We start from the raw sequence: 57,671 nt of genomic DNA on the forward strand, positions 1-57,671 counted from the left end.
AAACGATTATTTGTCAGTTCAATCAGTGAACGGTAAAGAACTTTTACAGCAGTATTAAACATTGATTACTCCTATGAATTTTCCTATAGTAATAAAGATAAAACACCATAAAAACGCTCCGATGGCAGCGAAGCAAAAATAAGTTTTGAAATCCATTTTGCCGATACCTGAAAAGTAACAGGTCACATGTCTGACTCCGGGGATAAAATAGCCTAAAATAATCGTGTACGGCCCGTATTTCTTCATCCACCTGTCTACTTTCTCCATCCTCTTTTCCTTCAGCCCGACCCACTTCCCGAACTTATTAATAAATGGGCGGCCCGCTTTTCTGCCGATGAGGTAGCTGATGACCATCCCCAACAGCGCCCCGATAAAGCTGATGAGAATGGAAAGCTCATAATTCAGCACCTTTAAATGCGTGAAATAGCCAACGAGCGTCATCATCACTTCATCAGGAATAGGCAATCCGATAATTCCAAGCGTCAGCATTAAAAAAATCGCGATGTATCCGTAATCAGAAATTAATTGCTCAACTAGTTCCATCTTCTGCTCTCCAGGTTTTCAGGCGCCTGTTTTTTAAAATGGGGGAATTTAATGTTGCTGACCATTAAATAACCGAGCGCAACCGTTCCAACACCCAACAGGATGGCATTATTGACAAAGCTTAAAATCACCAGGCACATGCCTGCAAACGGAATCGGCATGCCGATAAATGTCGGCAGCCTGCTTTGTTCAATATTAAATCTCGAGAGGCGGATCATCCCGCAGATGCTGTAGGAAAGCGCGATAAAAATACCGATAAACGGAATCGTATATAATGAGACACTATATGCAAGCATGGACGGCGCCACGCCGAATGTGACGAGATCAGCAAATGAGTCAAGCTCCCTCCCCATCTCCGAAACGGCGTTCAGCTTACGAGCAACTAAACCGTCGAAGAAATCAAGAAACATTCCGGTGAAAATAAAGATCACCGCAGAATGAATATTATGATACAAAAGGGAATGAATCGAGAGAACCCCGCAAATAAAATTTCCAATTGTAATCATACTAGGTATATAATTCACAGTTTACACAAACCTCCAATTAAAACCATATCAAATCGGACTGCGTATGCATAATGAAATCATTTTATGGAAACATAAAATGAAATTCTTTCAATGCTATCATTCAAATTCTTTCATTATACAGCATTTGGTGTTATTTGAACAATTAATTCTGGTGATTTCTGTTTTTTGCAGCTGTTCGTTTTAAGTTAGACATTCGGGTTCATCTCTATTCTTTAATCTTCTGCTTAAAAATTCCATGACCCGCACTCGGAAATCATTGCTGCCAAACAGACAGTCTGTCCGCATCTGCATAAACAAAAACATTCCAGCCCTATAATTTTATTTTTATTTTCTTCTTGGCCAAAAGAGAACAATACATATAACGATTGCGGGCTTGAAAAGTTTCATAAAATAAAAACACGCCTTTTCTTAAGTAAAATTAACCAGTACATTACATTATCTCATAAGCCCGTTTTCCAGTATATAGTCTGCCCAAATAAAAAAGGTGTCTCTACCTCTTACGGTAAAGACACCTTTTGAACAGAAACCTATTTAACGGACAAATGGCTGAGCGCTTCGGCCGCTCTTTCTCTCGCTTTTTCAACTGTTTCAGCGGCAGAAAGCGCAACCGCCATACGGCGCCCGATTTTCGTGACAGGTTTTCCGAAAACCCGAACTTGAGTATTCGATACGGCCAAAGCCTTTTCCAAGCCTTCGATCGTATAATCAGCCAGCTCTTCCGGAGCTTTCAGCGGACGGCTTGCCCCCGGCAGTGGCTGGATAATGTCCGGAATCGGGAATCCTAAAATTGCGCGGACGTGCAGCGCAAACTCTGACAAATTCTGCGTCACAAGCGTCACGAGTCCGGTGTCATGCGGACGCGGAGACACTTCGCTGAAATATACTTTATCTTTTGCAAGAAAAAGCTCAACCCCGAACAAGCCGTATCCGCCAAGCTCGTCCGTTATGCTTTTCGCGATATGTTTTGCCTCTTCTATCTGCTGATCCGTCATGTGATGAGGCTGCCACGATTCAATATAGTCCCCGTCCTTTTGTTCATGGCCGATCGGCGCGCAAAAGGACGTTCCGTTCACGGCGCGAACTGTCAAAAGGGTGATTTCTGATTCAAACGGAATGAATTCCTCCACGATCAGCCGGCCGTTTTTCACCCGGCCGCCTTCCATCGCCATGTCCCAGCAGCTTTTCAGCTCGGAAGCTGAACGGCACACGCTCTGTCCTTTCCCGGAAGAACTCATCAGCGGCTTCACCACACATGGAAAGCCGATTTTTTCTGCCGCTTTTGTAAATTCTTCATATGTATTCGCAAATTCATAGCCCGCCGTCGGAAGGTGAAGCGTCTCAGCTGCAAGGCGTCTGATGCCTTCCCGGTCCATCGTCAGCTTCGCCGCACGCGCATTCGGAATGACGTGAAAGTCTTCTTCTTCAAGCTTCAATAGCTCATCTGTGGCAATGGCTTCCACTTCCGGCACGATCAAATCAGGTTTTTCTTTCTCAATAACTTCCCTGATCTGCGCCTGATCGAGCATGTCGACAACATAGCTTTTATGCGCGGTCTGCATTGCAGGAGCATGCTCATAGCTGTCAACGGCTACAGTGACAACCCCGAGCCTCTGGGCTTCAATGATGACTTCTTTTCCCAGCTCGCCCGATCCTAACAATAACATTTTCTTCGCTTGATACATGTCCTTTTGCCCCTTCCTCTCTTTACCTCACTCATTATAACGGAAATATTCAAAAAATAAAGACAGGATAAGAACCGGCTCTTATCCTGTCTTTTCCCTATCATTCAAGTGATTCAATCGCAGCCGCCACGTCCTGTTCGCCATAGTCCCCCATTAAGCATAGCGATTCCTCCGCCCGGCAGGCATGAGAAGCGATCTGCCGCTTGGCCTCTTCTTGCTTTTCATGAATGCCAAGACCGCTCAGGCTGACAGGAAACCCGAGCCGGCGGTAGAACGGGATCAGCTCTTGAATTTCATTTCTCCGCTCCTCTAACGCAAGCTGCACCAGTATGCCGTAAGCAACCTTCCGGCCGTGAAGCACCTGATGCGTCTCTTCAATAAAGCTGAGTCCGTTGTGAACCGCATGCGCCCCCGCCATTCTGCACAAACGGCCGCCATAACCGCCAACCGTGCCTGCAAGAGTGATGATCGTTTCTGCCGTATGGATGAACGGCACGGACAGCTCACCTTTCTCCATGCTTTCGACGGCTTCCCCGCTGTATTGCAGTAACATATCGCGGATATATACCGCTTGCCGCAGCCCTGTTTGCGCCATTAAAGACACCGTATTCTCCGTATTTCTGATGACGGCCTCCGCTTCATACCATTTCGCAAGCGTATCACCGATTCCGCTTTTAAAATATTCGATGGGAGACGAAAGCAATAATAGCGGGTCAACAAGCGTTACATAGCTTGAACGCTTATGATAATCCACTCTGATAAAATTGCCTCTGTCATCATATATGACACTTAACGGCGTACTTGCGGCACATGTTCCCGCAATGGAAGGAATCATTACAACCTCAATATCCAGCCGGTCTGCCGCCGCTTTCGCCGCATCTAACACCGTACCGCCGCCGATACCGATGATCACATCGGCATCCCCCGCCTGATCACAGACCTTTCGCACCGCCTCAGGTGAGCAGTATCCTTTATGCTGAATCACATCCCAAGAAGAGTGACCGCTGTAATCGGCAAACGCCTGATAGGATTTGATTCCAGTCACAATCACAGGTTTCCTGAATCCCTCCAACAGCCCGGAAAGCTCTTTTGCGATTCCTTCCTTGCATATGTATTGATTCGGTCCGCTTCGCACGATGTCTTCAGGCATCATATGAATCTCTCCTTTAATTGGGTTCTTATAAAATGTATTTTCTCATTTGTCAGAAAATACATCAACCTGAGATGCGGAAAGCGTCAGGTCAGCGTTTCACCTCTTCAGCCTCCAGAAACAGTTCATCCAGCCGCTCCAATGACTCCTGCTTTTCAAAACTGCTGAACCACAAGTCATCATACGCATCCAAAATGCGGTAATGGTGCGAAATCAAATGCTGCTGTAAGCGGAACTCTCCTTTTTTCTCGATTGCTTTCCACCATACCTTGCCGCCCATCGTCTTTCCTTTAGGCCTGTCAATCGTGCGGTGGGCAACCGTTTCTATTACCTCCAGCGGATCATCTCCCAATACAGATTGCAGCGCCTCACTTGTTCTGAACAGCGCGCACACCGCCACAACATGCGCCCATCCCGCAAGCGAGCGGCCTTTCTCAATCTGCACCAGCGACTTTTTTGAAAGCCCGAGCACATCTGCCATTTTCTCTTGGGTATACCCCCTCTCCGACCGGATACGCTTTAACTGGACTGAGACAAGCTCAGTGATATAATCTTGATCCATCTTAACCTCCACACTTATGAATAATGCCATTTTACACCGCCGGGCTCCTTTTTTATCGGAACAATTTTAAATGAATCAAAAGAATCAGTAAAAAAGTACCTTTTTTCCTCTTTTTCTCAAATCGTGATCAGAAATTGGAATCATCATGGTAAAATACGGGCAGAGAAAATCAGGCGAAAGGACACTGGATATGAAACTACTCGAAACCAGCACTCTCATTCACTCAGCCGACAGCCGTCTGAAAGCTTATCAAAAAACGAGAGATGAAATGGCCGCTCTGAAACAACAGTTTCACGGCATTGCAAATATGGACGCCATGACAGGGAGAGGCGCGGACGCCATAAGAGCCTTTTACAATGAACAAGCCTCCGGAGCAGGGCTGTGGCTTGATCTCTTCGACATGAAAATTACTTTTTTCAAAAGCATTCCGAGAGAAATAGAACAGGCGGGCTTCGGCCAAAATGATTTGCTGGAAGAATCATTTCTTGAAAGCGAACTGAACCATGCCGGGCAGAAAGCACACCATATCATCGACGGCCAGCACGACGAGATCAGCCGAATTTTAAGATCAATTGACGATATTCTGTCCTTATCACCGTTTGACAAATCCGCGGTCACCGGCAAACTTGACGCTGCCGATCACCAAAAACGGCAGAACACTTACATAAACTCGACGCAAAACTGATGCACGAATACGCTCAATCTGAAGCGCTTGAGCACGAAGCTGAAGCCTTTTTCCGGACGCTTGCCGACTTAACAAGTAAAGCCGGGGGCCCGCTGTCTTTTAACGCTAAAGCATTTCACGACACTGACGTATATAAAAGAAAAGCCGGCATACAAAAACGAGCCCATCAATACATTAAAATCAAACAGCAGGAAGAAACGGCCTTTTTACAGAAAAAACTGGACCGCACTTCTGACCCGGGGGAATATGTAAACATTGCGGAAGAACTCGGGGCTGACAACATGAACGCCGAACAATTACAATATTACTCAAGCCTCCTCCAGCTAAAAGCCATGCGCCAAGCCGGACAAATGCTCATCGACGGAGCCAAAGGCATCATGCTGGGGATATGGGACGCAGGAAAAGACGCCGTCATCGGCGCTTACGATATCGCCGTCTGGCTGCAAAGAGCACAAGGACGCGCGGGAGCGATAGAACAAGCCAAAGCCGGACAAGAACTCATCAGCGCCATTTACAGCGCACCGGAAACATTCGATTACATGGTTCAATCCTTCAAAGCCTCATGGAACGAAAACATCATCCACGGCGACACCTACAGCCGCACCCACTACATCGCCTACGCCGTCGCCTCCCTCATAGGAGCAAAAGGCGCAGGAAAAGTCACCGGGGTGACAAGAGCCGGGAGATTCGTGACGAAGGAAGCGAAGACTTTTATTGCGGATCAGAAAAATGCGGCAGCGCGAATTTACGCAAAAGGAAAATCATCAGTTTCTCAGCCATGGCAGCCTGCATTTTCAGGAATCGGAGAACCGTTTTCTCAGGCGGGGAAAGCGGTTGATGTGAAACAGGAGAGTGTTGTTTATAATAAAAAACAGAGCATCGGCCGGACAACTGGCAATCACAAAAAATCTTTTCTTATAAAAGGAGATTTACATGTTCATGAATCAAAAGGCGGTCATTTGATTGAACGCCATGTCGGAAAATCGGATGAAGAACTTATAAAAAGATTAGAAGAGAATCCAAAAATTAAGGGTGCATCAACATTTACTGATCAGAATACAGCTCAACAAATCGTTGATGAAGTGTTACATCAAAAGAAGAAAGAAATAGAAGATTGGCTTAATCATTCAGTAAAGCCAACTCAAGATTTTTCTTATAACGGACAAGAAATAATCGGAAGAGGAGTAAAAAAAGGATCAACTCGTATAATAGAAATGAAAAACGCAAAAATTGTATTAAAAAGAAACAAAGATGGCAGTTTTATATTAACTGGCTATCCGGTTAAATAGAGGTGGGGCAAATGGAGAAGTTAAAAAATGAGAGTGTAGAGGAAGTAAGAAGTTTTTTGTCTTGTTACTTTCATCAGGATTACGATTCAATGGAATCCGTATACGAAGAATTACTTAATGAAGAATCAGTAGAATACTTAATCTTCCTGGTCCCTCTTTTAAGGAACTTCATCAATAGTGATTGGTCAATTGAAGATAAAAGTACACTCATAGATGAATGTGCCGATGGAGTTTACTTTCCTTACTACGAAATGTCTCCTTTAGATTGGTTGAAACAAGTAACAAAAAAAATTGAATTGTACTTAAATATATAGGCAGGAGAAATTGAGAATTATTAAACTGATGTTTAATACAGATGAAAGAAAAATCATCATCTTTATTACAACATAATCCGCGAATGAACAGGCAGTCATTCTTTGTTATTCTTATATCATCTAAAGCGATTGATTAGCTCCAACAAGCATGTAATGAAATAAATAACTCTATAAAAAGTAATGATAAAAAAGCAGGCAATTCAAAAAACCTGCTTTTTTATATTTTTTCTGAAACCTTTCGAGCAAAAGAAGTCGGAAACAGTCACCAACTCACTATAGCCAGGAAATTTGTGAAAATGAGTAGCAGCTTTAATGAACCATTAAAAAATTAAAAGGGACTTTTAAAAGGGGCTAAAACTAGGTGTACTGTTATCGAAGTGACACAGCGGGTGTTTTTATACGGACTGGTGTTTATGATTCCCTTTTTGTATATCTTTGATTTCAGACAGGGGCTTCATGCCTTCGCATCACTTTCTAATGTATTCAATATGTTACACCTCGGCATCGGAGCCTCTGCTGTCTGCTTTGTGATCTGGAATTATTCCGTTTCGGTACTGGGTGCTGTCAAAACGAGCGCTTATATTTATATCGTTCCCGTAGTGACAATCACAGCATCTGTGGTGTTCCTTCAGGAAAAAATGACGTGGATCGCACTTGCAGGGGGAGCACTCATTTTATGCGGTCTTTATATGTCAGAAATGAAACCGAAGCCAAAGCAGAATACAGAAAACGTGTAAATAAAGCAAGCGATTCCGATTGATGCGTGATCGCTTGCTGTCTTTTTTGATAAGAAGGCACCCCGCATGCCCGCCCTGACGTTCCGGACTCTCTCCGAAGTTTCATAGGCGCAGACAAGCTGTCATACGTTTGCCAGCTATGAATGAACGCACATTAAAAGTAATGGAGGGATTACGATGGACGAAATGGTCCTGGAAACACAACAATGGCTGAATGATACGTACGGAGGCAGACACGGGTACAACAAAGTGCCGGAAAATGGAAAAACGGGCTGGGATACCATTTACGGTCTGACACGGGCGCTTCAAATTGAGCTTGGCATTTCAGAACCTGCCGATAACTTCGGCCCGACGACACAAAGACTGTTCAAACCTTTGAAAAAGCAATCACCAAATTCAGCATCGACAAACATGAATTACATTTTACAAGGGGCGCTGTGGTGTAAAGGATTTAACCCCGGCGGGTTTTCCGGCGTTTTCTATGAGAATACCGAAAGCGCTGTAAAAGAGTTTCAAAAAGCAGCCGGTCTTACCAACCAGGACGGTATCGTCACAGCACTGATTATGAAAGCCTTGCTGGATATGAGCGCTTTTCGATTAGTAGCGGGAGGCGACCAACGAATCCGGCAAATCCAGCAGAACCTGAACCGGGATTACAATGATTACATCGGCTTGATGCCTTGTGACGGATTATATGCCCGCGATACAAACAAGGCTCTCATTTATGCCCTGCAAAAAGAAGAAGGCATGAGTACAAGTGTCGCTAACGGATTTTTCGGAAACGGAACGACCAGCTTATGCCCTACCTTGACTCCCGGCGATTCAAGAACAGGCTTTGTTTTGATTGTTCAATACGCGCTTTACTGTAATGGGAAATCGTTTGATCCCGGTGAATTCGACGGAAAATATGGAGTCGGAGTTGTATCAGCAGTTAAAGCTTTCCAAGAGTTTATGTGCCTGCCGCAAACAGGTTATGCGGACATGCCTACGATTAAAGCTTTATTATCAAGCTCAGGCGATACAACAAGGGCTGCTTCAGCTTGTGATACTGCTGCAATTTTGACGGCAGAGAAGGCTCAGACCCTGCGCAGCAACGGTTATAAAGTGGTAGGAAGATATTTGACAGGAAATGTTCGGACCAGCAGCGGACTTACGTCAAAGGCTTTGACGTCAAAAGAGCTTTCTGTCATTTTTGATGCCGGATTGCGTATCTTTCCGATTTACCAAGATGGCGGCTATGAATCATCCTATTTTGTGAAAGGCCAAGGGACAAGAGATGCATACAATGCTGCATCAGCGGCTCGAAGATTAGGTTTCCCATCGGGCACGACCATTTATTTTGCCGTTGATTTCGATGCGTACGATTATGAAGTCACAGACAAAATCATCCCTTATTTCCAAGAAATCAAGTCGGCCTTTATGAAAATGCAGACATTTTCAACTGCTCCTAAATATGAAATCGGGGTATACGGACCAAGAAACATTTGCATCCGGACATTGGAAGCGGGACTGACCAAATATAGCTTTGCGGCAAATATGTCAACCGGCTTCAGCGGTAATCTCGGCTATCCAATGCCAAAGAACTGGGCCTTCGATCAATTTTACGAAGGAACGATCGGAAGCGGCGCAGGAAGCATTGGCATTGATAAGGACGGATTTTCAGGAAAAGACTCTGGGGTGAGCAAGGTAACCCCCCCTTCTGATCCTGTTTATGATGCAAGATTAAACACATTGACAAATATTCTGTCAACCATCCCTGCTTTAGAAAATGCACCCGGCCTAGCAAATATGATGATGGAATTCGGTACAACCGAGACCATTTTAACTTCTCCGAGTTTAGATATTTTATTGTCCACTTCACTTCTTTATACAATTCCGAGTGAAGGCTCAGCTAATACGATGACAATAACAAACGGCAAACCCGGAGCCTATGTTACTGGTTTATTAGGGGACACACAAACCATTCTTACAGCCTCAGAAATCAGTTCTTATCAAAATTTATTAAACAATCTGAGCCTATCTGTAAGAAATGGTTATTTGGAAATGGCAGTAACACCAACTGCTCAATCAATAGATGTTTCAATAAAAATTTATACACCCGACATTCCGGTAGCGGATGGAACCACAACTGGACTTACGACTATGTTTACGTTTAAAATTAAAACGTATAAAGGTGTGCCGGCTGTATCTTCTGAAAGTGAATTAGCAAAGAGTTGGGATCTTCTCCCTTCTTCTCTTACAATTGTAGCTGGTATTTCTGCATTCTATTTTACAAGTAAGGTTCTTACATCTGAAAAACCGGTTGAAAATAAAACAGTAGAAGCAGTAACTGAATTTGCTGCAATATTATTAGCTCTTTACGCTTATATGACTGATCGCTTCTAACAAGTTAAAAACTGCATGAATGTTCAATTCATGCAGTTTTATTCCTATAATATTTTTGGGGGTTTCAATCATTGAATGAAAATCAATCCGCATTTAACACAGCAAAACAAACTGCACAAAAAGTGGTAAAATGTCAGAATGATCAAGAAGTAATGGACTTTTTATCTTCGCAAGATTTACATACGCTCAACCTATTAAAGTATTATTATTCTGCCCCATCATTATCTTTTCAGTTACTTATGAAGATCGCTTTTTCCTGTATAGTAATGGCTTTGATCTTCACTTCTTTCTTGTTTATTCAAGTCAAATCACTGATACCTGTCCCAATCTTATCTGATCTTTTACCGGCAGCATTTTCCCTGTTTACAATAGGATGCATTGTGATGTTTTATATGTATATTGCACGTGAAAAGAACAGCCATTTGCCCGAAAAGCACATAACCCGAAAAGCTTATTTCGTCCGAATTGTTAATATGATTGATATGAATTTACGGAAGAAATATGATTCGCTGGCGGCTCATGTGAATGGTATACAAAGCAATCATACAATTGAAGAAACAGTTCAGCAGATCACTGCTTGCAGAAATGATGAAGAACTGATGAGATGCCTTGAGAAACAAGATACGAACAGGCTATGCCAATTAAAAGCTATTTTCTCTAAGCCTGTATTTTCTTTATATGAATTTATGAAGTGGATTTTTATTGGAAGTATTATTGCTGTTTTTCTGACAGCGCTATTCTCAGGTCAAGTCAGCTATATTCATATCCCCAGTCTTTTTCCTTATCTTCTTCTCTTTTTGTTTGTTAGAGGTCTTATCTATCTGATTAAACTGCTGCAGCTGTATCAAAAAGGACCTTTGCACTCAATATCACAATTCGCCAGAAACGCCGAACATGTCCGGGTGACGGATATGATTGATTTTGTGCTTGAACAAAAATATAAGGAAACAATGAAATAAACAAGCCATTTCCCCCTTCATCAAAAGGGGGATTTTTCATGATTCCAGAATAAATTCTCCAAGTTTCCCGTCATCATACCGTTTTCCCTCCCGCTTTTAATCAAAAATCAAACAATTCCTTCAAAAAAGGCTTTTCCCAACCGGAATTCCCTGAACAGGTATATTTATTCCCCAATATAATGGAAATAGGCAAACTCGTAAATGAAGAAGGAGCGACATTATGGGAATCATTAATGGCAAAACGTTTATTGATCGGCTTAACGGGCTTGAGAATGAAATTTGGTTTGATGGGCAGAGGGTGGGGGGAAACATTTCTGAGCATCACGCCTTTAAAGGCCTTTTGGAAACGAAGAGCTCTCTTTACAATTTACAAACGGATGAGAATATACAAGACGAGATGACGTTCTGTCTGCCCGGGAAAGAAGAACGGGCCGGGCTTTCATACCTTCAGCCGAAAACGAAAGATGACTTAAGAAGAAGAAGAAAGATGATTGAACACTGGGCCCGGCATACGCATGGGATGATGGGCAGAAGCCCTGATTACATGAATACCGTGGTGATGAGCTTCGCTTCCTCTGCGGCGCTTTTAAATGGACGGGAAAATTGTTTTCCTGAAAATATTCAAGCGCTGTACGAACGGGCTGTGAAACAGGATCTTTCGTTTACACATACATTTATTACTCCTCAGGTGAACCGCTCTCAGATGAACTTTCATCTTTCTAAAGAGCCGATTTCCGCACAAGTAGTTGATAAAAATGAAGAAGGCATCGTGATTAAAGGGGCCAGGCTTCTTGCTACACAAGGCGGCTTAACGGATGAAGTGCTCGTTATTTCTTCTCCGAGACTCTATTTTGAAACAGATGAAGCCTTTGCCTTTTCCATTTCTTCGAATACAAAAGGCGTTAAATTTATTTGCAGGGAATCGTTCGTTTTAGGGGAATCCTCATTTGATTATCCCCTCAGCTCAAAATATGAAGAAATGGATTCGATCGTTGTGTTTGATGATGTGTTAGTACCGTGGGAGCGTGTATTTTTTTACGACAATTATGAAGCGGCTAACGATTTAATCATGAAAAGCTCTTTTAATGCCTTTGCATTTCATCAAGTCGTCACCAGGCAAATTGTCAAAACGGAATTTTTGCTGGGCCTTGCTCAGACTCTGGCAGAAACGATTAATGTAAGTGAATATCAGCATATCCAGGATAAATTATCCGAAGTGATTATCGGCCTTGAAACAATGAAAGCACTTTTAGAAAAATCCGAGAACGACGCAGAGACAGATGAATGGGGATATATGAGGCCCAGCGTGATCCCTCTGCGGGTGATCAGCTCCGTCTTCCCAAAAATCTATCCCCGCTTCACGGAGATTATTCAATTGATCGGAGCAAGCGGAATGGTTACACTGCCGACTGAAAATGCCTTCGCTTCCGATATCAGGGGTGATCTTGACCAATATTTGCGGGCAGCCGAAACGAATGCCGAAGATCGGGTGAAAATTTTCCGCCTGGCATGGGATTTAACCATGAGCCCTTTCGGTACAAGACAAACTCAATATGAAAGGTACTTCTTTGGGGACCCTGTCCGCTTAACCAGCCATTTATACAAAAATTATCCGAAAGAAAAATATGTCGGTGCCATAAGCGAATTTTTAAACATCCATAAATAAAAAAGCAGAGAAAACAATCTCTGCTTATTACCGTATGTTTTTGGGAAACGGCACCCCTATTCTTTATTTTTCCTGACTACCACCATCGTAATATGCGATAACGCAAAAGACACAAGCGTATACAGCAAGGCCCATCCTATAAACGTTTTATTCAATACGGTAAACGTACATATGAGGCAAACCGCCAAAGAGGCAAGCGGCATGACATACGCGTTTTTAAACAGATACGTCCCGGCGACTGACAATATGATGATACAAAGCGGAAGCACGCCGAACGCAAAATCCAATTCATCTATCAACCTATGCACTCCTTTCGCATTCTTACATGGCCTAACACATCATATGCCCGTGTTCAAAAACGATTACAGAAAGCTTTTCCTTTGTTACAAAACACCTTCGCTTTCAGATGGATATCCCCTCTTACAATTTATTTAAAAATGAAATTTGTCACAAACCGTTTACATTCCTTCCAGACTATGATAATTTAAGAAAGCGCTATCATATACAAGTTAATCATTTTTGGATGGAGATGAGGAGAGCCAGAATAAACCGCCCTTTTAACAGGGTGATTTCTGGTTCTTTTTGTCATTTTCGCTGAGAGGAGTGTCATACATACATCATGATAGACGTTGAACAAAGGGGAGGATTTTATGTTTCAAATTTTTAAGCCGGCTCCGCACATTGAGAGACTGGATGAGTCAAAGACGGATGCGGCCTATAAACGGCTGAGGCTGCAAGTGTTTCTAGGAATTTTCATCGGATATGCAGGCTACTATTTGCTGAGGAAAAACTTTGCCTTCGCCATTCCTTATCTTCAGGAACAAGGGTTTTCTAAAACCGAGCTGGGGCTGGTGCTCGCGGCTGTGTCTATCGCTTACGGCTTCAGTAAATTTATTATGGGCATGGTGTCCGACCGATGCAATCCGAGGTACTTCCTCGCGACAGGTTTATTTCTGTCCGGTGTCGTAAATATCTTGTTTGTTTCCATGCCGTGGGTTACTTCAAGCGTGACCATCATGTTCATTTTTATGTTTATCAACGGCTGGTTCCAAGGGATGGGCTGGCCGCCATGCGGGCGGACAATGGCCCATTGGTTTTCTATCAGTGAACGCGGCACGAAGATGTCGATTTGGAATGTCGCCCACAATATTGGCGGCGGGATTCTGGCGCCTTTAGTTACTCTTGGAATCGCTATGTTCGTCACTTGGAAAAGCGTGTTTTTCTTTCCTGCCATTATTGCTATTGTTATTTCATTTGTGATTGTTCTGCTGGTTCGTGATACTCCTCAATCTTGCGGACTTCCGCCAATTGAGGAATATCGGAATGACTATCCGAAACATGCGTTTAAAGATCAGGAAAAAGAAATGACCACCAAAGAAATCCTGTTTACATATGTCCTGAACAATAAATTTCTTTGGTACATCGCGTTTGCCAATGTGTTTGTTTATTTTGTCCGGTACGGTGTCGTTGATTGGGCGCCGACTTATTTAACAGAAGCAAAGGGATTCTCACCGGAAGACTCGCGCTGGTCTTATTTCCTTTATGAATATGCAGGAATTCCGGGAACGATTCTATGCGGATGGATCAGCGACCGGTTCTTCAAAAGCCGCCGCGCACCGGCAGGCGTCCTGTTTATGGCCGGTGTGTTTATCGCCGTATTGGTGTACTGGCTGAATCCGGCCGGCCACCCGCTTGTCGATAATATCGCGCTCATCAGCATCGGCTTCCTGATTTACGGACCGGTTATGCTGATAGGCTTGCAGGCCATTGATCTTGCGCCGAAAAAAGCGGCCGGAACAGCTGCGGGATTAACGGGATTTTTCGGTTATATCGGCGGGTCCGCTTTCGCCAACGCGATTATGGGCATTGTCGTTGACCGCTTTAACTGGACCGGGGGCTTTATGATGCTGGTCGGTTCTTGTGTATTGTCTATTGTGTTCTTAGCGCTTACTTGGAATACGGGAAAAAGAGCGGAGCATGTGTAAGAAAACAACATAAAAGATTAATATTTCAGCTGCACGCTATTTACAACCGCTTTCTAATATAAAACATATATTGATAGTTTTTAAGGGGGAGAAAAAATGCGGAAAAATAGAATACTTGCTTTGGTTTTGCTTTCTTTCGGTCTGCTGTCCTTTATCGTCACACCTGTGTCGGCAAAGGGAAAGGGAAACCTGCTGTCTCCTGACAGAGTGTTAACGATTGCCCATCGGGGTGCTTCGGGATATGTACCGGAGCACACGATGCTTTCCTACGAAACCGCCCGGAAAATGAAAGCAGATTATATTGAAATGGATTTACAAATGACAAAAGACGGAAAGCTAATTGTGATGCATGATGAAAAACTGGATCGCACCACAAACGGACACGGCTGGGTGAAAGACCATACATTAGCTGAGATTAAAAAGCTTGATGCCGGTTCCTGGTTTAATAAAGCCTACCCGGAAAAAGCAAAGCCTCAATACGCCGACCTGAAGGTTCCTGCACTCGATGAAGTGTTAAAACGTTACGGCAGACACGCAAACTATTATATTGAAACAAAAGCGCCTGAGATTTACCCGGGAATGGAAGAAAAACTGATTGCCTCACTGAAGAAATATAAATTGACAGGAAAGCATGCAAAAACGGGACAAGTTATCATTCAATCTTTCAGCAAAGACAGCCTGCTGAAGATCAAAACATTAGACCCGAAACTGCCGACCGTTCAATTGTTAGAGGCCGAACAGCTATCCTCAATGACTGATGCTGACTTAACGGAAATCAAAACATACGCAGTCGGCATCGGACCGGACTACAAAGCGCTGAATGCTGAAAACGTCCGCACAATTCGCAATCACGGCCTGCTTTTACACCCTTATACGGTAAACACAGAAGCGGACATGCGCCGCCTTCTGAACTGGGGCGTGACCGGAGTGTTTACAAACTATGCGGATGTGTTCCAACAGGTAAAGAAAGATTATAAAAAATGAGATAAAAATGAGTTCGGTATGATACCGAACTCATTTTTCATTACGGTATGTCACTTGCCTTTTTCTTAAGGACAAGCATCGTGATATAGGATAAAACAAGTGACATCACGCAACCCAAAAGGACGAGTTAAAAACAGTAACCATTAATAGTAATGAAACAGCCAAACTCACAAGAGGCATGATATATATTCTTTTCCATACCCAAGTGCCAGCAATCGAAAACACGATGATGGCAAGCGGCAAAATGCCAAAAGCAATATCCAGTTCATCCATAAGAACACCTCATTTTCAGATTTAGCATTCAAAATGATTTTCATCGCACAATCTATCACATTAAAAAATCCATTTCCTGTTCATATCATGGATGATTAAGACTAAAAAACCTTGCGGGTCTTACCGCAAGGTTTTGCACATATCATTATTCTTTCCCGGCAGCCGCTTCCGCCTGCGCGCCTATTAATTGATCATTAATTTCTTTCGCATCTTTCAGATACTCAGTCTGGAATCCGCTCTTAAGCGCCCACGTATAGAAGCCAAGCGCTACAACCGTAATCAGACCCATATCCCAGCCATAAGGAATGATGTTTAAACCGCCGAACTTCTCACTGCCGAGCCATGAAATAACCATCATGCCGAGCAGATAAAAAACCATCCACACACCGCCTTTAAAGTTTCGGCGGAATCCTTTCCACTTTGCTTTTGCCTGATAGTAGAAATAAATCGGAAGTCCGATCAAGATAATAAACAGCACCTGCCCCGTTAACGGCCAGCGCGCCCAATACAGCACGAGAGACGCAAACACAAATCCGAGCGGAGCAATCACGCTGAGGCCTTTTAAACGAAGAGGCCTGTATAAATCTTTTGCCGTCCGCCGCAGCGTCATCACCGTCACTGGACCCGTGATGTAAGAAATCAGCGTGGCAACGGAAATAATTTCTGCAAGCACGCCCCATCCTCTGAATAAAAACAAAAAGATAAAGGATACGATAAGATTAAAAATCATAGCCTGGCGCGGTACGCCGTAAAGCGGATGAAGCTTTCCGAAAATGCTCGGCATGTATTTATTTTTTTCCATACCGTAGATCATGCGTGATGTCGTCGCTGTATAGGTGATGCCTGTTCCTGACGGAGATACGAACGCATCCGCATAAAGAATGATGACAAGCCAGTTGATATTTAATGCAATCGCCAAGTCAGCAAACGGAGAGTTAAAGTTCAGGTGGCTCCAGCCATGTGTGACCATGGAAGGATCAACCGCTCCGATAAACGTGATCTGCAAAAGCACATAAATGACGGTAGCGACCAAAAGTGACCCGACAACCGCAATCGGAATGGATCTGCCGGGGTTTTTCGCTTCTCCCGCCATGTTGATCGGGCTTTGAAACCCGTTAAACGCAAATACGATACCGGACGTGGCCACCGCCGTCAGCACACTCGCCCATCCGTTCGGCGCGATGCTTGACCCGGATGTAAAGTTCCCGCCGTGAAAACCGGCAAACAATAGAGCCCCGATCGTAAGCCCCGGTATAATGATTTTAAAAATCGTAATAAGAGAATTCGCTTTAGAAAATAAATTAACTGTCCAATAATTCAGTAAAAAGTAAATAATCAGCAATACGGATGCGAAGCCAAGCCCCTCTCCCGTAAGCGTGCCGTTGTGCACAAGATTGCTTGTCCACTTTGCCCATTCCCAAGGCCATGAGCTCATATATTGAATCGATGCAACCGCTTCCACAGGAATAACAGAGACAATCGCAATCCAGTTTGCCCATCCGGCAATAAAACCGATAAATGATCCATGAGAATATTGAGTGTATTTAACCATTCCCCCGGCTTCCGGGAACATAGAACCCAACTCACTGTAAGAAAGTGCGATAAAAAGAATGACGATCATACCGATAATCCAGGAAATAATCGCGGCAGGCCCCGCAATTTGGGCCGCCCGCCATGCTCCGAATAACCAGCCAGAGCCAATCATCGACCCAAGTCCGACCATCATGAGTGCAAACGTTCCCATTCTTCGATGCAATTGATTCATATAGTTAACACCTTTCAATTAATTTGTGACTCTAGCTGTCATATTTATATTATTATTCTGATTAATCGGTTTTGTCAATCTTTATCGCATTAAAGCAAACCACCAACTTCATCCGCCCATGTTTAATCACCCGTCAAGCGGGAATAACAACTGAAACGCCAGAAATAGAAAGGAGTTCTTATAATGAAACAAAAACTGCTCATTTCAGGACTTGCTGTTTCTACTGTCGGAGTGACTTCCTACCTGCTGAAAGATAAATCCAACCGCCAAAAGGTAAAGAACTTTATTCACAGCATCAAAACATCGTTTTCCAGCAAACCAAATATAGACTCATTTCCCGTCAGTAAAGCAGGCAACCCGCATCCCGAGGATATTGAAGATAACAAAATGGTATCCGAAGGCTCTATGTACCCGGTTCAATACTATGATAAAAAGAAAAAATAATTTGTTCCTCGGCTGCCTCGTCGGCAGCCTTTTTACTGCATTAAGGCAACGGTTTAAACATCCGCCAATACTAATGCGGATGATACCGGGATCACCGCTAAACAAATCACAACGGAAATCCTCAAAAAGTACGGCCTGATCACAAACTAAAAAAAGCCCGGCAGCTTGCGGGGCTTTTTTAAAACAGCAGCTCATACACCTCATTCAATTCCCTGGTACGCTTATCATCCTGCTCGTCCCGGGCGTATTTGATTTCCTTTTCAAGCACCTGATTCAAAAAATCCATCTCAAGATCATCTAGATCCTTCACAAGTTCCTCCTCATTTGCGTAATGCTTTACCCGCAATTTTTCATAAATCCTTTGGCATACCTCTTGCTCCAAATGATTCGAAAGCGATTCACGCAAATATCCGAGTGTCATATCCATCGTTTCAGTCTCCTTTCCTTTCTGAATAGCTTGCGGAAAGAGAGAAAAACTATACATAAAAGCCCGGCATCTGCATACCGGGCAAATCATTTTATTTTTGAACTTGGATTGAGAAAAATCCGCTGCTTAACGGCGTATACGGCCCATTCAGCCCTGTTGCGGAAAAAGAAAACGTACCGGAGCTGACATTTTGAAGAGGGACGCTGTAATATTTAATATATCCGGTAATGATATTACCGTTTTTCATATAATCATCCTCCAGTGCTTTTGACGTGAAGCTCGTAATGTTCGTGCCGTTGTTAAAAGCCTGAATCGTATTATTATTCGGATAGCCCTGGAAATAAACGGCCAGATAACCTGTTGTGCCTTTCATTGGAATAGAAGCACTGATTTGATTGGCACCGATATTTTCCCACTGATAATTCTGTCCGTCAGACGTGACACCGACAATGCGGATTTGCGTTAAAGCAGGAGCGGGTGCTGCAGAAGCGGATTGTGTCAGTATCCCGCTTACAAGCAACAAAACAGCGGCCGCGACGGCAAACATCATAACAATTCTTTTCTTCATGTTTCTTCCTCCCTGCAATCAGTTTTTTCCAATAGATCCTTCCATTTGTATTTTACATGAATTTCAAAGAAAAAGAATACAAGACTGCAAATGTTTGTGAACTATATATGAAAAGCTCTGGACACACCATTAATGATAAGAAAAATTCCGCAAATCCTTAAGATTACTCTCGAACTTCTGTCATCTTTTCCGAAAAAGGTTTTTCCAAACCAGCCGATCCATATATTCATCGCAATTCCTGCGAGCAATTCTATGATTCCTATGATTTCCGCCATATACAAAGCAGTCACCCTCCTACCCGTGCTTTTTTACATTAAGATTGATAAAGTAAAGTGCTGCCGCCAAAGCCGCGGTTCCAATTCCCAGAAATAAGCTTAACGGCGCGATTTGTGAGCCAATCGCAGTGCTGCCGTTCATCATGTCTTTTAATGAGCCGATCGCCCACTTTTCAGGGGTGAACGCAGACAGCACCCGCATGTACTTCGGAGCCAGCTCTAAAGAGAAGAAAGAACCGCCCAAAATGCCGCTGACCGCTATCAGAATTGAAGCGAGCGAGGTAAATTGTTTTTGGCTTTTCATAAACGGAATCAGCACCATTGTTACAGCCGTCAGTGCAAATAAATAGGCCGCAAGCACCGCTCCTGCTTCCAGAACGTTATCCGCGATGCTGATATGGAGCAAATATTTTCCGGCAGCGATGATTACAATAATATGAAGGAGGCCGAAAAGGTAAGCCGCACAGAACTTGGATACTGCGTACTTCTGATAGGAAACGGGCGTGCTCAGCAATCTGGTAAATGTGTCATTTTCCTTTTCATCAATAAATGATCTTAAGCCCTGTACCGCGACGAACCAAATGAACATCGCCAAAAACCCGATAAGCCTGTCAGCCGCTTGCCCGCCTGCTTGATTGGTATGATGCGTAACCGTTACCGCAGAACGGCCCTGCATGTTTTTTAGCAGATCAGCCGCCGTCTGCTTCCCATCGATATGCAACGTCTGGGACATGTGTTTCGCGTCGCGGACTATTTTTTTCAGCGTGCCTGCCTGTTGAGAGATAAACTGTTCTGTCAAAGCGGCATCACCTTTTTCTTCATTTTGGATAAATGATAAGCTTACTCGGTCTTTTGAAAATAACCGTTCTTCGAAATGGGGACCGATCAACAGTCCGAACGAAATATCGTGACGGTTCACTTTTTTCTTCAGTACGTCTTCAGTCACCTTCGTAAGCTTCAAATGTCCGTCCATCTGAATCATGTTCATGAATTGCTCCGAATAGACGCTTTGATCCGCATCAGCTACAAACACTTCCTTCTGCTGACTGCCATGCAGTGCAAACGAAAATAAATATGTCAGAAGGAGCGGGACGGAAATCGTCGCAAAGATGGCTATTCGATTTTGGAACATCAGCTTCAGCTGATGTTTGATCATCAAAAACATCTGCCTCATGAAACCGGCTCCTTCCGTTTAAACACCCATATTGTCATACACAAAAAGACGGCGCCGATAACGGCCAGCTCTGCCAAATCCATCGACATTCCGCTCAAACCGGCGTGCTGCGTGACACTTACATAGCTATTGATTGCTTTGCCGTTCGGTATCAATTCCTGAATGATCCGCAAGCTGGCAGGCAGGTTGTCCTTCGCGATAAAGCTTCCCCCTAAAAAACTGAACAAATACAGAATCGGAGCCGCCATGCTTGAAACAGCTGCATGATTTTTCGCCGTAAAGCCCCAAAGCAGCACCATACTGCCGATCGCAAACGAATAAACAGCCGTAACCAGAAACATCTCAAACAAATTGCCCCACTTTACTTGATACACAATGCTGCTGATCAGAATGACGGCAGCCATTTGCATAAGAATGGCAAATATAATCCCGAGAAGCTTGCCTGCCACGTACTGGATATGTAAAACGGGCATTGATTTAATTCTGAATAAGGTGCGCTGCTGTCTCTCCTCCACAATGCCGTGAACAAGCACAAATGCCGTCATAATGGAGAACATTACGACCATTGCGATAGAATAATATTGCATCGCATTCATGGAGGCTTGTTCGCCGGCCGTCTGTTTCGGAATGTTGACGGCTTTTTCACTATGGCTGTTTAGACCGCTGACCACCTTTTCAATCTCAGCCTTTGACATATGCCCGGAATGCTTCAGCACTTCTTTCTCTTCGCTGTATACGGTCTTGATTCTCGTGACAAACGAATCGGCCATCGTCTCGACAATGTCTCCGTTTACGGACGCTTTGTTGTCTGCGATGACACTGATACTTGTTTTTTTATTGTTTTCCGCCGCTTCCGTAAATCCCTTCGGCACATATACAAACACAGAGGCTTTTCCGCTTGCGACAAGCTTTTTTCCTTCTTGATAGCTGTCCGCTTCTTTGACATGGATGATATCACTTTGCTTCAGCACGCCGTCCTTTAACACATCTCCCAGCGGCTGCTCCGCGTGATCCGCATTAAAAAATGCGACATCAAATGGCCGTACTTTCGAATCTGAATCATGGAAAACCGTTCCTAATATGAGAATCATAAGCGACGGAAACAGTATCAGCTTGATGTAAAATGACTTTTGCGCTGCCAATAATCGAAAGTCCAATAATAAAAGCTGGAATATTGTTCTCATGACGCTCCCCCTATGAATCCCGCAGTGATTTTCCGGTGAGCTGGAGAAAGATGCTTTCTAAATTAGCTTCTTCGAAATGAAGGCCTGTGATGGTGAGCCCGGTTTTCCTGATACCGTCCGCGATATCAATCATATTTCGATCCACCAGCATAGAAATTTTCTGGCGGCTGAGGGCAACTTTAGAGACACCGGGAATATGATGGATTTTCTTTACGGCGTCGTCGTTCAGCTCCGCCACATTTACAATCAGGGTATCGCAGGCATTTGCCATCTGTTTCAATTCGTCTTTCGTTCCGGCTGCAATAAGAGAACCGTGATCCATAATCGCCGCTTTCTCACATAAGTACTCGACCTCTTCCATGTAATGGCTCGTGTAGATGACCGTCATTCCTTTTTCTTCATTTAATGTTTTGACGGTTTCAAGGATATGATGTCTGGATTGCGGATCAATTCCCACAGTCGGCTCATCCAAAATGAATAGCTTCGGATCATTCATTAAAGCGGCGCCGATATTCACCCGTCGTTTCATTCCGCCGGAAAATTCAGCCACTCTTTGATTCTGCTGCTCCTTTAATTCAATCATCTCCAATACCTCATCGATGCGCTTATAGAGCGCCGTACCGGAAAGGCCGTATAAGCTCCCGAAAAAAGCCAAATTATCCTTCGCGCTTAACGACTGGTATAATGCTAACTCTTGAGGGACAACGCCCATTATTTTTTTAATCGCGACAGGCTGTTCTTTCAGTGATTTGCCGTCTATATGTATCGTTCCGCCCGTCGGCGCGAGCACTGTGCTGATCATTGACACAATTGTTGACTTCCCGGCTCCGTTCGGCCCTAAAAGGCCGAATATCTCTCCGCTTTCAATTCGCAGCGACACATCATTCACAGCGATAAAATCACCGTACTTTTTTGTCAGATTTTTTAATTCGAGCATTCGTTCAGCACTCCTTGTGTCAGTCTGCTCTCATTCTACTCCTGACAATACCTGCTTACTATTCACTTTAGTACTCAATACCTATATTACTTTCGTCATATGTTTGGCAATAAAAAGAGGAAGGGAAAAGCGGGAATTACATCAGTTTTTGTAAATATAATGTGAGCTCGGTTCTGTTTGTCACTTCCAGTTTTTCAAGGATGCGGGATACATAATTTTTTACCGTGCCTTCTGTCAGAAATAAAGCCGCGCCGATGCTTTTATTACTTTTGCCTTCCATAATGTGCTTTGCCACTTCAAGCTCTCTCGGCGTAAGAATCGCCGTCAGCTCTTCACGGGGCTGTTCTTTCTCGGTTTCCGTGTTCATCTCATTGAAAGCTTTCACTACCTTTAGCGTAATCTTGGGATTCAGCATCATATTCCCTTCACAAGCAGCTTGAAGAGAGGCGATAATTTCGTCAGAATCAGCATCCTTCAGGATATAACCGTCCGCCCCGTTTTTCAGCCCGGTAAAAATATATTCTTTATCATGAAATGTCGTCAAAATGATTACTTTTACAGACGGATGCTGCATTTTTACCGCTTTTGTCGCCTCTATTCCATCCATTCCCGGCATTCTGATGTCCATCAAAACAGCATCGGGCTCGGTTTGCGAAAGCAGCTGCAAAACCTCTTCGCCATGAGAGGCCTCCCCCACGACATTGATCTCTTCATGAAGACTTAATATCATTTTCAGCCCCTCTCTGACAATAGGCTGATCATCTGCGATAATGACATTCACTTTATCGTTCCTCCTTACATGGTATATACATTTTCACATCAAATCCCGTCTCTTTTCCCGAATAAAAAACAGCCTCTCCGCCCAATGCGGCGGCTCTTTTTTCAATTCCGTTCAGGCCATTTGATTTTGTGATATTTCCACAGCCAGAGCCGTTATTATGAATATGCGACAAAATCATATCCCGCTCTTTTTGAATACGAATAGAAAAATAGGAAGCACGTCCGTGTTTCAGCCCATTTGTGATCGTTTCCTGCACAATTTGATAGATGCAGTGTTTTATATCAGGGTTCACCTCTTCTATTTCTTCATCAATATCCAGCTCAAAGCGTATATCATCCGTTTCTTGAAAATGGCTGAATATGTCACGGAGTGCTTGCTCAAACTCACGCCCGGACAAAGGATCGTGAAGAAGCATAACCGCCTGGCGCAGTTTGAGAATGGATTCCTTCGAAAGCTCATACGCCTTTTGAATGACCTGTTTCACTTTTTCCGGCTTATGGTCTGCCGCTTTGCCCGCAAATTCTAAATTCAGCCTCAGCGCCACAAGATAATGTCCGAGAGAATCATGCAATTCCTGTGCAATTCTCGTTCTTTCTTTGGAAATCGTCAGCTCCTCTATCCGGTCTGAATATTCCTTCAGTGTGGCATTAGCGGTTTGCAGCTCTTTGTTTAACTTCTCGATTTTCGATTTTTCCTGCAAATTTCTCCGATATAAATAAATAATCGCAAACATGATCACATAAGGCAGCACAATATCACTGACACCCGTACCGGCGGCATATAGACCGACAGCAAAGGCAGCGGCATTCATACTTAACAAAACAATCGATATCTTTTCCTTCGTGATGAGAATTTCCACCAATAATAGAACCATGATGACCTGTGTCCCCGCACAATAAACGCGGTACAGCAAGAAGCCCGCCATCACATTGCTCAGGAGAAAAGACCCGAAATAAAAGACGGATTGTCTTTTACCATATATCGGCTGCAAACAGTCATTGGCCGTTAACAAAATAGCAAGCACAGCTAAAAAAACCCCCAGCTTCCGTTGGGCCGGCGGAATCTGAAGAATAGTATGAAAGATTGATAGTAAGGCAAAAACTCTAATGACTAATTTCGTATGTGCTATGTTCATCGGATGCTCCTCGGCCTGCAAGATTTATGTGAGAGCGCCGGATTGTCTTTTCACATGCAACAGATCATACAGATCATACAGCTCATCAAGCGAATGAATTTCATACGTCGGAACGATACCAGACTCATTTGCTTTCTGCCCGGGATTGAACCAGCACGTATCAAGCCCGGCCATCTGTCCGCCCTTCATATCCGCGCTCAGGGAATCGCCGATAATGAGCGCTTGCTCGGCGGAAAAGTCAGGAATTCTGGCAAACACATAATCAAAATATTCCTTCATCGGCTTTTGAAAACCCGTATCCTCAGACACAAAAATGTCTTTAAAAAACGGATACAGCCCCGAGTCGTGCAAACGCTTATATTGTGATCTGGATACACCGTTTGTCACGATATACAAATCATATACAGGGTGCAGGCTTTTGATCAGCTCATAAGCGCCGTCAATGAGCTGATGCCCTTCTTCTAAGTATTGGCGGTATTTCTGATTCAGCAAAACACCGTCCGCCTCATAACCATATTCCTTAAATAACAGGGTGAATCGGGTATTTACGACTTCGTCACGAGTCATTTCTCCCTCTTCAAACGCTTTCCATAACCCTTGATTCATTGCTTTATACCGGGCCTCCACATCAGCTGTCAGCTCTATCTCCGTGTCTTGAAACAATATTTGAAGAGCATCGTTTTCTGAAGCAGTGAAGTCCAGCAGTGTATTGTCTATATCAAATAATAATGTTTGGTAATTTTTCATAGATGGTTCCCCCGGTTCTGCTTTTTTTATCCAGTATACCACTGGGGAACACGCCGATAAAGATAACCGCCGGAAACTGTTTTAAAATGAAATTGTTTCTCCATCCTCCGCGATAAAATGAAGGAATTAGGCAGGCGGGTGTGTTTGAAGATACACGATCCGCCTTGTGCAGCAAAAAGCAGATATACCGTCTGTCCATTATTTGCATGAAAAGAATTGGGCATAGTCTGACGGAGAGCCGGATCGATTTTCTTACCGAACTGTACCATTTTACTAATTATAAATTGTCGATTATCATTAACTAAAAAAGACACCTCCATTTTAGGAAGTGTCTTTCTGACTCACACAGCGTCTTCTATTTTCGTATCATCATCGGCAGCCCGCTTGCCAATGCCAAAAGCAAAGTAGCTGGCAGCCACAATCGCTAAGAAAATAACCCCGACGATCAGCGATACCCGCGTGTCATCGTTAAACCACATACCGACTAACACCATCAGTAAGAAAGCAATCGTCACATAGTTTGTCACAGGCGCGAAAGGCATTTTAAACGGATGCTTATCAAGTTCAGCACCCTTTGCCCTTCTGAATCCGAGATGGCTGATCAAAATGACGAACCACGGAATCATACCCGGAAGCACACTCGCACTGTACACATACACAAATACATTTGGCGGCGCAATATAGTTCAATACAACGCCGGCCGCTAACCCGATCAATACAGCGATTGTACCGTATAAGGGCACACCGTTGCGGGAGACTTTCTTAAAGAATTTCGGCGCTTGACCGTTCACGCCCAATGTATAAAGCATACGTCCTGCGCTGAAAATCCCGCTGTTACAGCCGGACATCGCTGCCGTAATCACAACAAAGTTAATAATACCGGCCGCCGCCGTAATCCCGATTTTCGCAAATGTAGAAACGAACGGGCTTCCGAGTGAATGAAGTTCATCCCACGGATACACAGTGACAATGACAAAAATCGCCCCGATATAGAAAATTAGAATCCGCCAGATAATGCTCTGGATTGCGCTTTTTAACGTTTTTTGCGGATCTTTCGCTTCCCCGGCGGTAATCCCGATCAGCTCGACCCCTTGATAGGCCGCAATGACAAGAGATAAAGCAAAGAAAAATCCTGAAAAACCATTTGCAAAGAAACCGCCGTGCGACCAAAGATTAGATAATCCGATCGCATGTCCCCCGTTACCGAAACCGAAGAAAATAATGCCGATTCCCGCGATAATCATTAAGATGATCGTCACGATTTTAATCATCGCAAACCAAAATTCAAACTCACCGAATGATTTCACTGAAATTAAATTCGCCGCGCCGAGAATGGCCATGGCAATGATGCCCGGTATCCATGCAGGCAGATCCGGAAACCAATATTTCATATATGAACCGACGGCAATGATTTCAGACATCCCGACGATTACCCATTGAAACCAGTTGCTCCACGCCGTCATATAGCCGGCTAACGGATGTATATACTTATGGCCGAATGTCGCAAACGAACCCGTACTCGGCTCCACATAAAGCATCTCGCCCATCGCGCGCATGATAAAAAAGATAAAAATACCGGCAATTGCATATGCAAGCAGGACAGACGGACCGGTCCACTGAATCGTGCTGGATGAACCCATGAATAAACCGACACCGATCGTACCGCCCAAAGCAATCATCTGTATATGACGCGCGCCCAAGCCTCTCTTCAACTCTTTGTTTGCCACTTCGCTTCCTCCTCTAACAGCTCTATATATTTGAAATAATGAAGCAGAAGGTGCACCTTTTTTGTACCTAACTCACTCTTCATTTCTCGCAATATTAGAAATTTTCTATTTTTCCATTGTTATAAAATCTCCAATTTCCTTATCTCATCATAATAAATTTCCGTGGAAAACACAATTGTTTTTTTCAGGTAAACACCTTTCAGTCTAAGCTGAGCAAACTCAAATAAAGCGCTTTCATTTTATTAAATTATGAATATTAAGATAATGAAATGCTGTAAACAGCCGAGAAAAAATTTCCCCGGCTTTAGGCCGTCCGCCCCCCATTCTATATAAATTTGCCTTACATCACACAAGCCCGTTTGCGCCAAAGTAAAAAGCTGAAAACCCTTCTTTCTTCCATTCTCCCTCGGATATACGATAATCCTGCTTATATGGAAAAAATTGCGGATTCATTTTCGCTAATCGATAAATGCCTCATTCAGCCGGATCAGCAGCTTGCCGAACAGTTCTTTTTCATCACCTGACCAATCGTCAAGCATACGATGATACCGTTTAAGACGCATCTGCTTATCGGCTTTTAAACGCTGCTTGCCGAGCTTTGTAATCGTAAACAGGCTGACCCGCCCGTCAGATGGATCGGAAAAACGATGGATCAGCTTTTTCGCCTCCAAGGCAGCAGCCTGCCTCGAAAGCGTGGAAATATCCAGTTTAAAGGATTCGGCCAATTCCTTGACACGCGCAGGCCCAAACTCATCTAACTGCCTTAATAACAGATAAGCCGGCCTCTCCAGATTCCCGATTTTACGGTCAGAGTTATCCAGATAAACAGCCCGCCTGATAAAGGTAGTGAGCTCATATTCAATCAATTCAATCGGATCTTGTTTCGGCAAATGGAATCGCTCCTTACAATTGACAACAGCATCATTAGTTGTATAATACAAACATATGCATTTGTATCCTGCAAACATATAAACAAGTTTTGCATACATATAGTTGTATAGTACAAATATATGTACCAAAAGTAAAGAATTTACCGTAATATCGGCAACAAGAAAGGGGGAAGCTGCTCTTCTCCAAAGAACAGCACCGTTGTGAAAGCCATACGCATTATCTTACAAATTATCATTTTATACGCATTTTCCATGATCGGAGAAGCCGCCCAACAGCTGTTTCATCTGCCCATTCCGGGAAGCATCATCGGCTTAGTCCTCATGCTCATTTGTTTGACGGCTAAGATCGTTCCTGTGAAGATCATTGAAGACGGATCGGGGTTTTTGCTTTCTTTTCTTCCATTATTATTTATACCGGCCATGGCGGGCGTGATGAATTACCCATCCCTTTTTTCCGCAAGCGGAGCCGCTCTGTTTTTGATTGTCATACTGAGCACCATCGTCACGATGATCGCTGCGGGATACGCCAGCCAGCTGTTAGAACATAAAGCCAATCAGCGAAAGGAGAAAAAAAAGTGCAGCAAGCATGCATCGCAATCATTATAATTTTATTAACGGCTGCCGCTTATCTGGCCATGGTGAAATTATATGTGCGCTATCCATACCCATTTCTCATACCCGTACTGACAACGACGATTCTGATTATCGTGCTGCTGCTCGCCTTTCACATTCCTTATAAAGACTATATGATCGGCGGAAAGTGGATTAATTCATTGCTTGGCCCCGCTGTCGTGGCATTAGCTTATCCGCTTTATAAGCAGCGCCGCATCTTGATTCAATACAGCTTCCCGATCATCGGAGGCGTGCTGGCGGGCTTATTTTCAGGAATGGTCAGCGGCCTGTTATTTGCAGAACTGTTTGGCATCGACCGGAATTTGATTCTGTCTATCATTCCAAAATCAATCACAACCCCTGTCGCCATTCAGATCGCCACCGGACTGGGCGGCGTTCCATCAATGACAGTGGTATTTGTCATGGTCGCAGGATTTTCAGGCGTCATTCTCGGACCGCTGCTTCTCAAATGGATTCGCATTCGCAGCTCACTCGGAAAAGGAATTGCATTCGGAAGCGCCTCTCATGCGCTCGGCACCTCAAAAGCAATGGAATACGGGGAATTAACGGTCTCCATGAGTTCCGTTTCCATGACGCTCTGTGCTGTGCTCGGCTCTGTATTCGGCCCCGTTGTAGCGTGGATGTTTCAGATTTAAAACAAAAAAGCTGACGGCGTATCGTCAGCTTTTTTATATGCCATTACTTTCATTTCCATTATCATGTTTCAATTGTAAGAATAATGGTAAAGTAGAATGAAAGGGAGGGATTCATAATGGATAAAGCAATTCCGCAAATGACGCTTAATGACGGTACAAGCATTCCTGCTATCGGCTTTGGTACATACGCTCTTAACGGAAATGAAGGCGTTCATGCCATTAACAGCGCTATTGATATTGGCTATCGTTTGATTGACACCGCTTATAACTACGAGAATGAAGGAACTGTCGGAGAAGCCATTCGCCGCAGCTCGGTTCCCAGGGAACAGTTGTACATTACATCCAAACTTCCCGGGCGCTATCATGAATACGACAAAGCAGTAAAAACGATCCAAGAATCTTTATACCGGGCGAACTTAGATTACTATGACTTGTATCTTGTTCATTGGCCGAACCCGAAACAAGGCCGCTACACAGAAGCATGGCAAGCCCTGATTGACGCTAAACAATGGGGTTTGATTCGTTCCATCGGCGTTTGCAACTTCCTGCCTGAACACATTGAACAGCTTGAACGTGAAACCGGCGTGAAGCCAAGTATCAACCAGATTGAATTGCATCCCGCTTTTAATCAGGAACACCAGCATAAATGGCATGAAGAACAAGGCATCCTGACAGAATCATGGAGTCCTTTAGCCCGCGCCAGTGAAATATTGAATGATAAGCAGCTTGAGCAAATTGCAGAGAAGCATCATAAAACAATTTCTCAAGTGATCTTACGCTGGCATGTCCAGCTCGGCGCTGTTCCGATTCCGAAATCATCATCCCCGGAACGCCAGCTTGAAAACATTTCTGTTTTTGATTTCTCACTTGATGAAAGCGATATGAAGGTAATCGCTTCGCTTTCCCGCCCGGACGGAAGGATTAACGGTCAAGACCCGGCGGAGTATGAGGAGTTTTAAGAGAACGAATACTCAATAAATTAAAATAAAAGGACATGGTGCAGCTTCCTTTTCAGCGAATTGATTATCTCGTAATCACAGCTGACCTGCTGATTTTAGGTCTTTCACTTGCCGTTACATTAAACGGAGGGACACGGTTTCACAATCCGTTCTTATAGAGTCAGACTGATTTAAAAAAGACCCCCTCGGGTCTTTTTTTGCGTTTTTTTCAAATCATTTACTTTACAGGATTGACGTTACATCTTTAAATACATATAATCTTATCAAAATAGTAAGAATTAGATCTGTGAAGGAAGGTGGCCATTCTGATGAAGCGAAAAAGGGTCTGCACCCTCATAATCATAGCTGCTTTTTTAAGCCTCACTGCATGTACAGCCAATGAAACAAATGGAAAGCAGCCCATTCGAATCGGATTCCAAAAAGGAAATACACTGCACCTTTTAAAAGAAAGCCGCTATTTAGAAAAACGATTAACACACGAGAAAATTGAATGGATTGAATTCGAAGGCGGCGGGGCTTTATTGGAGGCGCTGGCTGCCGGAAAGATTGATTACGGAAATGCCGCTGACGGATCAGGTATTTTTGCGCAAAGCTCCGGCAAACACATTGTTTACGTGGGTGCGAGCCCGCCAAATTTATCAGGTGTCGGTGTCGTCGTAAAAGAGAATAGCCCCATTCAATCCTTTGCTGATTTAAAAGGGAAAATTATAGCCGCGAATAAAGGGGGAAATCACCATTACCTCGCTCTCTTGGCTTTGAAAGACGCCGAGTTAACCCAGCACGATGTCAAATGGGCTTTCGTATCGGATGCCGCTCAAGGCAGGGCTGCTCTGGAATCGGGTGAAGTCGATGCTTTTGCAACGTACGATCCATTCCTGGCCGGAGTCGAAGAAAATGGACATGTAAGAACTCTTCCCCATCATGTTACGGCTTATCCGAATCGCACGTTTTACTATGCTGCACCGCAATTCGTACGCGAACATCCCGATCTGGTTAAATCCATATTAGAGGAGACTGACCGCTCAGACCGATATGCCAGCACGCATCAAAACGAAATCGCCAGCCGAATCGCGACTCTGACCGGTATTCAGTCTAATATATTGAAACGGGCGACAAAGCGAAAGAACTACGGCGTGAATACGCTGACGAAAGATATCATATCCGCCCAGCAGCAGCAGGCAGATGACTACTATCAGCTCGGATTAATAAAAGACCCGATCCGCGTTTCTGACATCATGCCTCTCGATCCTTTGTGGAAGCCTGTTTTAAAAGAAAGTAAAGGAGACGAATGATCATGAGAAAAAGTGTACTCCCCTGGCTGGTGCCGATTTTTATACTAATCGTTTGGCAATTATTTTCTTCCTCACATGTATTATCAGAGAGTCTTTTTCCTTCTCCGCTATCTGTTTTAAAAGCATTGTGGGAGCTCGTCGCAAATGGAGCGCTTGCTCTGCATTTACAAATCAGTTTAGCGCGTGCACTGAGCGGACTATTGATTGGCGGACTGATCGGCTTTATCCTCGGCATTATCAACGGCTGGTCAGCGCTTTCCTTCCGTCTCCTGGATACAACCATCCAAATGATCCGGAACATTCCGCACTTTGCCCTTTTGCCGCTTGTCATTGTCTGGCTTGGAATCGGCGAAGCTCCGAAAGTATTTCTCGTCGCGCTCGGCGTCATGTTTCCCGTCTATATTAATACGCTCCATGGCATTCGGAATGTGAACCGCGAACATATTGAAATGGGGAAAATGTACGGCTTACGCGGTTTTCAATTATTCAAACAGATTTATTTCCCTTCCGCTCTCCCTTCTATATTCGTCGGCTTTCGTTATGCGCTCGGCGTTATGTGGCTGACCTTAATCGTTTCTGAAACAATCGCCACAAGCAACGGAATTGGCTACCTTGCCATGAATGCACGTCAATTTATGCAGACGGATGTCATTATCGTCAGCATTTTAGTCTACGCCTTATTAGGCAAAGCAGCCGACATCATTGCTCATATCGGTGAGCGCTATGCGCTGAAATGGCATCCTAATTATCAAAAGCAAGGATAGGAGTGAAAAAAATGGCACAGCCCTCTCAGAAAATAGAGTTGTATAGCCAAGCAAATGAGCAAGCGGCCCAAATTAAATTGGATCATGTCAGCAAACAATTCGGCGGCACACAAGTCTTAAAAGACATTTCTTTGACAATTGAACAAGGCCAATTCACGGCCATCGTCGGAAGAAGCGGGAGCGGAAAAAGCACATTTCTCCGCATTCTGGCCCAGTTAGAGCAAACGAGCTCAGGCCAACTGACATTCAGCGGCACAGATGAGAACAGCACCACAATGATGTATCAGGATTCACGGCTGCTGCCATGGAAAAAGGTCATCGATAATGTATTAATCGGGCTGCCGAAAGAACGGACAGAAAAAGCAGAGGAAGTGCTGAAAGCAGTCGGATTGTGGAACTACCGCCACGCATGGCCGTATAAGCTGTCAGGCGGACAGCAGCAAAGGGTTGCCCTTGCCCGTGCTCTCATCAGAAAGCCATCCCTTCTGCTGCTGGATGAACCGCTCAGCGCATTGGATGCCCTCACCCGTCTCGACATGCAACAATTGATAGAAAAACTATGGAAACAAAATGGATTTACAGCTGTGCTCGTCACACACGATGTGCAGGAAGCGGTCCGCCTTTCTGACCGTGTCATCATGATCGAAGACGGAGAAATCAGCTTCGACATCTCGATCCGCGCTAAACGCCCCCGCTCCTTGTCTGACAGCACACTCATCCAGATTGAACATGAGATCTTGCATCGAATTCTTCAGCGGACATGACAAAGGGATGATGCGGCCGGACGTCCAACAAGAAAAGCTGACGGAATCACTCGTCAGCTTTTTCACCTTTTTCTCTAGGATAGCCAAGTAACGTGTGAAACTTTACAGTAAAGGCTGTCAAGTTTACATTCAATACTGAATGCTAATAGGAAACACTTATCCTGTTATAACAGCATACAATCAATAAACACCCTGTTAAAATTCTTTTTTATGATATATAGCTGTAGCGATAAAAAAAGAAATTATATATAATATAATGCCGAAGAAGATATATATAATCGGGACAGATAAAGATGGATTTATGTGTAAAAATGACAGCGGTAATTGTTCTGATACATAACCAACTACGCTTTGCAATCCAAAGGTAGCAAAAAGCCCTCCCATTGCACCTCCAATTACAATAGCATCAGACTTTTCAGGGCCTATAATGTAGAGAAGAGGGTATACTATTGCACCGGCAAAGAGAACGATGAAAGTTCCAAAAGAAACAATATGAAATATGCCGTCAATAGGTTCATCAGAAACCAGGCTGTTTATAAAGAAAATACAATAAGATAATATAGCTCCGATAACAACAACCAAAATATAGAAGAAATAGTGACTTTGAACAATATTTGTTCTGCTGACCGGTAAAGTCAGCACATACTTGTCATAACCAGACTTGCTTTCATACTTTATAACCTCAAGTGCGGGCATAACCACAAACAAAATAATTAGCATAGCAACGAAACGATGCATTGAAGCATCCCCAAAATAAAAAATGACTGCTGATATCAATATTGCTAACCCCGTGTATGCAAAGAAGCTTCGATAAACCAAGTAATAGTTAGTCAGTAACAGACCTCTCATTTTTTTCACTCCTAGTTAAAAAGACGCTGATTTCTTCTATTGAAATGGTTTTTGCCGTTATGCCATTCGGCAATTTCTGTTTATCCGATACAAGCACACTCCAATAAGAACCATTATTCCTTTTTGCAAGAACTATATTTTCGTTGAGCGCAGCCAATTGAGCTTCATCAACATCTGCAACAGTATATCTTTCAAGGACCCTATCTTTCTCTTCATTTAATAAAATTTCACCATCTTTAATAATAATGATATGGCTGGCTATCTTCTCGACATCAGACATAATATGCGATGAAAGTAAAATACCGCCGTTGCTTTTACTCACAAAGCTTTTTAATTCATTTAACAGATCATCTCTTGAAGAGGGATCAAGCCCTCCTGTTGCTTCATCCAGGATTAATAATTTTGCATTATGCGACAAAGCAACAGCTACGGATAACTTCATTGACATTCCACGCGAGAACTTTTTTACTTTTTTGTCCATAGGCAAGGAAAAAGAATGAACTAACCGATAAAAATCGTCTTGGTCCCAAGTGTCGAATAGTTTTTTAAATACATTATTCAGCTGCTTTATCGTAAGATGCGCAGGCAGATTCATCGCATCAAATACTACCCCAATATCTTCTTTGAACCTTATGTGTTTATCCAGATTCTCTTTACCAAAGATTTTAACTTTGCCTCTATCTTGAGAGATTAGCCCTAATATTGTTTTAAATGTAGTTGATTTGCCTGCGCCGTTATCACCGATGAAACCCACAATTGATCCAGCCGGCACATTGAATGTGATATCTTTTAAAACAGCTTTATCACCAAAAGATTTGCTAACGTTTCTTATTTCTAAAAGATTTGGCATCATTCCACTCCTATAATTGTTGTCAGGACTTTTTTATGAATGAACCGAATTCTTTTAAGCGATTGCAAGTTTTTTCACATTTGCCTATTTTAAGTTATTCATAATGGATCAGGAGTTCATTTCTAAACCGCCTTCGATCTAGCATACAATTACTCATATCTCTTAAACTTTTCATGCCAGTAAAAACAGAAAAGCTTTTATAAGAATGCTTTTTATTGCTTTTAAAGCATTGGTCCGTTTATTGCCTTTCTTAATAAAAATTGGGATATACAACTGAATGATTACGACTATATAATGGGGTACTCATGATGAAAAGTGCTGGAGGTGACTTACTTGCCGGTAAAGAAAATGTATGTTTTATCATCTATATATGCATCCTCATGAGGTAACAGATTTATACACGACTGACTAAATGAGGAGTCAGTTCAAGAATGAGGTATGCACTATAAAGTGATGCAGACATGGGAATAAAACACCAAAACAAATACTAATTGAGAAACTTTTATTTGAACGCTGCCATTATTTACTAATTGTTACATTTATGGGTTTAAATCGGAGTATACCTATATTATAAAATAGATGTTACTTCTTTTCAAATATATATACGGAAATTTCTTTATAAATATAAAATCTTTAGTTAATCAAAAAAGAGTTCATTTCTAATTTCCATACTAAAAACCCCTCTGGTTTATCTCAACCAAAGGGGTCAAACTTTAAGACTATATTTTACATCTGTAGTTTATCGGTAATTTACTAAACCTACTCCACAGTAACACTCTTCGCAAGGTTGCGCGGTTTATCCACATCACACCCGCGATGCAGCGCAGCATAATAAGCAATCAGCTGCAATGGCACAACAGAAACCAACGGAGCAAGCGCAGGATTGACTTCCGGCAGAACGAATCTGTCATCCGCGTCGTCCAGGCCTTTCAGCGAGATGATGCATGTGTTCGCTCCGCGTGCCGCAACCTCTTTCACGTTTCCGCGAATGCTTAGGTTGACGTGCTCTTGTGTCGCCAGAGCAAAGACCGGTGTTCCTTCTTCGATCAGGGCGATCGTTCCGTGCTTCAGCTCGCCGCCTGCGAAGCCTTCCGCTTGGATGTAAGAAATCTCTTTCAGCTTCAGGGCGCCTTCTACACATACGAAGTAGTCAAGGCCGCGGCCGATGAAGAAAGCGTTTCTTGAGACAGTCAGGTATTCGCGTGCGATCATTTCCATTTCGTCCTTCTGGTCGCAGAGAGCTTCCATGGCGTTTGCAGCGATACCTAATTCTTTAACTAAGTCAAAGCCGATGTCAACGCCGTTACGTTCTGCTGCTACGGACGCAAGGATCGCTAAGACGGCGATTTGGGCCGTATAGGCTTTTGTTGAAGCAACGGCGATCTCAGGGCCTGCGTGCAGAAGCAATGTGTAGTCCGCTTCACGGGAAAGTGTTGATCCCGGCACGTTTGTGATCGTCAGCGCTTTGTGCCCTAACGCTTTTACTTGAACAAGCACGGCGCGGCTGTCCGCTGTTTCTCCGCTTTGAGAAAGGAAGATAAAGAGCGGCTTCTTAGACAGAAGCGGCATGTTGTAAGAGAATTCACTCGCTACATGCACTTCAACCGGTACGTTTGCCCACATTTCAATATATTGTTTCCCGACAAGGCCTGCATGGTAGCTTGTTCCGCATGCCACGATATAGATGCGGTCCGCTTCCGCTACGGCGTCAGCGACATCGCCCGCCACGGCAAGCTTGCCGTTTTCGTCTTGATACGTTTGGATGATTTTGCGCATCACAAGCGGCTGCTCATCCGTTTCTTTTAACATGTAGTGAGGGTACGTGCCTTTTTCAATATCACTGGCGTCAAGCTCAGCGATATAAGACGCACGTGTCATGATGTCACCGTCTAGGTTTTTAATCACGACTTCGTCTTTAGTCACAATGACCATTTCTTTGTCTAAAAGCTCCACATATTCATTCGTTACTTGAAGCATAGCCATCGCGTCAGATGCCACGACGTTAAATGTATCTCCAAGACCGACTAATAGAGGACTTTTGTTTTTTGCGACATAAATGGTGTCTGTGTTTTCACCGTCAAATAACGCAATTGCGTAAGAGCCTTTTAACAGGGTAAGTGTTTTGCGGAACGCTTCTTCTGTCTCGAGTCCTCCAGTCACAAATTGCTCGATCATTTGAACGACTACCTCAGTGTCTGTATCACTTTTCAGTTCAACGTTTTCAAGGTATTCGCGCTTCAGCTGAACATAGTTCTCGATCACACCGTTGTGAACAAGTGTAAAGCGGCCGAGTGCGCTTTGATGCGGGTGAGCGTTCAGGAAGCTTGGTTCGCCGTGAGTCGCCCAGCGTGTATGGCCGATTCCTGCTTGAGATTCAACAGTTGAATCCACCACTTCACGAAGGTCGGCGATGCGGCCTTTTTCTTTGTACACATGCACGCCCTGCTCGTTCGCCACAGCGATACCGGCAGAGTCATAACCGCGATACTCAAGCTTCTCCAATCCTTTTAACAAAATCTCTTTCGCATCAAGCTGACCGATATAACCTACAATTCCACACATATTTTCTTCCTCCTAAAGGTGTAAAAGGAGACGAAGAAAGTCAGATAACAAGGGGACTTTCCATCGTCCCCTCCCACATGTTTTTTTGGAAGATCATGTGATTTCTCTTTGTTCGGAGAGTCGCCTCACCGGTTTGAAGAAATCCTTACGGCTGTGACCTAACATAAATCAGCCGGGAGGCATCCGCCGAAAATTCGATAACCTCCATCCTCGTCAACTAAGCCGTTTTTCGGGCGCTTAGTTCGGGCGCTATAATTATAAAGATGCAAACAATGCCGCCTTTCCTGAGAATGAAAAACAAAGGCTGAACAAGCTTGATTTTACAACATGTGCCAAGGACGGTCAATTGTTTTTTGCTGCCCTTGGCATCATGTATTACTATCATTTTATGCCAATCCCGCTTGTCTTGTTCGCTCTCTGTTTATAAACTTCGCTACTCCGCTCCCATTTCTGTCCGCACGACATCCACAATTCTTGTGACATATTTGTCACAAAGTTCTTTTGTTCTCGCTTCTGCCATCACGCGGACGAGCGGCTCGGTGCCTGAAGGGCGCACTAAAATCCGGCCGTCGCCGTTCATTTCTTTTTCCACTTCAGAAATAACAGCCTTTACCTTAGTGTTTTCTTCAACCTTGTATTTATCCGTCACTCTCACATTCACTAACAGCTGCGGGAATTTTTTCATTTCATCCGCAAGTTCTGAAAGGGTTTTTCCTGATGCCTTCAATGTATTGACCAGCATAATCGCTGACAAAAGGCCGTCGCCGGTTGTGTTGTAATCAAGAAAAATAAGATGCCCTGACTGCTCGCCGCCGACATTATACCCGTCTTTTTTCATTGCTTCCACGACGTAGCGGTCGCCGACTGCCGTTTGAACGCTCTTGATGTCATCTTTCTCAAGCGCTTTGTAGAAACCGAGGTTGCTCATCACAGTTGATACGACTGTATCATCCTTCAGGCGTCCTTCTGATTTCAAATACTTTGCGCATATGTACATAATTTGGTCGCCGTCGACAATGTTTCCTTTTTCATCAACGGCAATCAGACGGTCGCCGTCCCCGTCAAACGCAAGGCCGATATCGGCGTTTTTTTCTTTGACGAAGGCACTTAACGCTTCCGGATGCGTAGAGCCGACGCCGTCATTAATATTTAAACCGTTCGGTGACGTTCCCATTGTGGACACGTCCGCGTCCAGATCAGCAAACAGGTGTGTCGCGATGGACGACGTAGCCCCGTGGGCGCAATCAAGCGCTACATGAATGCCGGTGAAATCTTCGTCGGCAGTCTGCTTTAAAAATTGCAGATATTTTTGAACGCCTTCAAAGTAATCGTTCACAAGCCCGAGCTCCGCGCCAGTCGGTCTCGGCAGCTTATCCTCCGGTTCGTCCATCAAGCGTTCGATCTCTGCCTCCTGCTCATCAGAAAGCTTAAAACCGTCACCCCCGAAGAACTTAATTCCGTTATCCTGCACAGGATTATGAGAGGCGGAGATCATGACGCCCGCCTCTGCATCCATTGCCTTCGTTAAATAGGATACGCCCGGCGTGGAAATGACGCCGAGACGCATGACTTCAGCTCCGATTGATAAAAGTCCGGCGACAAGGGCTCCCTCCAGCATATGGCCGGAGATACGTGTATCGCGGCCGATCAGTACTTTCGGGCGCTGTTTGTCTTTTGTCAGGACATACCCGCCAAAACGCCCCACTTTAAAGGCCAGCTCTGGCGTAAGCTCGCTGTTGGCAACACCTCTTACACCATCTGTTCCAAAATACTTGCCCATTTTGTATCGCTCCTTTTTCATTCTGTTGAAGAAGAATCAGCATTTGATCCGTCTTCATTTTGGTCTTGATTTTGATCCTGGTTTTGACTTTTATTGTTATCGCTGTCAGTGTCGTCTTCCTGGTTTTTGTCTTTGTCATTTGTGTCTCCGCTGCTGCCGTTTTGATGATCGGAATTGGCGGAGCTGCCGTCATTTTTATTTGAATTTATGCTTTTCTTTGATGTCAGCTTTATTTTGGCGGTCTTTTTTGACAGGGACCATGTGATGTTTTGCGGTCCGTTCACTTCAAGCTTTACTGAATGCTCTCCGTCATTTAAGTCCGAGACATTGGCGTACAGCTCAATATCTGATTTCTTCAATGCCTTAATATTGTCCGGAGAGCCTTTGGCTGTGACGTTGACCGTTTGCGATTTTGGATCGAGAAACTCAATTTGCTGCGAGCTGTTCAGCCCGACTGTCTTAATCGCGACATCATCAAAATCCTGCTTGTCTTCACTGTCCACCTTAACATGAAGCGAAATTTTTTCAGGCGAAACCTTTGTGACACCCTTCGGCAGCGGAATGTCCGCATCTATGTCCGTACCCTTATCAATTTTGCTCAAATCAAGCGAAACGCCGTCAATGAATTCAAGTGAATCCAAGACATCCTGCGGACCGTAAACCGTCACTTCGCTCGGGCTTGAGTCGATACTGGCGACACTCACTCCGTCCGGAAGGCTTCCCTTCCTTTCAATTTTAAAAGGAAGCTTTTTGCTGGGGCTTGCCACCGGAACGGTAACTTTAATCACTGACGGTTCAACATCAACAGGAAGTGCGTTTCCGTCTTTGTCATAGACAGTCACCTTCACTTCCTTTTCTATCGTCTCATCTGCATTTTCAAGGTTCACGGATGCTTTGACAAGCGAAATGTTATCAATCACATTTTTGGAACCGGTAATCTGCACGTTTTTCGGGCTGATGATCGGCTGCTGCGGGGTATAACCCGTCTTCATCTTGCTTTTATTGTAGTATTCGACGTCAACGGGAAAACTCTCAGCCGTTTTTTCCTGAATCGTGACTGTCGTGACTGACGGATTTATGGATATCGTCAGGCCGTCCGATACGTTTTTAGCCTTCAGCTCGACTTTATGCGTGCCCGTTTTCAGGTTATTCATATCAGCGTAAATCTCAAAATTCTTTGTCTGTCTCGCCTTTTTCACCGCGCTTGTAGAACCTTTGATAGTGACATTAACCGTCTGAGGAACACCCGTGACGACGTAATTCGCTTCATCATAATACGCTTTTACGGGAATATCAGTCAGCGTAGCCTCGTCTGTTGTTGATGTCGGAAAGAAAGATTCCCCCGGTTTTTTCGGAGTCGGCGCCTGGTTGTTGTTAACCGCAACATAAAGCAGCAGCGCAAAGAGCAATGCAATGATCTTTACAGCCCAGCGGTTGTTTAAGAATTTATCCATTTTTCTTGCCCCTCCAGTACCAGCGGTTAGAAGAAGTATCTCTGGCGTTTTTCTTAAACTCGGCTTCGAGCATTTCTTTCAGTGCGTCTTCCGTCAATTCTCTGTGAAGGTCTCCGTTTCTGGCCACACTGATGTTGCCGGTCTCTTCAGACACAATAATGGTTAAGCTGTCCGTCACTTCACTGATGCCGACGGCCGCTCTGTGCCGCGTCCCAAGCTCCTTTGAAATAAACGGGCTTTCAGACAGCGGCAGATAACACGCCGCGGCAGCAATCTCGTTATTCTTCATAATGACCGCTCCATCGTGCAGCGGCGTATTCGGGATGAAAATATTAATCAAAAGCTCCGAGCTGACCTTCGCATTAAGCGGAATGCCTGTCTCGATATAATCTCCCATTCCCGTATCACGCTCAATCGCGATGAGAGCGCCGATACGGCGTTTCGCCATGTAGCTGATGGATTTTGTAATCGCTTCAATTGTTTTCTGCTGCGCTTCCTCCACGGGCGTGCCGCTTCTTGAAAAAAACCGCCCCCGGCCAAGCTGTTCAAGCGCCCTTCTCAGCTCAGGCTGGAATATAATAATAATCGCTAAAAATCCCCATGTTATCGCTTGGTCCATCAGCCACTGCAGTGTGCTGAGTCCCAAATATGAACTGGCCATCCGGACTAACACGATGACGACGATTCCTTTTAAAAGCTGAACCGCCTTCGTTCCGCGTATGACCATGATTAATTTATATATCACATACCAAACAAGGAGAATATCAACGGCATTGCCGAGGTATTGCAAAAATGGGATGTCCTCAAAAGCCATTTCCTCGTCCTCCAAGAATTCAGTCATTTCGTTTTCGTTATGGATTGTGCTGTATGAGCATATGTACTTCACATAGCGTGCTCATTATACCACATTTTGATTTCCCAAGTGAAATGAGCCTCCGCCCGATGCTTATTTTACATAGAAAAAAAGAGTAAAGCGAAAACTCGCTTTACTCATCTCCATTTGGGTCCAATGCGCTAATGGCACCTTGGCCCGCCGATTTCAGTTCATACCAAACCCAGTCAAACAATTGGTTAATTTCTTCAATTTGCCCGGTGACTTGTCCGGCTGAGGCCATGTATTTTTCTCCATTTACCACGGTCACATCGCCGTCTACTTTTCCTTTAATGATCAGCTTGCCGTTTTTCACAGTGACATCGCCCTTTACGGTCTCGCCTTCAGGAACGGTAACCGTGTGATTCTGGACGACAAGATTCGGCTGTTTGGATACGCTGAAATTGTGGTCATTATGCCAGCTGTTGAAAAAACCGCCGCCCATTAAAATAACAAAAACCGCTGCGGCTGCAATCATCGGATGTGTTCTGAACCATCGTTTTACAGAAGCGCGTTTCTTCTCTTTTGGGAGATTCGCCATGACGTTGGCAGTAAAATCAGCAGGGGCTGTGACATGCGATGTGCTCCTGACGAGCGCAATGGATTTCTCCATTTCGTGAAAATGCCTTTTGCAATTCTCGCATGACTGCAAATGTTGTTTTAATACGTTCTCATCTTCAGGAAGGATATCTCCATCAAGATGCTTATGCATAAGCTGCACAATCTGTTCAGGACAGCTCATTTCATCACCCCACTTAAAGATCCCTTAATTGTTTTCTAAGAGCCTCTCTGCCTCTGTGTATCCTTGTCTTTACCGTGCCGACAGGGATATTCAGAATCTCGCCGATTTCAATTAATGAGAGTTCGTCAATATACTTTAATACAATAACCGTTCTGTACTTGTCAGGCAGCTTTAATATTTTTTTCTGGATCGTGTCTGACAGCTCCAATGACAGCACTGCGTCTTCAGGGAGCACACCGTCCGCGGCAATTTGCGAATACATCGTCAGACCCTCTGCTCCCGCTACCTCTGCATCCAGATAATAATCAGGCTTTTTTTTACGAATGCGGTCAATAGTCAAATTGGTCGCAATTCTGTAAAGCCATGTTGAAAATTTCCGGTTTATATCAAAGCTGTCGATATTGACATACGCTCTGATAAAAGCTTCCTGCGCAATATCCTCCGCTTCGTGAACATTGCCGAGCATGCGGTAGCAAAGCTGATATATCTTGTCTTTGTACAGATCAACGATGTCTGCAAACGCATTTTGATCGCCTTTTTTGACTTGCTTGATTCTTTTTCTAATCATGTTTTCCATGTTTTATCTAACCTCTGCCCTTCACCGGTCTGTATGTATACGTCGTTTGTTTTAAAAGGTTTCATTTTTTTGATAAATTTATTTTACCAAATTTCAGGCAGGGTGTAGATGGAAAATACAGAATATACTGCCTTAACAGCAGCTTAAAAATAGTATATCCGATGAATAATCAGAAATCGAAGTAATTCTGCAATAAAAAAAAGACACCTTTTTCAGCAAAAGGTGTCCGTGACTGGGCTAGCTGGATTCGAACCAACGCATGACGGAGTCAAAGTCCGTTGCCTTACCGCTTGGCTATAGCCCAATAATGGTGGAGGGGGGCAGATTCGAACTGCCGAACCCTGAGGGAGCGGATTTACAGTCCGCCGCGTTTAGCCACTTCGCTACCCCTCCGTATTCTATTTGAAAAACAGTGCCGGCCAGAGGACTTGAACCCCCAACCTACTGATTACAAGTCAGTTGCTCTACCAATTGAGCTAGGCCGGCAAATATGGTGGAGGATGACGGGCTCGAACCGCCGACCCTCTGCTTGTAAGGCAGATGCTCTCCCAGCTGAGCTAATCCTCCATATGACCCGTACGGGATTCGAACCCGTGTTACCGCCGTGAAAGGGCGGTGTCTTAACCGCTTGACCAACGGGCCGTTGTGTCTGCTTCGAGCTGACAAAAGTTATTATATACAGGTTGTACCCCTTTTGTAAAGAGGAATTTTATTTTTTTTATTTTCAAACTTTTTTACCCGTTTTTTAACTGAAAAACTCTTCTCTCTCCTCCCATTTATTTTATGATAGATCTATCACAGCATATTGGAGGGACCTATTCAGATGATCTTAGTCAGCTCTTGTCTCGGCGGAATTGAATGCAGATATAACGGCTCTCACGCCGCATCCGAAAAAATCCGCAGGCTTGTGGAAGAAAAGAAAGCTGTTATGGTTTGTCCCGAACTTCTGGGCGGCTTCACCACTCCCCGCGAACCGGCGGAAATTATCGGCGGCACAGGCGAAGACGTAACGGCTTTATATATGGACGGCGCGGCCAAAACATTAGCGTACGCAAAAGAAATAGGGGCCGACACCGTCATTCTAAAAGAAAACAGCCCGTCCTGCGGCAGCAGCTTCATCTATGACGGTACATTCTCAGGCCAAAAAATATTCGGCGACGGCATCACTTCCGCCCTTTTAAAACAGGCAGGCTGCCGCGTTATATCAGAAAATGAGCTTGATCAATTGTAATAAAGGAGAGATCTGCCTTGGACGTAACTCTGTCCTTCTATAAACCGGAACACTTAGACGACCTGAACGGTTTCGTCCTGAATGAAGAAGATAAGAAATTTTCCGCTCTCCCGCGGGAAGTCCTGACACAAGCCATCGTTATCCGGGACCGTTATCCGGCAGTCATTTTAAACGGTGACCGTCCCGTCGGCTTTTTTATTTTACATACATCCAAAGAGACCCTATCCCCGTATACTAACAATGCTTTTGCCATTTTGCTGAGCGCTCTGTCCTTACACGCGCCGCATCAAGGAAAAGGCTATGCCAAACAAGCTATGATGAAGCTTCCCGCTTTTGTCAAAAGCTATTTCCCGTGGTGTGATGAAATCGTGCTCGCTGTTAATCAACTTAATCTTCGTGCAAAACACCTTTACCAGACAACCGGTTTTATTGATAAAGGGCGCCGCAAAATCGGCCCGATTGGAGAACAATACATTTTGCATCATTTTTTATGAAAGCGTTTGAAATTTTATTTCACAAAAAACCGATTTTTATTGAAACATTATGTCAAAAGCCCATATACTTCAAGTAATAAATACTTGGGAGGTAAACATATGACAGACCGGCTGAACATTCACAAACTGACGACAGAAACAAGAAATCCGCAAACCGCTTCTATCCATCAAGCAGACACAATGGAAATCCTTCAATTCATCAATCAAGAGGATTTCAAAGTCGCAGAAGCCGTGCAGCAGGTTCTTCCGGATATCCAAGCCGCAGTCGAATTCGCGCATGAATCATTGCAGAAAAAGGGCAGGCTGATTTATGCGGGCGCAGGGACAAGCGGCAGACTCGGCGTATTAGATGCGGTTGAATGTCCGCCTACCTATAGCGTGAGCCCTGAGACAGTCATCGGTCTGATGGCCGGAGGAGCAGACGCCTTTTTGCGTGCTTCAGAAGGAATAGAAGACAGCGAAGAAGCCGGAGCTGACGATATAAAATCCATAGGTCTTACCGAAAACGACACGGTAATTGCCATTGCAGCAAGCGGGCGGACGCCGTATGCGGCAGGCGTGCTGAAATACGCCAATACAATCGGCGCCAAAACCGTTGCACTGACATGCAACAAACATTCACTCATTGGCAATTATGCTGATCACAGCATCGAGGTCATCGTCGGCCCTGAAGTGATTACAGGCTCAACACGAATGAAAGCGGCAACAGCACATAAAATGATTTTGAACATGATTTCCACAGCCGTCATGGTGAAAAGCGGCAAAGTATACGAGAACTTAATGGTGGACGTTCATGTCAGCAATGAAAAACTGAAAGAACGGGCGATCGGCATCATCCAAACGATAACGGGTGCCCCGTACGACACGGCAAAAGAAACACTCGAAACCGCCGATCTCCACGTCAAAACAGCGATTGTTATGCTGAAAACCAATTCGGATGAAAAACATGCCGCAGCATTGCTCAAAGAAGCAGGAGGCTTCATTGACAAAGCCATTGAGCACCATCATTCCATGTAAGGAGAGACGCAATTGGCCAACGGCGGATTATCAATTATTCAGGCAATGAAGCACAAGCTCCCCCCGTCAGAACGCAAGCTTGCCGACTATATTTTACAGCATCCCCATGAGACGGCCGATAGCACTGTCCATGACATCAGCGCCTCTGCCGGCACAAGCGGAGCAGCCGTTATCAGGTTATGCAAATCACTCGGCTTAAAAGGATTTCAAGAGTTGAAAATGCGAATCGCAGGAGACTTGGCAAAGCCTTCAGCCCAAGGCTACAGAGACATTCAGCCGAATGAGCCGCTCAGTTCCATTTCTGAGAAATCGGCAGGCAATGCCATCCAAGCCATCCAGGATACTGCCGGCATCACAGACTATAAAACACTCAAACAAGCGGTATCAGCACTATCACAAGCCCGCGCCGTCCACTTCATCGGCGCAGGCGCTTCAGGACTTGTCGCCCGGGATGCCCAGCAGAAATGGCTCCGCGTCAATAAACAAGCGACTCTTTTTCCGACACGCATCTCGTCGCGTCATTAATCGCAAACGCCGGCAAACGGGATATTGTATTTGCCATATCATTTTCAGGAGAAACTCAGGAAATAATTGAACTCGTTTTATTGGCAAAACAAAAAGGCATACAAACCATAAGCCTGACAGCATTCAGCCAAAACGCAATCTCATCTCTGGCGGACATTTCTTTATATACCGCACACTCAAATGAAGCTCCTTTTCGCAGCGCCGCCACTTCTTCCCGGTTAGCCCAGCTTTTTATGATTGATATATTGTTTTTAGGCATGGCCTCGGAGGAATACGAGGAAACCATCGGATATATTGATAACACAAGAGAAGCCATCCGATTGATGAGACACACATAAAGAGGAGGGGTTTTGATGCGCAAAGACGAAGTTTACAATACGTTAGCCAGAGACATCTTAAAGCACTGCGGCGGGCCGTCTAATATTTCAAGCTTCACCCACTGTATGACACGTCTGAGGATTACGCCTTTTGACAAGGACCAAACAGACATTGAAGCTTTGAAACAGCTCGAAGGCGTCATCGGCGTAGTGGAAGCCGAAACGCTTCAGATCATTCTCGGCGCAGGAGTCGTCAACCATGTCGCCGCCGCTTTCTCAAAACTTACGGCGGCAGAACAAAACTTCGATTTAAAAGAAGCCGCCTCACAAAAAAAAGCAGATATCAACAGAAAAAACGCGACACCGATTAAATTATTTCTAAGAAAAATATCCAGCATCTTCATCCCTCTCATTCCCGCACTCATTGCATCAGGCTTAATTACCGGCATCACAAAAGCCGTCATTCAGGCCGGCTGGCTCTCAAAAGAATCCCAAATCGCACTTATATTAACGGTTATCGGCTCAGGCTTATTCGCTTACCTCGGCGTCTTAGTCGGTATAAATGCCGCCAAAGAATTCGGGGGAACACCCGCGATGGGCGGATTGGCAGGCATTTTGATCCTTAATCCCGAGATCGCCAATATCAGTTTATTCGGAGAAAATCTCCTTCCTGGCAGGGGCGGGCTGATCGGCGTCCTTTTCGCAGCCATTTTTATCGCTTATACCGAACGATTCATCAGGCGGTATATTCATCAATCGATCGACATCATCGTTACGCCTACCATATCTTTACTCATTACCGGATTGGTTACGTATGTCGTCTTTATTCCTGCAGGCGGTGTTATTTCCGATCTCATCACCTCAGGTTTATTGTCGCTGCTGCAATTGGGCGGTGTTATTTCCGGATTCGTATTAGGCGCCGCTTTCCTGCCCCTTGTCGTCACAGGCCTTCACCAAGGTTTGACCCCCGTGCATCTGGAATTAATCCGTTCCATCGGGGATGATCCGCTTCTCCCTATTCTCGCGATGGGAGGCGCAGGCCAAGTCGGCGCGGCCTTCGCCGTCTTCATGAAAACAAAAAAAGCCTCACTGAAAAGAGCGATAGGAGGCGGACTGCCATCCGGCCTTCTGGGGATCGGAGAACCGCTTATTTTCGGCGTCACTCTCCCGCTCGGCCGGCCGTTTTTGACAGCATGTCTGGGTGCGGGGATTGGCGGGGCCTTCCAAGCCCATTTTCAAGTGGCGACATTCTCCATCGGCGTTTCCGGGCTCCCGCTCTCTTTTCTCGTTCACCCGTCACAAATCTTCATATATATCATCGGTCTGCTTATTTCCTACGCAGCAGGCTTCTTATTCACCTATGCTTTCGGATTTACAGACGACATGGCTGCTGAATTCGATTAAGCCGGGAGGGATCAATCTATGAAAACGATGGTAATCGCATTACTCACGGTCACGTTAAGCCTTTCTTTACTGCTGCCGCATAAAGCCTTCGCTCAATCCAAAACATACGATACAGCAAAGCTGAGAAAGGTTGATCAAATGATTGAAAAAGACATTGCCGCAGGATTCCCGGGAGCCGTTCTCGTTGTCGTAAAGGACGGACGGGTGATCAAAAAGAAAGCGTACGGCTACAGCAAGAAATATGACGGAGATACACTTTTACACCGGCCGGAAAAGATGAAAACAACAACCATGTTCGATTTAGCCTCCAATACGAAAATGTACGCCGTCAATTTCGCCTTACAGCGCCTGGTCAGCCAAGGAAAGCTTGATATCTGTGAAAAGGTATCCGCTTATTTACCCGATTTCAAGGACAGAAAAGACGATCCGCTGAAAGGAAAAGACAGCATCCGCGTCATTGACGTCCTCCAGCATCAATCCGGGCTGCCATCGAGCTTTTATTTCTATCAGCCGGACACAGCGGGCCAATATTATTCTCAAGATCGAAAAAAAACGATCCGCTATCTCACACGCATACCTTTGGATTACAAACCGGGGACGAAACACGTGTACAGCGATATCGGCTACATGCTTCTCGGCTGCATCATTGAAAACATAACCGGAAAAACCCTTGATGTGTATGCAGAACAAGAGCTGTACAAACCGCTGAAACTGACGCACACGCTGTTCAATCCGCTGCAAAAAGGCTTTAAGGCCAAATCGTTTGCGGCAACTGAACGTTTAGGCAACACAAGAGACGGGGTCATCCATTTTCCCAACATAAGGACTTATACGCTGCAAGGCGAGGTTCACGATGAAAAGGCATTTTACTCCATGGGGGGAGTTTCCGGGCATGCCGGGCTGTTCTCCCGAGCCGATGACATGGCCGTCCTGCTTCAAGTCATGCTGAACAGCGGCAGTTATAAGCACGCTTCACTCTTCACCAAACAAACCGCTGAACTGTTCACAACGGCCGCTTCCTCCGATCCGACATACGCTCTTGGCTGGCGGAAAAACGGCAGCAAAGACATGGAGTGGATGTTCGGCCCTTATGCCAGCAAGCAGGCTTACGGACACACGGGATGGACCGGTACAGTAACCATTATTGACCCGTCTTACAAACTGGGCATTGCACTGTTAACGAATAAAAAGCATTCACCCGTCGCCAATCCCGCTGAAAACCCGAATGTATTCGAAGAAGACCTTTTTCCAACCGGGAGTTACGGAAGTGTCATAAAAGCGATTTACGAAGCAATTGAATGACAACCTATGTCTTTTGTCCAAACTATGACGGCAGGAGGATACCATTATGAAACTTGTCATCTCAGCAGTATTACTGTTGTTTATTGTTTTCGGAACACATCAGGCCGCCACAAAGCAAGATATTCCATCTCAGGCGAAGCAAGCGGTAGCACGCATGACATTAGATGAGAAATTAGGGCAGATGCTCATGCCTGATTTTCGCAATTGGCAAAAAGATGGGCAGTCATCACCACAGGCATTTACCCAAATGAATAACGAAGTCGCAGGGCTTATTAAAAAATATCAATTCGGCGGGGTTATTTTATTTGCAGAAAATGTAAGAAACACAGAGCAAACTGTCCGCCTTACAGATGCTTTTCAAAAGGCAAGCCCGAAAATTCCGCTTTTATTAAGCATTGATCAAGAAGGCGGAATCGTGACAAGACTTGGTGAGGGGACTCATTTCCCAGGCAATATGGCCCTTGGCGCTGCAAGAAAACCAGCTTACGCGTCCCAGACAGGCGCCATCATCGGAAAAGAGCTTAAGGCCTTAGGCATCAATACAAATTTCGCACCCGTTCTGGACATTAATAACAATCCCGGCAATCCGGTCATCGGCGTCAGATCATTCAGTGCAAAGCGGAATCTGACGGCGTCACTCGGCCTTGCCTCCATGAAAGCTCAGCAAAAACAGAATGTTGCCACAGCCGTCAAACATTTCCCGGGACATGGCGACACGGATGTCGACAGCCATTACGGCCTGCCGCTTGTTACCCACAGCCAAGAAAGGCTTCGTGAAATCGAGCTTTATCCTTTCCAGCAGGCAATCAAAGCCGGAGCCGACATGGTCATGACAGCGCACGTGCAATTTCCGGCGTTTGATGATACCACCTATAAAAGCAAACTGGACGGTTCAAATATCCTCGTACCCGCTACACTCTCAAAAAAAGTCATGACTCACCTTCTCCGTGAAGAAATGGGCTTTGACGGCGTCATCGTCACGGATGCATTAAATATGAAAGCAATCGCCGATCATTTCGGACAGGAAGAGGCGGTCGTCATGGCAATAAAAGCAGGGGTCGATATCGCCCTGATGCCTGCTCAGGTCACGTCACTGCAAACAGAAAAACGTTTTGAAGGCGTCCTTTCTGCCTTAAAAAAAGCGGTTCAAAAAGGGGATATCCCCCTTCAGCAAATTAACGAATCCGTTGAGCGTATCATTTCCCTGAAATTAAAGCGCGGCATTTATCCCGCACCGAAAGAAACAATCCTGAAAAAGAAAATCTCAAAAGCAGAGCAGACCGTCGGCAGCAAGAGCCATTTGAAGACAGAAAAAAAGATTGCTGAAAAAGCAGTGACCGTCTTAAAAAACGAGGACCGGACACTTCCGTTCAAGCCGAAAAAAAACAGCCGCGTCCTCATTGCCGCACCTTATGAAGACCAAACAGCATCAATGGAAGAAACCGTACGGCAGCTCATCAAGAAAAAAAAGATCAAGCCGGTAACCGTCAGCAAAATAAACTTTGCGGAGCGCACCTTTAATGACGAAGATAAAAAGAAAGCGGCCAATGCGGATTATATGATTACAGGCTCATATGTCGTAAAAAATGACCCTGTCGTTAACGACGGCGTCATCGATGATTCCGTGACAGATCCCGGCAAATGGACGACGGCTTTCCCTCGGGCACTGATGAAAGCAGCACAATCTTATCAAAAACCCTTTGTGCTGGTGAGCCTGCGAAATCCGTACGACGCCGCCAATTTTGAAGAAGCAAAAGCTCTCGTCGCCGTCTACGGTTTCAAGGGATATGCGGACGGACAATACCTCCAGCCAAACATACCGGCCGGCATCGAAGCGATATTCGGGCAGACAAAACCGAAAGGCTTGCTGCCGGCGGATATCCCTTCCGTCACCCATCCCGGAAAGACGCTGTACCCATTTGGATACGGTCTCAACATCAAAACAGGAAAACCGCTTTAAACAGGAGGGCTTATGATGAAAAAACAAACGGCTGCGCTTCTCGCCGGATTACTCGTCATCGGCGCCATGACGGCAGTCTCGGCTTCTTCCGATACAGACATTCGAATCGCCAAGAAAGCGAAAGTACAAACAGGCATCGACCGCTTGCTGAAAGACTATAAAAAACAGCTGAAAGGGAAAAGAATCGGACTGATTACCAATCCGACCGGTGTAAACTCATCAATGAAAAGCAGTGTTGATGTGCTTTACGAGGCACCGGACATTCACCTGACAGCATTATTCAGTCCGGAACACGGCGTTCGCGGCGACGCCCAAGCCGGAGACAAGGTCACATCATATATTGACGAAAAAACAGGCCTTCCCGTCTACAGTCTATACGGAGACACGAAAAAACCGACGCACGAGATGCTGAAAGATACAGATGTTCTGATCTTTGATATTCAAGACGTCGGCACACGGTACTACACCTACATTTATACAATGGCTTATGCGATGGAAGCTGCCAAGGAAAAAGGCATTCCTTTCTTCGTCTTAGACCGGCCCAATCCCCAAGGCCGACGAAGCCCTGACGGCCCGGTTCTGGAGCCCGATTACGCTTCCTTTGTCGGACTGTACCCGATTGCAATGAAGCACGGGATGACCATCGGTGAGCTTGCTCTATTATTCAATCGGGAATTTCAAATTGGGGCCGACCTCACCGTAGTGAAAATGAAGCATTGGAAACGGACGATGACAATTGAAGACACCGGTCTGCCTTTTGTCCTGCCGTCGCCTAACATTCCGACTCCGGACAGCATATTCGCATACTCCGCAACAGGCTTAATTGAAGGCACAAATGTATCAGAAGGAAGAGGCACAACGAAGCCGTTTGAATTCCTCGGCGCACCTTACATGAAAAGCACCGAGCTTGAGGAACGCCTTAACGGCCTCAAGCTCCCTGGCGTCACATTCAGAGCCGCTTCATTTATCCCGAGCTTCTCAAAGCATCAAGGCAAGCTATGCCACGGAGTACAATTATATGTGACGAACAGAAACACATTCGAAGCAGCCAAAACAGGCCTCTCAATTATTAAAACGATCCACAGCCTATATCCGAATGACTTTTCATTCTTGGCGACAGGATCTTTCGACAAATTAATCGGCAACGGCTGGGTGCGCAAAAAAATAGAAAACGGCGCTTCTATTGAAGAAATAATGAACACGTATCAACGCCGCCTCGACCAATTCAAGCTCGTGAGAAAGCAATACCTCATTTACTGACAATATTCTTGTTACACGTGAAACGTTTTTCGACGCTTTTCTCCTTTCCACTTTTCATAGGAAAACATTCATTTATTTGGTACAATTTAATTGATAATTATTATCATTTGAATGAATGTTTCCTAAAAAGGTGGTCTCTTATGCAAAACGCATTGTTCTTTCAGCCAATTGACTTTGTCTCCATTAAAAAAACCGCAGAACTCCTGTCAGAACATCAGCTTACCGATTCTCCGGTACTGATCTTTCATCTAAAAGGCAAAGGGCGTATTGATATTGGAACAGACAGCTTCCCTCTGCAGAAAGAAACGCTCTACATCTGTCCTTCTGAAGAGACATTCAGTATCGAACCGGCGCCGTCAAGCTCTATCCATCTGTACATTGTCAGGCTCCGCGCCTTCTCTTATTCAAAAGACGACAGAGCCATGCTTCCCCGGATTGGCGAAGACATCTTTCACGGTCTGCAGCAAATGAATATACAAACGGTTGAAAATCTGACAAGCCGGCTTCAGTCACTGGCTGAAAATGCCCAATCGTCTGACACGCTTATGAAAATGAAATATACAGCTGATTTTCAGCAGCTTATGTACGACCTCTATTCGGCAAATGTATGCCATCAATACAATACAAAAACAGCGATCGAACAGACAAAGCAATTTATAAAGGCACAATCCGACACGAAAATAACACTCACTCAGCTTGCCCAAATGGCCGGAATCAGTGCTAAACATTACAGTGAAACCTTTAAAAAGCTATATGGGAAAAGCGTGACAGAATACATAACAGACATCCGCATAACAAATGCAAAAAAACTGATGGCCAAAGCAAACTGCAAATTAAGAGAAATCGCTCATCAAACCGGCTACCAGGACGAATTTTATTTCAGCCGCATCTTCAAAAAGCACACCGGCAGCTCACCTACAAGCTATATGAAAAAAAGGCGCACAAAGATGGCGGCATACGGGAAAGAAATGATAGGGCATCTGATTCCGCTCCATCATATTCCTTACGCGGCGGCGCTTCACCCGAAATGGACAGCCTATTATTACAAACAATTTGCTCCCGATATTCCAATTCATCTCAGCGCTTACCGTTCAAATGCGAACTGGGAAGAGAATCTGCAAATGCTGTCTCAAGCGGCCCCCGACGTCATTTTAAGTATGGATTCGGTCAGTAAGGAAGAAAAAAATCGTTTACATAAAATAACCGACGTTTTTTATCTTCCGTCACAAGAAAATTGGAGAACGCAATTTCTGCTTACAGCTGCATACTTAAACGAGGAGAAGGAAGCACAGCATTGGCTGGAGATGTATCAAAACCTGGTACATTCTGCGAAGGAATCTCTGGTGAACCTGCAAAAGCATTGTTTCTTATTTATCCGCCTTTATAAGGAAGATTTTTATCTTGTGCATAACAAAAGCATTCAAGATGTCTTTTTCGGAGATCTGGCCTTCCATTCTGCAAAACCGGAATTTGCCGCAGACCAAAAGATTTCATTCAACATGCTGACAGATTGCCAAGCTGACTGTCTCATGCTCTTTATCTGTAAAGAACCGGAGACGCTTGACTATTTTCAGCGCATTCAGCAGACCGCGGAATGGCAGAACCTTAGAGCCGTCCGCGATAAACGGGTGTTTCCCGTTTCATCAGATCCATGGGGTGAATATTCTCCAAGCGGCCATCAGCGGATCATTCAGCAAACCATTTCCATTTTTTCCGAAGATCGTCCATGGTAATACCGGAAATTGTCCATGGTCTTCTGCCTGTTCATTCTCTATAATTCCAATTGATAATAGTTATCAATTGAACAGGAGGAACAATAGATGAAAAAATTCGCATTTGCTTTCATGATTCTGCTTTTAGCTTTCACGGCCGGGGCTTGCGGCAGCTCAGAGACATCTGATACAGCAAGTAAAGGAAAGAGCGCTTCTTCAGATAGAAAGAAAATTGAGTACCTCGGAAAAACATATGAGGTGAAAGCGCCAACCGATAAACTCGCCATTACAGGCAGTGTGGAATCAATGGAAGACGCCAAATTGCTTGACGTCCATCCGGCAGGAGCCATTTCATTCTCAGGCAAATTCCCTGATTTATTTAAAGACATCACAGACAAATCCGTATCCACAGGAGAAAAGATGCAGCCGAATATGGAGAAAATTCTCGAGCTCCAGCCTGATGTCATTCTGGCATCAACAAAGTTCCCGGAAAAAACGTTAAAAAAATTGAGCAGCACTGCTGAGACCATCCCTGTCTCTCATATCTCATCAAACTGGAAAGACAATATGATGCTGCTCGCCCAGCTCACGGGTAAAGAGAAAAAAGCGAAACAGATCATTGCAGATTATGAGCAGGATCTGAAACAGACAAAAACAAAAATCAATAACAAAGCGAAAAAATCAAACGCGCTTGTCATCAGAATCAGACAAGGCAATATCTATATTTATCCGGAACAAGTATATTTCAACTCTACGCTATACGGTGATTTAGGCCTGAAGGCGCCTGCCGAAGTAAAAGCGGCAAAAGCGCAGGAACTCATTTCTCTGGAAAAATTAAGCGAAATGAATCCCGACCATATCTTTGTACAATTTTCAGATGATGAGAACGCAGATAAGCCGGATGCTTTAAAAGACTTAGAGAAAAACCCGATCTGGAAAAGCCTGAAGGCGGTCAAAGAAGACCATGTATACGTCAATACGATTGATCCTTTAGCCCAAGGCGGAACGGCTTGGAGTAAAATCCGCTTCTTAAAAGTCGCGGCTGATAAATTGACTCAAGACTAATAAAAGAGTAGGTTTTTCACATGTATTCAAAACGGCGGACACACATGATTTTAATCGCTGCTCCGTTTGCCATTGTTCTGTCATTGCTGCTTTCCGTTTTATATGGCGCAAAGCAGCTTGACGCTCATACTGTATTTTCCGCATTGCTTCATTTTAATCCGGAAAATACCGATCATCAGATCATATGGCATTCAAGAACCCCAAGGGCGGCCGGCGCTATGTTTATCGGCGCGGCCCTTGCTGTTTCCGGAGCGCTCATGCAGGGAATCACACGGAACTATTTAGCGTCGCCTTCGATTATGGGTGTATCGGACGGTTCCGCTTTCATCATTACGCTTTGCATGGTTTTGCTCCCTCAATCAACATCCATTGAATTGATCATATACTCGTTCATCGGCTCTGCATTTGGCGCCGCCCTGGTTTTCGGGCTGGCCTCCATTCTTCCCGGCGGCTTTACCCCGGTGCAGCTTGCAATCATCGGCACGGTGACAAGTATGCTTCTCAGCAGTCTATCGGCTGCGCTTTCTATCTATTTTCAAATCTCGCAGGATCTCAGTTTCTGGTACAGCGCAAGACTCCATCAAATGAACCCTGATTTTTTGAAACTGGCCATCCCGTTTTTTGCAATAGGAATCATCGTTGCAATGATTCTAAGCAAAAAAGTCACCGCTGTATCATTAGGAGACGACATTTCAAAAAGTCTGGGACAGCAGAAAAGGACCATCAAACTCATCGCTATGGCAGCCGTTGTGATATTAACCGGAAGCTCTGTGGCGCTTGCCGGAAAAATAGCCTTTGTCGGATTGGTCGTCCCGCACATCACACGATTTCTTGTCGGGTCGGATTACAGCCGGCTGATTCCTTGTTCCTGCATCATCGGCGGGGTTTTCCTGACACTTTGCGATCTTGCCAGCCGATTTATTAATTATCCGTTTGAGACACCGATCGAAGTCGTCACATCCATCGTCGGCGTTCCTTTCTTTCTTTATCTGATTAAAAGAAAAGGAGGGGATCAGCGTGGTTCGTAAAATGGCCGGAATCTATATGATCCTGATCGCTTTGATTCTGCTTGTAAGCTATGTCAGCATGACAAGCGGTTCCTTTTCCGCAAAGCCGGGAGAACTGCTCAGTACGCTCTTTCATATACATCCTAATCCGCAATATGAAATTTTGCTGTTTCAGCTGAGGCTGCCCCGCATCGTTATGGCCGCCGCCGTCGGACTCGGATTGGGAATAGCCGGAGCCGTCATCCAAGCCGTCACCAAAAACGGACTTGCAGATCCGGGCATACTGGGTATTAACGCAGGAGCCGGAGCGGGCATTGTTGCATTTATGCTGCTGTTTCAGGGACAATCCGAAGCGACAGCACTGGCATCCGCGATGGGTATGCCTTTTTTCGGTCTCATCGGCGGACTGATGGCGGCAGTTTTCATTTATATTTTCGCTTGGCACAGAGGCCATCTGGAATCCGGGAGAATCATTCTCGTCGGGATCGCCATGAATTCCGGATTCAGCGCGCTGTCTTTATTTTTATCGTTAAAAATGGACCCGCAAGATTATGAGATGGCGATGGTCTGGAAAAACGGCAGCATCTGGTCGGCAAACTGGATGACAATTACGGCGATTCTGCCGTGGCTGATTGTATTCATTCCTTTACTGATCACAAAATCTTCATTGCTGGATACCATCCGTTTTGACGAAGACACAGTAAAAAGCCTCGGTGTTTCAACGAATAGAGAAAAAACGATTCTACTGGTTGCCTGCATCGCCCTTATCAGCGCGTGCGTTTCCGCAGCAGGCAGCATGGGATTTGTCGGACTGATCGCGCCTCATATTTCCCGCAGGCTTGCCGGTATTGAGCACCGATATTCATTACCCGTCAGCGGCTTGATCGGCATGCTTCTCGTCATATCCGCCGACTTTGCGGGTAAACTGTTCTTCCAGCCGTCAGAGGTTCCCGCAGGTATTATTCTCGCCATCCTGGGCGTTCCTTATTTCTTCTATCTGCTGTTTAAGCAAAAGAAGGGGATGAACGCATGAGAGGCACGCTCACGGAACAGCATATAAATGGAAGTAATAAATGCACAGTGTATCTCCCGCCTTCCTATTCGGCTCATACGGAGGCTTTCCCTTGTGTATACGTACTGGATGGGGGTTCTTTGTTTTTAGAGCAGATTGATTTTCTCGAAACACAATTTGCACAAGGAAAACTGCCCGAACTCATCTTTGCAGGGATTGAGCCGGATAATAGACTAGATGAGTACACACCATGGCCTGCGCCATCCCTCAGCCCCGATTACCAAGGCTTCGGCGGCAAAGGGGAGCTTTATCTATATGATTTGATACATCATCTCATCCCAAAGGTTGAAGAGAACTGGAACATATCCAAAAACCCCAGTACAAGAGGTTTAATCGGCGCTTCGTTAGGCGGACTGTTTTCCATGTACGCCTTTTTACAAAAACCTGACGTATTCGGCAGAATCGGCTGTATTTCCGGTTCCTTCTGGTATGAAAAATCGGCAGGCTACGTCCGCTCCGCATCTTTGCAGCCAAAACAGCAGCGTATTTATATGTCTGTCGGCACCCGCGAAGCAGAACATAAAAACAACATCCAAAACAAGATGGTCAAGCGGAACATAGATGTTCATGAAAGCCTTAAAAACAAAGGCTTTTCCTCATCTCAGCTCTCGTTCACTATCGAAAAAGATGCCGTGCACCATCAAGAAGCTTTTATCAAGCAATTCGATTCAGCCTTAAACTGGCTATACGGAAAAAACCGCTCACGTGGCTGAGCGGTTTTTTTCATACTTAATGACGACCGGCTTCAATTCAAATCGTTTCAGCAAAAAGCCGAATA

The 57,671-nt window shown here is 44.8% G+C and carries 55 protein-coding genes, 5 tRNA genes and 3 pseudogenes (2 of these 63 cut by a window edge); 29 read left to right on the top strand and 34 right to left on the bottom strand.

Going from position 1 to position 57,671, the window contains the following annotated elements; translation table 11 throughout:
• The 6 genes from J7E26_RS11885 to J7E26_RS11910 form a co-directional block, all read right to left on the bottom strand.
• Window positions 1–62, bottom strand: partial view of a phosphatidylserine decarboxylase gene (locus tag J7E26_RS11885; RefSeq protein WP_214804164.1) — the 5' end (the start) only. It extends 754 nt beyond the left edge of the window; the window shows 62 of its 816 coding nt (coding positions 1–62); it begins with the start codon at window positions 60–62; its stop codon lies off the left edge, out of view.
• On the bottom strand, window positions 55–543 hold the full coding sequence (locus J7E26_RS11890) for a DedA family protein (protein ID WP_214804165.1): 489 nt from the start codon (window positions 541–543) through the stop codon (window positions 55–57). Before J7E26_RS11890 ends, J7E26_RS11885 begins: the two co-directional genes overlap by 8 nt.
• On the bottom strand, window positions 534–1,067 hold the full coding sequence (gene pssA, locus J7E26_RS11895) for a CDP-diacylglycerol--serine O-phosphatidyltransferase (RefSeq protein WP_214804166.1): 534 nt from the start codon (window positions 1,065–1,067) through the stop codon (window positions 534–536). Before pssA ends, J7E26_RS11890 begins: the two co-directional genes overlap by 10 nt.
• A gap of 530 nt (window positions 1,068–1,597) precedes the next feature.
• A complete protein-coding gene (purT, locus tag J7E26_RS11900; protein ID WP_214804167.1) occupies window positions 1,598–2,752 on the bottom strand; it encodes a phosphoribosylglycinamide formyltransferase 2 in 1,155 nt (384 codons plus the stop codon).
• A gap of 100 nt (window positions 2,753–2,852) precedes the next feature.
• Window positions 2,853–3,905, bottom strand: a complete 1,053-nt coding sequence (locus tag J7E26_RS11905) for an iron-containing alcohol dehydrogenase family protein (protein WP_214804168.1) — start codon at window positions 3,903–3,905, stop codon at window positions 2,853–2,855.
• An 88-nt stretch (window positions 3,906–3,993) separates the two neighbouring features.
• A complete protein-coding gene (locus J7E26_RS11910; RefSeq protein ID WP_214804169.1) occupies window positions 3,994–4,464 on the bottom strand; it encodes a helix-turn-helix domain-containing protein in 471 nt (156 codons plus the stop codon).
• 190 nt (window positions 4,465–4,654) lie between these two features.
• Here J7E26_RS11910 and J7E26_RS18300 point away from each other — a divergent pair, with 190 nt between their 5' ends.
• The 7 genes and pseudogenes from J7E26_RS18300 to hpaB all read left to right on the top strand — a co-directional run bounded on the left by J7E26_RS18300 (window position 4,655) and on the right by hpaB (window position 12,499).
• A complete protein-coding gene (locus J7E26_RS18300; RefSeq protein ID WP_214984551.1) occupies window positions 4,655–5,149 on the top strand; it encodes a T7SS effector LXG polymorphic toxin in 495 nt (164 codons plus the stop codon).
• The gene (locus J7E26_RS18305; protein ID WP_214984550.1) at window positions 5,149–6,438 is read left to right on the top strand and encodes an RNase A-like domain-containing protein; all 1,290 of its coding nucleotides are present in this window, start codon (window positions 5,149–5,151) and stop codon (window positions 6,436–6,438) included. Before J7E26_RS18300 ends, J7E26_RS18305 begins: the two co-directional genes overlap by 1 nt.
• 11 nt (window positions 6,439–6,449) lie before the next feature.
• Window positions 6,450–6,752, top strand: coding sequence for a contact-dependent growth inhibition system immunity protein (locus tag J7E26_RS11920; RefSeq protein ID WP_214804170.1), 303 nt, complete (start codon window positions 6,450–6,452; stop codon window positions 6,750–6,752).
• A 368-nt stretch (window positions 6,753–7,120) separates the two neighbouring features.
• Window positions 7,121–7,489: pseudogene (locus tag J7E26_RS11925) on the top strand (DMT family transporter); the annotation flags it as partial.
• 177 nt (window positions 7,490–7,666) lie between these two features.
• Entirely contained in the window at window positions 7,667–9,874 is a 2,208-nt protein-coding gene (locus J7E26_RS11930) for a glycoside hydrolase domain-containing protein (RefSeq protein WP_214804171.1), read from the top strand.
• Between the two features lie 71 nt (window positions 9,875–9,945).
• On the top strand, window positions 9,946–10,833 hold the full coding sequence (locus J7E26_RS11935; RefSeq protein ID WP_214804172.1) for a hypothetical protein: 888 nt from the start codon (window positions 9,946–9,948) through the stop codon (window positions 10,831–10,833).
• A gap of 220 nt (window positions 10,834–11,053) precedes the next feature.
• The gene (gene hpaB, locus J7E26_RS11940; RefSeq protein WP_214813347.1) at window positions 11,054–12,499 is read left to right on the top strand and encodes a 4-hydroxyphenylacetate 3-monooxygenase, oxygenase component; all 1,446 of its coding nucleotides are present in this window, start codon (window positions 11,054–11,056) and stop codon (window positions 12,497–12,499) included.
• A gap of 56 nt (window positions 12,500–12,555) precedes the next feature.
• On the opposite strand, the gene J7E26_RS11945 is transcribed toward hpaB, so the two are convergent.
• Window positions 12,556–12,798, bottom strand: coding sequence for a DUF2651 family protein (locus J7E26_RS11945; RefSeq protein ID WP_214804174.1), 243 nt, complete (start codon window positions 12,796–12,798; stop codon window positions 12,556–12,558).
• Between the two features lie 351 nt (window positions 12,799–13,149).
• On the opposite strand from J7E26_RS11945, the gene glpT reads away from it, so the two are divergent.
• Window positions 13,150–14,484, top strand: coding sequence for a glycerol-3-phosphate transporter (glpT, locus tag J7E26_RS11950; protein ID WP_214804175.1), 1,335 nt, complete (start codon window positions 13,150–13,152; stop codon window positions 14,482–14,484).
• A 96-nt stretch (window positions 14,485–14,580) separates the two neighbouring features.
• On the top strand, window positions 14,581–15,468 hold the full coding sequence (locus J7E26_RS11955) for a glycerophosphodiester phosphodiesterase (protein WP_214813353.1): 888 nt from the start codon (window positions 14,581–14,583) through the stop codon (window positions 15,466–15,468).
• 40 nt (window positions 15,469–15,508) lie between these two features.
• Here the strand turns inward: J7E26_RS11955 and J7E26_RS11960 are convergent.
• Window positions 15,509–15,741: pseudogene (locus J7E26_RS11960) on the bottom strand (DUF2651 family protein).
• Between the two features lie 145 nt (window positions 15,742–15,886).
• Window positions 15,887–17,506, bottom strand: a complete 1,620-nt coding sequence (locus J7E26_RS11965; RefSeq protein WP_214813354.1) for a glutamate/serine transporter AimA — start codon at window positions 17,504–17,506, stop codon at window positions 15,887–15,889.
• A gap of 183 nt (window positions 17,507–17,689) precedes the next feature.
• Here J7E26_RS11965 and J7E26_RS11970 point away from each other — a divergent pair, with 183 nt between their 5' ends.
• A complete protein-coding gene (locus J7E26_RS11970; RefSeq protein WP_214804178.1) occupies window positions 17,690–17,950 on the top strand; it encodes a hypothetical protein in 261 nt (86 codons plus the stop codon).
• Between the two features lie 178 nt (window positions 17,951–18,128).
• Here J7E26_RS11970 and J7E26_RS11975 read toward each other — a convergent pair whose 3' ends face one another.
• The 11 genes from J7E26_RS11975 to J7E26_RS12020 all read right to left on the bottom strand — a co-directional run bounded on the left by J7E26_RS11975 (window position 18,129) and on the right by J7E26_RS12020 (window position 27,795).
• On the bottom strand, window positions 18,129–18,377 hold the full coding sequence (locus J7E26_RS11975; RefSeq protein WP_214804179.1) for a sigma-G-dependent sporulation-specific acid-soluble spore protein CsgA: 249 nt from the start codon (window positions 18,375–18,377) through the stop codon (window positions 18,129–18,131).
• Between the two features lie 91 nt (window positions 18,378–18,468).
• The gene (locus J7E26_RS11980; protein ID WP_214813355.1) at window positions 18,469–18,945 is read right to left on the bottom strand and encodes a DUF4879 domain-containing protein; all 477 of its coding nucleotides are present in this window, start codon (window positions 18,943–18,945) and stop codon (window positions 18,469–18,471) included.
• Window positions 18,946–19,046: 101 nt separating this feature from the next.
• Entirely contained in the window at window positions 19,047–19,226 is a 180-nt protein-coding gene (locus tag J7E26_RS18310; RefSeq protein WP_251034705.1) for a hypothetical protein, read from the bottom strand.
• A gap of 13 nt (window positions 19,227–19,239) precedes the next feature.
• On the bottom strand, window positions 19,240–20,394 hold the full coding sequence (locus J7E26_RS11985) for an ABC transporter permease (protein WP_214813367.1): 1,155 nt from the start codon (window positions 20,392–20,394) through the stop codon (window positions 19,240–19,242).
• Window positions 20,391–21,578 carry an ABC transporter permease gene (locus J7E26_RS11990; protein WP_214813370.1) on the bottom strand — a complete coding sequence of 396 codons (1,188 nt, stop codon included), beginning with the start codon at window positions 21,576–21,578 and terminating at the stop codon, window positions 20,391–20,393. The genes J7E26_RS11985 and J7E26_RS11990 overlap by 4 nt, the downstream gene beginning before the upstream one ends.
• 10 nt (window positions 21,579–21,588) lie before the next feature.
• Window positions 21,589–22,515: an ABC transporter ATP-binding protein gene (locus J7E26_RS11995; protein WP_214813374.1), complete on the bottom strand. Its 927-nt coding sequence runs from the start codon at window positions 22,513–22,515 to the stop codon at window positions 21,589–21,591.
• 136 nt (window positions 22,516–22,651) lie between these two features.
• Window positions 22,652–23,296 carry a response regulator transcription factor gene (locus J7E26_RS12000; RefSeq protein ID WP_214813377.1) on the bottom strand — a complete coding sequence of 215 codons (645 nt, stop codon included), beginning with the start codon at window positions 23,294–23,296 and terminating at the stop codon, window positions 22,652–22,654.
• A gap of 1 nt (window position 23,297) precedes the next feature.
• Window positions 23,298–24,431 carry a sensor histidine kinase gene (locus J7E26_RS12005; protein WP_214813380.1) on the bottom strand — a complete coding sequence of 378 codons (1,134 nt, stop codon included), beginning with the start codon at window positions 24,429–24,431 and terminating at the stop codon, window positions 23,298–23,300.
• Window positions 24,432–24,455: 24 nt separating this feature from the next.
• The gene (locus tag J7E26_RS12010; RefSeq protein WP_214813381.1) at window positions 24,456–25,178 is read right to left on the bottom strand and encodes a YjjG family noncanonical pyrimidine nucleotidase; all 723 of its coding nucleotides are present in this window, start codon (window positions 25,176–25,178) and stop codon (window positions 24,456–24,458) included.
• Window positions 25,179–25,519: 341 nt separating this feature from the next.
• A complete protein-coding gene (locus J7E26_RS12015) occupies window positions 25,520–26,905 on the bottom strand; it encodes an amino acid permease (protein ID WP_214813382.1) in 1,386 nt (461 codons plus the stop codon).
• 458 nt (window positions 26,906–27,363) lie between these two features.
• Window positions 27,364–27,795 (bottom strand): MarR family winged helix-turn-helix transcriptional regulator, encoded by a 432-nt coding sequence (locus J7E26_RS12020; protein ID WP_214804188.1) that lies wholly within the window; start codon window positions 27,793–27,795, stop codon window positions 27,364–27,366.
• A 201-nt stretch (window positions 27,796–27,996) separates the two neighbouring features.
• Between J7E26_RS12020 and J7E26_RS12025 the strand changes: the two genes are divergently transcribed.
• The 6 genes from J7E26_RS12025 (at window position 27,997) to J7E26_RS12050 (ending at window position 32,842) form a co-directional block, all read left to right on the top strand.
• Window positions 27,997–28,401: a CidA/LrgA family protein gene (locus J7E26_RS12025; RefSeq protein WP_214804189.1), complete on the top strand. Its 405-nt coding sequence runs from the start codon at window positions 27,997–27,999 to the stop codon at window positions 28,399–28,401.
• A complete protein-coding gene (locus J7E26_RS12030) occupies window positions 28,371–29,063 on the top strand; it encodes an LrgB family protein (protein ID WP_214804190.1) in 693 nt (230 codons plus the stop codon). The genes J7E26_RS12025 and J7E26_RS12030 overlap by 31 nt, the downstream gene beginning before the upstream one ends.
• A gap of 116 nt (window positions 29,064–29,179) precedes the next feature.
• On the top strand, window positions 29,180–30,022 hold the full coding sequence (locus J7E26_RS12035; RefSeq protein ID WP_214804191.1) for an aldo/keto reductase: 843 nt from the start codon (window positions 29,180–29,182) through the stop codon (window positions 30,020–30,022).
• Between the two features lie 308 nt (window positions 30,023–30,330).
• Entirely contained in the window at window positions 30,331–31,314 is a 984-nt protein-coding gene (locus J7E26_RS12040) for an aliphatic sulfonate ABC transporter substrate-binding protein (RefSeq protein WP_214804192.1), read from the top strand.
• A 2-nt stretch (window positions 31,315–31,316) separates the two neighbouring features.
• Window positions 31,317–32,078 (top strand): ABC transporter permease subunit, encoded by a 762-nt coding sequence (locus tag J7E26_RS12045; protein WP_214804193.1) that lies wholly within the window; start codon window positions 31,317–31,319, stop codon window positions 32,076–32,078.
• Window positions 32,079–32,089: 11 nt separating this feature from the next.
• Entirely contained in the window at window positions 32,090–32,842 is a 753-nt protein-coding gene (locus tag J7E26_RS12050; protein ID WP_214804194.1) for an ATP-binding cassette domain-containing protein, read from the top strand.
• A 195-nt stretch (window positions 32,843–33,037) separates the two neighbouring features.
• Here the strand turns inward: J7E26_RS12050 and J7E26_RS12055 are convergent, their stop codons facing one another.
• The 13 genes from J7E26_RS12055 to J7E26_RS12115 form a co-directional block, all read right to left on the bottom strand.
• The gene (locus tag J7E26_RS12055) at window positions 33,038–33,691 is read right to left on the bottom strand and encodes an ABC-2 transporter permease (RefSeq protein ID WP_214804195.1); all 654 of its coding nucleotides are present in this window, start codon (window positions 33,689–33,691) and stop codon (window positions 33,038–33,040) included.
• A complete protein-coding gene (locus J7E26_RS12060; RefSeq protein WP_214804196.1) occupies window positions 33,669–34,541 on the bottom strand; it encodes an ABC transporter ATP-binding protein in 873 nt (290 codons plus the stop codon). The genes J7E26_RS12055 and J7E26_RS12060 overlap by 23 nt, the downstream gene beginning before the upstream one ends.
• A gap of 759 nt (window positions 34,542–35,300) precedes the next feature.
• Window positions 35,301–37,103 carry a glutamine--fructose-6-phosphate transaminase (isomerizing) gene (gene glmS / locus J7E26_RS12065; protein ID WP_214804197.1) on the bottom strand — a complete coding sequence of 601 codons (1,803 nt, stop codon included), beginning with the start codon at window positions 37,101–37,103 and terminating at the stop codon, window positions 35,301–35,303.
• Between the two features lie 433 nt (window positions 37,104–37,536).
• On the bottom strand, window positions 37,537–38,883 hold the full coding sequence (gene glmM / locus J7E26_RS12070; protein WP_214804198.1) for a phosphoglucosamine mutase: 1,347 nt from the start codon (window positions 38,881–38,883) through the stop codon (window positions 37,537–37,539).
• Window positions 38,884–38,900: 17 nt separating this feature from the next.
• On the bottom strand, window positions 38,901–40,337 hold the full coding sequence (cdaR, locus tag J7E26_RS12075; protein WP_214804199.1) for a CdaA regulatory protein CdaR: 1,437 nt from the start codon (window positions 40,335–40,337) through the stop codon (window positions 38,901–38,903).
• Window positions 40,330–41,151 carry a diadenylate cyclase CdaA gene (cdaA, locus tag J7E26_RS12080; protein WP_214804200.1) on the bottom strand — a complete coding sequence of 274 codons (822 nt, stop codon included), beginning with the start codon at window positions 41,149–41,151 and terminating at the stop codon, window positions 40,330–40,332. The genes cdaR and cdaA overlap by 8 nt, the downstream gene beginning before the upstream one ends.
• A gap of 172 nt (window positions 41,152–41,323) precedes the next feature.
• Complete coding sequence (gene rsiW / locus J7E26_RS12085) at window positions 41,324–41,950, bottom strand: anti-sigma factor family protein (protein WP_214804201.1); 627 nt, start codon at window positions 41,948–41,950, stop codon at window positions 41,324–41,326.
• Between the two features lie 13 nt (window positions 41,951–41,963).
• Window positions 41,964–42,527 carry an RNA polymerase sigma factor SigW gene (gene sigW / locus J7E26_RS12090; RefSeq protein WP_214804202.1) on the bottom strand — a complete coding sequence of 188 codons (564 nt, stop codon included), beginning with the start codon at window positions 42,525–42,527 and terminating at the stop codon, window positions 41,964–41,966.
• Window positions 42,528–42,759: 232 nt separating this feature from the next.
• Window positions 42,760–42,831 (bottom strand) — tRNA-Gln (locus J7E26_RS12095).
• 4 nt (window positions 42,832–42,835) lie between these two features.
• Window positions 42,836–42,920: transfer RNA gene (locus J7E26_RS12100), tRNA-Tyr, on the bottom strand.
• 20 nt (window positions 42,921–42,940) lie between these two features.
• Window positions 42,941–43,013, bottom strand: a tRNA-Thr gene (locus J7E26_RS12105).
• 5 nt (window positions 43,014–43,018) lie between these two features.
• Window positions 43,019–43,094 (bottom strand) — tRNA-Val (locus J7E26_RS12110).
• 3 nt (window positions 43,095–43,097) lie between these two features.
• Window positions 43,098–43,169 (bottom strand) — tRNA-Glu (locus J7E26_RS12115).
• Window positions 43,170–43,350: 181 nt separating this feature from the next.
• On the opposite strand from J7E26_RS12115, the gene J7E26_RS12120 reads away from it, so the two are divergent.
• The 13 genes and pseudogenes from J7E26_RS12120 (at window position 43,351) to J7E26_RS12180 (ending at window position 57,606) form a co-directional block, all read left to right on the top strand.
• Entirely contained in the window at window positions 43,351–43,758 is a 408-nt protein-coding gene (locus J7E26_RS12120) for a 2-thiouracil desulfurase family protein (protein WP_214804203.1), read from the top strand.
• A gap of 17 nt (window positions 43,759–43,775) precedes the next feature.
• The gene (locus J7E26_RS12125; RefSeq protein WP_214804204.1) at window positions 43,776–44,252 is read left to right on the top strand and encodes a GNAT family N-acetyltransferase; all 477 of its coding nucleotides are present in this window, start codon (window positions 43,776–43,778) and stop codon (window positions 44,250–44,252) included.
• 99 nt (window positions 44,253–44,351) lie between these two features.
• On the top strand, window positions 44,352–45,269 hold the full coding sequence (murQ, locus tag J7E26_RS12130; protein ID WP_214813383.1) for an N-acetylmuramic acid 6-phosphate etherase: 918 nt from the start codon (window positions 44,352–44,354) through the stop codon (window positions 45,267–45,269).
• A 12-nt stretch (window positions 45,270–45,281) separates the two neighbouring features.
• Window positions 45,282–46,132 (top strand): annotated as a pseudogene (locus J7E26_RS12135) (MurR/RpiR family transcriptional regulator).
• Window positions 46,133–46,147: 15 nt separating this feature from the next.
• Entirely contained in the window at window positions 46,148–47,515 is a 1,368-nt protein-coding gene (locus tag J7E26_RS12140) for a PTS transporter subunit EIIC (RefSeq protein ID WP_214813384.1), read from the top strand.
• An 18-nt stretch (window positions 47,516–47,533) separates the two neighbouring features.
• Window positions 47,534–48,817 (top strand): penicillin binding protein PBP4B, encoded by a 1,284-nt coding sequence (gene pbp4b / locus J7E26_RS12145; protein ID WP_214813385.1) that lies wholly within the window; start codon window positions 47,534–47,536, stop codon window positions 48,815–48,817.
• Window positions 48,818–48,863: 46 nt separating this feature from the next.
• On the top strand, window positions 48,864–50,777 hold the full coding sequence (locus J7E26_RS12150; RefSeq protein ID WP_214813386.1) for a glycoside hydrolase family 3 protein: 1,914 nt from the start codon (window positions 48,864–48,866) through the stop codon (window positions 50,775–50,777).
• Between the two features lie 15 nt (window positions 50,778–50,792).
• Entirely contained in the window at window positions 50,793–52,037 is a 1,245-nt protein-coding gene (locus tag J7E26_RS12155) for an exo-beta-N-acetylmuramidase NamZ family protein (RefSeq protein WP_214813388.1), read from the top strand.
• Between the two features lie 140 nt (window positions 52,038–52,177).
• Window positions 52,178–53,770: a bacillibactin transport transcriptional regulator Btr gene (gene btr / locus J7E26_RS12160; protein ID WP_214813390.1), complete on the top strand. Its 1,593-nt coding sequence runs from the start codon at window positions 52,178–52,180 to the stop codon at window positions 53,768–53,770.
• Window positions 53,771–53,857: 87 nt separating this feature from the next.
• Window positions 53,858–54,814: an iron-hydroxamate ABC transporter substrate-binding protein gene (locus J7E26_RS12165; protein ID WP_214813392.1), complete on the top strand. Its 957-nt coding sequence runs from the start codon at window positions 53,858–53,860 to the stop codon at window positions 54,812–54,814.
• Window positions 54,815–54,834: 20 nt separating this feature from the next.
• Window positions 54,835–55,842 (top strand): FecCD family ABC transporter permease, encoded by a 1,008-nt coding sequence (locus tag J7E26_RS12170; RefSeq protein WP_214813395.1) that lies wholly within the window; start codon window positions 54,835–54,837, stop codon window positions 55,840–55,842.
• A gap of 1 nt (window position 55,843) precedes the next feature.
• Entirely contained in the window at window positions 55,844–56,854 is a 1,011-nt protein-coding gene (gene feuC / locus J7E26_RS12175; RefSeq protein WP_214804223.1) for a FecCD family ABC transporter permease, read from the top strand.
• Window positions 56,851–57,606, top strand: a complete 756-nt coding sequence (locus tag J7E26_RS12180) for an alpha/beta hydrolase (RefSeq protein ID WP_214804214.1) — start codon at window positions 56,851–56,853, stop codon at window positions 57,604–57,606. The genes feuC and J7E26_RS12180 overlap by 4 nt, the downstream gene beginning before the upstream one ends.
• On the opposite strand, the gene J7E26_RS12185 is transcribed toward J7E26_RS12180, so the two are convergent.
• On the bottom strand, window positions 57,595–57,671 hold the 3' portion of the coding sequence (locus J7E26_RS12185) for a bile acid:sodium symporter family protein (protein ID WP_214804224.1). It continues 865 nt past the right edge of the window; only the last 77 of its 942 coding nucleotides appear in the window; the start codon falls outside the window, past its right edge — the gene reads right to left on this strand; it ends in the stop codon at window positions 57,595–57,597. The two genes, J7E26_RS12180 and J7E26_RS12185, sit on opposite strands and share 12 nt — an antisense overlap.

The organism is Bacillus sp. ISL-51 (genome assembly GCF_018613535.1).
Lineage (GTDB): Bacteria > Bacillota > Bacilli > Bacillales > Bacillaceae > Bacillus.

Excerpts from the sequence above, each read along its gene's own strand:
- hpaB (WP_214813347.1), top strand. The coding sequence starts at position 11,054 with ATGGGAATCATTAATGGCAAAACGTTTATTGATCGGCTTAACGGGCTT.
- J7E26_RS12010 (WP_214813381.1), bottom strand. The coding sequence starts at position 25,178 with ATGAAAAATTACCAAACATTATTATTTGATATAGACAATACACTGCTG.
- J7E26_RS11995 (WP_214813374.1), bottom strand. The coding sequence starts at position 22,515 with ATGCTCGAATTAAAAAATCTGACAAAAAAGTACGGTGATTTTATCGCT.
- cdaA (WP_214804200.1), bottom strand. The coding sequence starts at position 41,151 with ATGGCTTTTGAGGACATCCCATTTTTGCAATACCTCGGCAATGCCGTT.
- pbp4b (WP_214813385.1), top strand. The coding sequence starts at position 47,534 with ATGAAAACGATGGTAATCGCATTACTCACGGTCACGTTAAGCCTTTCT.
- J7E26_RS12120 (WP_214804203.1), top strand. The coding sequence starts at position 43,351 with ATGATCTTAGTCAGCTCTTGTCTCGGCGGAATTGAATGCAGATATAAC.
- J7E26_RS12140 (WP_214813384.1), top strand. The coding sequence starts at position 46,148 with ATGCGCAAAGACGAAGTTTACAATACGTTAGCCAGAGACATCTTAAAG.
- glmM (WP_214804198.1), bottom strand. The coding sequence starts at position 38,883 with ATGGGCAAGTATTTTGGAACAGATGGTGTAAGAGGTGTTGCCAACAGC.
- J7E26_RS12050 (WP_214804194.1), top strand. The coding sequence starts at position 32,090 with ATGGCACAGCCCTCTCAGAAAATAGAGTTGTATAGCCAAGCAAATGAG.
- J7E26_RS12180 (WP_214804214.1), top strand. The coding sequence starts at position 56,851 with ATGAGAGGCACGCTCACGGAACAGCATATAAATGGAAGTAATAAATGC.
- J7E26_RS12045 (WP_214804193.1), top strand. The coding sequence starts at position 31,317 with ATGAGAAAAAGTGTACTCCCCTGGCTGGTGCCGATTTTTATACTAATC.
- cdaR (WP_214804199.1), bottom strand. The coding sequence starts at position 40,337 with ATGGATAAATTCTTAAACAACCGCTGGGCTGTAAAGATCATTGCATTG.
- J7E26_RS11970 (WP_214804178.1), top strand. The coding sequence starts at position 17,690 with ATGAAACAAAAACTGCTCATTTCAGGACTTGCTGTTTCTACTGTCGGA.
- J7E26_RS12155 (WP_214813388.1), top strand. The coding sequence starts at position 50,793 with ATGAAAAAACAAACGGCTGCGCTTCTCGCCGGATTACTCGTCATCGGC.
- J7E26_RS12055 (WP_214804195.1), bottom strand. The coding sequence starts at position 33,691 with ATGAGAGGTCTGTTACTGACTAACTATTACTTGGTTTATCGAAGCTTC.
- J7E26_RS11920 (WP_214804170.1), top strand. The coding sequence starts at position 6,450 with ATGGAGAAGTTAAAAAATGAGAGTGTAGAGGAAGTAAGAAGTTTTTTG.
- J7E26_RS12150 (WP_214813386.1), top strand. The coding sequence starts at position 48,864 with ATGAAACTTGTCATCTCAGCAGTATTACTGTTGTTTATTGTTTTCGGA.
- J7E26_RS11930 (WP_214804171.1), top strand. The coding sequence starts at position 7,667 with ATGGACGAAATGGTCCTGGAAACACAACAATGGCTGAATGATACGTAC.
- glmS (WP_214804197.1), bottom strand. The coding sequence starts at position 37,103 with ATGTGTGGAATTGTAGGTTATATCGGTCAGCTTGATGCGAAAGAGATT.
- J7E26_RS11975 (WP_214804179.1), bottom strand. The coding sequence starts at position 18,377 with ATGGATATGACACTCGGATATTTGCGTGAATCGCTTTCGAATCATTTG.
- sigW (WP_214804202.1), bottom strand. The coding sequence starts at position 42,527 with ATGGAAAACATGATTAGAAAAAGAATCAAGCAAGTCAAAAAAGGCGAT.
- J7E26_RS11980 (WP_214813355.1), bottom strand. The coding sequence starts at position 18,945 with ATGAAGAAAAGAATTGTTATGATGTTTGCCGTCGCGGCCGCTGTTTTG.
- J7E26_RS11965 (WP_214813354.1), bottom strand. The coding sequence starts at position 17,506 with ATGAATCAATTGCATCGAAGAATGGGAACGTTTGCACTCATGATGGTC.
- murQ (WP_214813383.1), top strand. The coding sequence starts at position 44,352 with ATGACAGACCGGCTGAACATTCACAAACTGACGACAGAAACAAGAAAT.
- J7E26_RS12005 (WP_214813380.1), bottom strand. The coding sequence starts at position 24,431 with ATGAACATAGCACATACGAAATTAGTCATTAGAGTTTTTGCCTTACTA.
- J7E26_RS11985 (WP_214813367.1), bottom strand. The coding sequence starts at position 20,394 with ATGAGGCAGATGTTTTTGATGATCAAACATCAGCTGAAGCTGATGTTC.
- J7E26_RS11910 (WP_214804169.1), bottom strand. The coding sequence starts at position 4,464 with ATGGATCAAGATTATATCACTGAGCTTGTCTCAGTCCAGTTAAAGCGT.
- purT (WP_214804167.1), bottom strand. The coding sequence starts at position 2,752 with ATGTATCAAGCGAAGAAAATGTTATTGTTAGGATCGGGCGAGCTGGGA.
- rsiW (WP_214804201.1), bottom strand. The coding sequence starts at position 41,950 with ATGAGCTGTCCTGAACAGATTGTGCAGCTTATGCATAAGCATCTTGAT.
- J7E26_RS12040 (WP_214804192.1), top strand. The coding sequence starts at position 30,331 with ATGAAGCGAAAAAGGGTCTGCACCCTCATAATCATAGCTGCTTTTTTA.
- J7E26_RS12170 (WP_214813395.1), top strand. The coding sequence starts at position 54,835 with ATGTATTCAAAACGGCGGACACACATGATTTTAATCGCTGCTCCGTTT.
- J7E26_RS12165 (WP_214813392.1), top strand. The coding sequence starts at position 53,858 with ATGAAAAAATTCGCATTTGCTTTCATGATTCTGCTTTTAGCTTTCACG.
- feuC (WP_214804223.1), top strand. The coding sequence starts at position 55,844 with ATGGCCGGAATCTATATGATCCTGATCGCTTTGATTCTGCTTGTAAGC.
- J7E26_RS11905 (WP_214804168.1), bottom strand. The coding sequence starts at position 3,905 with ATGATGCCTGAAGACATCGTGCGAAGCGGACCGAATCAATACATATGC.
- J7E26_RS18300 (WP_214984551.1), top strand. The coding sequence starts at position 4,655 with ATGAAACTACTCGAAACCAGCACTCTCATTCACTCAGCCGACAGCCGT.
- btr (WP_214813390.1), top strand. The coding sequence starts at position 52,178 with ATGCAAAACGCATTGTTCTTTCAGCCAATTGACTTTGTCTCCATTAAA.
- J7E26_RS12060 (WP_214804196.1), bottom strand. The coding sequence starts at position 34,541 with ATGCCAAATCTTTTAGAAATAAGAAACGTTAGCAAATCTTTTGGTGAT.
- J7E26_RS18305 (WP_214984550.1), top strand. The coding sequence starts at position 5,149 with ATGCACGAATACGCTCAATCTGAAGCGCTTGAGCACGAAGCTGAAGCC.
- J7E26_RS11955 (WP_214813353.1), top strand. The coding sequence starts at position 14,581 with ATGCGGAAAAATAGAATACTTGCTTTGGTTTTGCTTTCTTTCGGTCTG.
- glpT (WP_214804175.1), top strand. The coding sequence starts at position 13,150 with ATGTTTCAAATTTTTAAGCCGGCTCCGCACATTGAGAGACTGGATGAG.
- J7E26_RS12035 (WP_214804191.1), top strand. The coding sequence starts at position 29,180 with ATGGATAAAGCAATTCCGCAAATGACGCTTAATGACGGTACAAGCATT.
- J7E26_RS11990 (WP_214813370.1), bottom strand. The coding sequence starts at position 21,578 with ATGAGAACAATATTCCAGCTTTTATTATTGGACTTTCGATTATTGGCA.
- J7E26_RS11890 (WP_214804165.1), bottom strand. The coding sequence starts at position 543 with ATGGAACTAGTTGAGCAATTAATTTCTGATTACGGATACATCGCGATT.